Below are 55,909 nucleotides of genomic sequence, written 5' to 3'. Positions count from 1 at the left end.
GCAACGGCGGCGGCTTGTGCGACATACGCCACAATATGCGCATGAGCGCGAGACCGAGCACGGTGATGCCGATCGACTTGTGGGTGTCGACCACCGGGCGCACCCAATCGTCCGGCAACGAATCCGCGCTCAGGCCGAGCACCACGTTGCCGATCATCAGCAGCGCGATTAGCCAGTGCAGGACCATGGCCGTACGCGTGTAGCGCGTTGGCACTGGCGTGCCGGTCGAATCGGTCAAAGAGTCGGCGTGTGTGTTCATGATTGTTCCGTCCGCAGCGGCATGGCTGCGAAAGCTGTTTGAAAATCCGGCGATGCCGTAGCACATCCAGGCGCGCCGATGTATAGGCAAACGCCCGAGTGTGCCGCTTTATTCCGCCGGACGCTTAATTCTATGTTTTCGGATTATTTCGCGCGCGCCGGCTCAGGCAGGCCGTTGTTGCACCTCAACCGTGCGCCGCCTCGCGCCGCGCGATCAGTGCGGTCGACTCGATCCGTTCGTCGAGCCAGCCGTTGGTTGCATGCGCATCCAGTAGTTGCCGGACGCGCGCCAGCAGTTCGTCCAGCCGCTCGCCGAGCCGTTCGCGCGACAGACTCGACATCGACAGCGGCCGCGTCACCAGCGATTCGACCGAGACCCGCCGCGTCTCGACGATCGACACGCGTTCGAGCATCGGAAATGGCGACTTCGCCAGCACCGCGTCGTGGCTTTCCCAGCCATCCGCCTTGCGCTGCATGCGCGCCGGGTCGCCCTCCGAGTACGCCTCGAGCAGCGCACGGTATGGCGCGAGCCAGGCCATCGGCGAGTCGGTGGCGAACGCTGTCGAGAACAGGGCCGCCGCGCCTTCCGGTTCGATCAGCGCATCCAGACGCGCGAGCGTGTCGGCCCGGTCCATCCAGTGAAACGCCCGCCCGATGACGGCCAGCCGAAAGCGCCCCAAAGCCGGCGACAGATCATAGGAACTCCCCTTGCGATACTCGATGTTCGGCGCAAGCCCCGCGCCCAGGCTCGCGGCGACGCGCAGCATTTCCGGTTCGGGGTCGAGCGCGAGACCCGAGCCGACCCACGACGAAAACGCCAGCGACAGTTGCCCCGGCCCGCAGCCGAGGTCGAGCAGCCGGTGCGAGCCGCCGAGCTCGCAGGACTGCGCGACGCGGCGGATCAATCGCGGCGAATACGGTGGGCGGCCCGCCAGGTAATGCGCGGCGGTGGTCCTGAAGCGGTCGGGGACGAAGGGGATCGGGGTGGTCATCGGCAATTCCAGGCGGGTCGGTTGCAGCAATGGCAAACGACGCACGGAGCGCCATTGTCGTTGCTGCGGCTCATTGCCGCCGCTGTTGCGAGGCAATTCGATCAGACAGGGTTTCCCTGCCTCGGGGTGCACCCAAGGTTTGATGCCCAGATCACTGTGCAGTTTCCTGCCGATTCGATAAGTCGCGGGGCGGCACTCGCAAGACGGTCGCTCAGCAGGAAGCCGGGTGTGAAAACACAATGAAAGCCAGCCGGCGCATCGCGTCGCGCCTCGCACCTAAGCGGATCGGCCGACCGCCGTTCAACGCTTCACGAACCGATAGTGCCCGATGCCCCACTCGTTTCCATTCGCGTAGCCGAACAGTTCAGCCACCGCCATATAGAACATGCGCCACCGTAGCAGCCACACTGCCGCATCGCGCGCGCCGTAGGTGTCGACTAGCATCGGCATCACCCGGTCACGCGCCGCATCGAGCGCGGCCAGCCAATGATTCGCCGTGCGCTCGTAATGCGTGCCGCTCACCCACCACTGCCGCTCCATGCGCAGGTCGTCCTGGAAATTGAGCAGCAGCGCCTCCGACGGCATCGTGCCACCGGTGAAAAAGTACTTCGACATCCAGTCGCTGCCGTCCTGCACCTGGAAGTGATAGGCCAGCGTCCGATGCGCGAAGAGATGCACGAACAGCTTCGCGTCGTCGCGCATCCAGCGGGCGATTTTCGCGAGCAGCAAGCCGTAGTTCTTCATATGCTCGAACATCTCGATCGACACCACGCGATCGAAACCGCGGCCAAGCTGCGCGTCGTCGAATTCGAAATCGACGATGTTGCCCGTCACCACCGAGAGGTTGTGCAAACCCGCCTCGGCCGCGCGTGCTTCGATGAACGCGCGCTGCCCATGTGAGTTCGATAACGCGACGACGCGCGAATTCGGATACCGCGCCGCCAGCCATAACGACAGCGAACCCCAGCCGCAGCCGAGATCGAGAATCCGCTGACCGTCGGCGAGTTCCGCACGCTCGGCATAGCGTTCGAGCATGGCCGCTTCGGCTTGCGCGAGCGTCTCGCCACCGGTCGGATACAGGCAGCACGAATACTTCAGATGCGACCCCAGATGCGCATGGAAGAACGACGCCGGCACCTCGTAATGCTGCGTGTTGGCGGCTTGCGTTTCGATGGCGATCGGACTCGCGCGCAGATCGTCGAGCAACCGGTTGAGCCGTTGCGCGCGCAACTCGCCGTTATCGACCGCTTCATCGCGCAGGCGCTGACGCATCAACTGACGCATGCCGAAACGGATCACGCCGTCCGGCAGCCAACCGCGTTCGCAGCTTTGAATGAGCCACCCGTCGCTGGGTTCGGCGGGCGACGGCGGCGGCATCGTGTGGTCAGAGGTGGAAAGGCTCATGAGGCTGACTCCGTGTCGTTTTCTGTGCTTGTTCGAAGGCGCGCTTTGTAGCGTCGCTGCATGCTCAATGCCGCGGCGGCCACGGAATCAGCGCGCTGGTGGTGCGCATGTAGTCGGCGTAACCGGGGCGCCGCTTTGCCATGCTTTCTTCGAGCAGCGGAATGCCGGAGAGCTTCAGCAACAGAAACGCCATCAGCACCGGCGGCAACAGCGTGAACCAACCCCACGGCGTCCCTATCGACAATGCGATATACGCGAGCCAATGCACGCATTCGAAGAAGTAATTCGGATGCCGCGAGTAACGCCACAAGCCGACACGGCACACGGCGTCGCGATTGGCCGGATCGGCCTTGAAGCTTTGCAACTGACGGTCGGCCATCGCTTCGCCGGCCACGGAGACGATCCACACCACGACGGCCAGCACGATCCATCCGGCGGCCGGCGCAGCGGCCCGGTACGACGGCGCAAGAAACGCGATGGACAGCAGCATCGAAATCACGACTTGCAACTGGAAAAACCAGAACATCCTGCTTGCTGCCTTGTCGCCCCATTCTTCGCGGAAGCGGTGATAGCGCGCGTCTTCCGGTTTGCCAGCATTGCGTCTCCATAGATGCGTGCCGAGCCGCACGCCCCAGATCAAACCGCCCAGCGCGGTCAGTGCCCGCGCGACGGGGTCGCCGGTGCCGAGCACCGCGTAGAGCACCGCTACGAGGCCGAGCGAATACGCCCAGATGGGATCGACCATGCCGGCGTTTTGGCTCTTCAACTGCCATGCCCAGATCGCGCTGAAAATCGCGACGAGTCCGATCAAGGCAATCACGGCGGCGGCAAGTGGCGGCATGGTTTCCTCATTCGACGGCGATGCGGGTTATACGCTGCGACGGCTGCATCGGATGCGTGCGAAGCGACCGTTAATCCTTGTCGCCCGGCGACGCAAAGCCCGGCTTGCCCAACTGATCCGGCCGCTGCGGTACGCGCCTGAAACGCGACGTGTCGTAGCCCATCGCATCGAGCCGCGCAAGCAAGACCCGATAGGTGTCGTCGCTCATGTCCGGCTCACGCGAAAAAATCCAGCCGAGGTTTTTGCCCGGATAGCCGAGGATCGTGTAGCGATAGTCTGGGTCGACGTATAGCGTCAGTTGCGTCACGCGGATGGGCCAGAACAGCTGCACGCTCCACTCGCCGCCGTCCTTGCCGGGCACGGGCGTGTCGAGAAACTGATAGTGCTTTTCCTCGGCGTCGAAGCGCTTCTTGCGGGCGTAGTACGAATCGTCGATCTTGCCGTCCGGGCGCAGTTTCCACTCGGCGCGGCTCGCCACCATGTCGCGCTCGGCGAAATACGGAATGTTCGCGATGATGTACCAGCGGCCCATATAGCGCGGCAAGTCGACGGGCACCGTGGCGAGCGGTTCGCTCGCGCGCGGATTGGGATTGGGCGGATCGTTGGAGCAAGCCGTGAGCGTTAGCAACAGAACGGCTGCAGCAACAGCAGCGGTGGCGGTGGCAGTGACGTAGACAACTCGGCGCATGGCAGCGGCCTCGAACGTGGCGGCAATACACGTATTACGTTCGACGAGGCCGTCTGGATGCGCGCGCCACTCGTGAAGCGGCGCGGCTGCTTCCCGCAAGGAGGCGCAACCCGATAACAGAATAAAAACGGCAAATAATGCTAAATTTACAAGACTACGGACTTCAATTCCTGAATCGACCCGAATGGAAAACCTGAGTGGGATCGTCGCATTCGTGCAAACAGCCGAAGCGTCCAGCTTCGTCGGCGCGTCGCAGCGGCTGGGCCTGTCGCCCTCCGCCGTCGGCAAAAGCGTCGCGCGGCTCGAACAGCACCTCGGCGTGCGGCTGTTACAGCGGAGCACGCGGCGCGTCAGCCTGACCGACGATGGCGAGCGTTTCTACGAGCGCTGCCGGCAGATTCTCGACGCGCTGAGCGAAGCCGAATCGATGATGCTGCAAGCCAACGCCGCGCCACGCGGGCGCTTGCGCGTGACTCTGCCGACCATCGGCTATCGTTTCCTGCTGCCGATCCTGCCGGAATTCGCCGGGCGCTATCCCGAGATCGACCTCGAACTGGATTTCAACGACCGCATCGTCGACGTGATCGAAGGCGGCTTCGACGCCGCGATCCGCAGCGGCGATCTGCCCGATTCGCAGTTGATGGCCAAGCGGCTCGGCCCGTTCCGCTTCGTGCTGTGCGCATCGCCGGGTTATCTGCAACGGAACGGCGTGCCGCTCGCGCCCGCCGATCTCGCGCACCACGCTTGCTTGCGCTTCCGCTTTCCGACCTCGGGCAAATTGCAGCACTGGGCGTTTCGCGGACTCCCCGAAGACGCAGCCGCGCGCTTTCCGACCGCGCTGACCTGCAACAACATGGAAGCGCTGCGGGCGGCGGCGGAACTCGGTCTGGGCGTGGCCTACATGCCGGACTTTCTGGCTCGCGACGCGATCCGCGCGGGAACGCTGCAAAGCGTGCTCGACGACCATCTGGCGCACGCGGGGCAGTTTTCGGTGCTCTGGCCATCCAGCCGGCAACTGTCGCCGAAGCTGCGTGCGTTCGTGGATTTTCTATCGGAGCGCTTGTTCAGCGAAGCTTAGCGGCGATACAAGCGGGGCGATCCGGTTAGCGTTATCGTGTCCGGAACGCCCGCTCCCACGCGAATTCCCTCATGCCCACCCGCTTCAACGCCGCATTCACCGCCTTGCTCGCCGCCGCCCTGTTCGGCGCGACGACGCCGCTCGCCAAAGCGCTGCTCGGCTCGCTCTCGCCGTTCCTGCTGGCCGGGCTGTTCTATCTCGGCAGCGGCTGCGGCCTTGCCGCGGTGATTCTGGCGCGCCGGCTGAAAGGCGGCCGCGCCGGGCAGCCGGCCGGCCACAGCCACTTCCCATCACGCGAAGTCCCTTGGCTGGCGGGCGCGATCGCAGCCGGCGGCATCGCAGGGCCCGCTTTACTGATGCTGGGCCTGCAAACGACGCCGGCCGCCACCGCTTCACTACTGCTGAATCTGGAAGGCGTATTCACCGCGTTGATCGCGTGGATCGTGTTTCGCGAGAACGTCGACGTGCAAGTGTTCCTCGGCATGGCCGCGATCGTCGCGGGTGGCGTGGCGCTGTCGTGGCAGCCGGGCGCAACGGCGCTGCCGCCGGGCACGCTGCTGCTGGTCGGCGCCTGTGCGTGTTGGGCCGTGGACAACAATCTCACGCGCAAGGTGTCGGCGCACGACGCGATGTTCATCGCCTGCATAAAAGGACTCGTGGCCGGTTCGGTCAACGTGGCGCTCGCGCTCACCCTCGGCGCCGCATGGCCGAAGGTCTCGACCGTCGCGCTCGCCATGCTCACCGGCTTTGCGGGCTACGGCGTGAGTCTGGTGCTGTTCGTCGTCGCGCTGCGCAATCTCGGCACCGCGCGAACCGGCGCATATTTTTCGGTCGCACCGCTATTCGGCGTAACCTTGTCGTGGCTGCTATGGCCGGAACTACCGCCGCCGCTTTTCTGGGTCGCCGCCGCGCTGATGACGCTCGGCGTGTGGCTGCACATTCGCGAACGTCATGAGCATCCGCACACGCACGATCCGCTCGAGCACTCGCATCGTCACCGGCACGACGCGCATCACCAGCACGCGCACGATTTCGCGTGGGACGGCGACGAGCCGCATACCCATCCGCACCGCCATGCACCCATGACGCACGCGCATGCGCATTTCCCCGACATCCATCACCGGCATACGCATTGATTTTTCGGCCGGCCGCGCCGCGCGGACGCTTGCTGCATCGCAAGACAAAAATCTCTCTGAAAAAAAATCATACGATAGACCGATTCAATTGGCATCGTCGCGCATCGCATCCTGTAATGAAACTCCTGTTGTCCGCGTGTCGTCCGTCCAACCTGTCTGCATATTTGGAGAGATCTATGTCACAACCCGAGCCTAATGTAGATGAATTAGTGAAAAGCATCGCTGAAGAAACCGATACACCGGCGGAAACGGTCTCGAAGATGTACGCAGACACCTTGGCCAACTACCGGCACGACGCGCGTGTGTTCGATTACGTACCGCTCTTCGCCGCGAAAAAAGTACGCAACCAGCTTCGCGACAGCTCGAATCGCAAACACTGACACGGCGGCGCGCGGAGACCACCGCCTGCTGAATCGCATTTTCGCCTCGACCGACTCGCGCAAAAATTCACATAACGCGCACCGATTTTTTTCCCGCTGATAGACTCTCGCCCAGAACCATCGACTCGGGGGAGTTGGCATGCGGGTAACGATCGTAGGCGCGGGCATCGCCGGCTTGAGCACGGCGTGGTCGCTCTCGAAACAGGGACATGACATCACGCTGATCGAGCAAGGCTCGATTCCAAATCCACTCGCCGCGTCGGGCGACCGGCATCGCATGATTCGTCGCGCATATGGCGATGCAGACGGTTATGCGCGAAACATCGAAGAGGCGTTCGATAGCTGGGACTTGCTGTGGAACGATCTCGGCGTGTCGCACTATGCAAATTGCGGCGTGCTCGGCATTTCGCAATTCGCGGGCGATGGCGCCGAACAGTTCCGCAACGGCCTCGACCGCATGGCGTTCGAGTATGAAAAGCTCGAACCACTCGAAGCAGCGGCGCGCTACCCGTTTCTCGACCCAGCCACGTTTCGTTACGCTTACCTCGACCACGACGGCGGCGCCCTTTTCAGCGAACGCATTGCACGCGACATGAAGGCGTGGCTCAAGATGCGTGGCGCCGACATTCGCATGCACACCAAGGTGCTCGCAGTCGACCCGCAGACCGCTTCCGTGCGCCTCGAGAACGACGTGACCGTGCGTGCGGACCGGCTCGTGGTCACCGCGGGCGCATGGACGCTGCAACTGTTTCCCACGCTCGCCGAAAACCTGATGACGTATCGCAACATCGTCGCCTATCTGGAGCCGCCCGCGGATCTGGAAGACGCGTGGTCGGCGGCGCCCGCGATCGTCGATACCGGTGGCGCGAGCGATGGCTATGTGCTGCCGCCGCTCGACGGCATTGGTCTGAAGTTTGGCGCCGGCATCAACAAGGCACGCGCACCGGACCCCGACGCGAATCGCGTTGCGGCGCCCGGTGAAGGCGACCGTTTGCGGCGGCTGTTTGCGCCGCCGTTCAGCCGCATCGATGAATATACGGTATCCGAAGTAAAAACCTGTGCGTACACGTTCACGGCGGATAACCGTTTCTTTTCGAAGCGCATCGGCAACACGCTGGTAGTGTCGGCTTGCTCCGGGCACGGCTACAAATTCGGCGCAGCGGTGGGGCGGCGAATCGCGGAGGCACTGGAGACGGACGACGACGCCACGCTCGCGCGATGGCTCAGAGCCGAGACGGCCTGAACGTTTTCCTCGATTCACATGCAACGATGGCTGACGCCAACGCATTGTTCATCCCGCAGCAGGACGACATCGACGAAACCGCGATGGCGCTTGCCGCGCGCGCCTGTATCGACGGCTTCACCGCCTGCTTCAACGCGCGCGATCTCGACGGCATGGACGCGCATTTGCATTTCCCGCACGTCATTCTTTCGGGCGAACAACTGGTGATCTGGGAACGGCCTGGCCAACTGCCCGCCGCTTTCTTCGACAACCTGGCGCGCGATACCGGGTGGCATCACACTGCGTATCAGGAAAAGGAAGTGGTACTGGTGAGCCCGCGTAAAGTGCACCTGCGTGTGGTGTATTCGCGCAATCGCGCGGACGGTTCGATCATTACGCAGCATCGCAATGTCTGGATCGTGACGTGGCAGGACGGGCGTTGGGGCATCAAGCAGCGTTCGTACTGAGTGCGGTTTGCGGTGTATCGGCGCGCTGACTGTACGAGCGGAAATTCATCGAGCGCGGCGCGCCCGGACGAAACGGCGTAGTCTCGTCGGGACTCGCACGCTCACGCGACAAACCGGTGACGCAGCGCGACAAGCCATTTGCAGGCGCACGCACTCTGCTGCTAGCCGACGCCACCACCGCACTCGCGCCGCTCACCATCCTGACGATGGAACCGTGCCGACTCGCGGTGACGAAACCCTTCTCCGCTGACCCGCTCGTCCGCGTACAAAACCGAATGACGGGCAACGCCCAGTTGCTCGGCGAGCGCGCGACTCGCGAGCATACGGCTGCCGTAACGAATGTCGCCGTCGCGAATCGCAAGACGCAGGCTGTCGTCGTGCAAGTCCTACTGCGCGAGTTTGCTCCCACCCAACGCGCGTTCGACATTCGGTACCAACAGCCCGTAGTCCAATTCGTGGCTCCACATTCTGAACGTACTGTGGATCTAACAATGGCACCGCAAATTTTCTATGCTGACGGTTTGGCGTCTTCACTCAACAAGGAACCGCACATGTCCGATTCGATTCAAATCCGCCCCGTCGTCCGCGGCGACTTCGACGCCTGGCTGCCGCTATGGGACGCCTACAACGCGTTCTATGGCCGCTCGGGCGAAACCGCGTTGCCGCGCGAGATCACGCAGATCACGTGGGAACGTTTCTTCGACGGCTACGAGCCGATGCATGCAATGGTGGCTGAACGCAACGGCCAGTTGCTCGGTCTCGTGCATTTCCTGTATCACCGTCACACGACGATGAAAGGACCGATCTGCTATCTGCAAGACCTGTACACGCTCGACACCGAGCGCGGCAACGGCGTCGGCCGCGCGTTGATCGAGGCTGTGTATGAGCGCGCCAAAGCCGATGGTTCACAACGCGTTTACTGGCAAACGCACGAAACGAATCAGACGGCGATGAAGCTTTACGACAAGGTTGCGGACCGCTCGGGCTTCGTGGTCTATCGCAAAGCGTTGTGATGCCGGGCGGCGGGCTCGCCTAGCACGCTTCCCGCTCGTCTCGCCGTGCCGCGCACTCTGTGCGGCACACTACAATTTTATGTCCGACCGATCTTGCGGCCGCCATGCGCCGCGCATTGTCCGGTCCGATTTCCGCCGGCTTCGTTTCCCGCGCCGCTCAAGTTTGCGTGCGGTCTGCCGTTATCGCCATTGGACGGAGCTACACCCGGCTCCACGCGGTTCATCAGCGAAAACTTGGGCGATCTCCTCATGGAGGGGCGCAAACGAATCGGAAACTGTACATGCCTTCGATCATCGGCATCGATCTTGGAACCACGCATAGTCTTGCGGCAATCTGGCGCGACGACCGCGCCGTGCTCATCCCCAACGCGTTGGGCGAGACGCTCACGCCCTCGTGCGTCTCCATCGACGGCGATGGCTCGATCCTCGTCGGCCGCCCCGCTCATGACCGCTTGCATACGCATCCCGAGCGCACGGCCGCCAACTTCAAACGCTATATGGGCACGAGCCGTACCGTGTCGCTCGGCATGCAAACGCTGCGTCCCGAGGAGTTGTCGTCGCTGGTGCTCAAGTCGTTGAAGGCCGACGCCGAAGCGTTTCTCGGCGAAACGGTCTGCGACGCCGTGATCGCCGTACCGGCCTATTTCAGCGACGCACAACGTAAAGCCACGCGCATCGCCGGCGAACTCGCCGGTCTGAATGTGCTGCGCCTCGTCAATGAACCGACCGCGGCCTCGCTTGCGTATGGCGTGCATCAACGCGACAGCGAGCGCAAGTTCCTGATCTTCGATCTGGGCGGCGGCACCTTCGACGTCTCGGTGCTCGACTTCTTCGAAGGCGTGATGGAAGTGCGCGCCAGCACCGGCGACAATTTTCTGGGCGGTGAAGACTTCACCGATGCATTGGTCGAGTTGTTCTGCCAGCGCAACGGCCTCAAGGTCCAATCGCTCACGCCGGTTGCCGCGCAACGTCTGCATCAACAGGCCGAACGCGCGAAACGTCAGCTTACGCAGAACGGCGTCGAAAGCGTCACGCTCGAACTCACGATCGGTGACGACCAGCATGCGCTCGAACTCGACACGGCCGCCGCGGAGCGTACCTGCGAGCACTTGCTGCAACGACTGCGCAAACCGGTGGAACGTGCATTGCGCGATTCGAAGATCGCCGTCGCCGCGCTCGACGAGATCATCCTGGTCGGCGGCGCCTCGCGCATGCCGATGGTCCGCAAGCTGGTCTCGAAGATGTTCGGCCGCCTGCCCGCCGGACATTTGAATCCGGACGAAGTGGTCGCGCTCGGCGCGGCGGTGCAGGCCGGCCTCGTCGGACGCGATGCCGGGCTCGACGAAATGGTGCTGACCGACGTCGCGCCCTATAGCCTCGGCATTGATACGGCCATGCAGGTCGGGCCCGCCCAGTTCGTGCCGGGTCACTTTCTGCCGATCATCGAACGCAATACGATCGTGCCGGTGAGCCGCACGCAGCGCATTTTCACGGTGCGCGACCGTCAGCAGATGTTGAGCATCAAGGTGTTTCAGGGCGAAGCGCGTCTGACCACGGACAACGTCGCGCTCGGTGAATTCACGCTGGAAGTGCCGCTCAAAGCAGCGGGCGAAGCGGGCGCGGATGTGCGCTTCACTTACGACATCAACGGCGTGCTGGAAGTGGAAGCCACCGCGTTTCCGGGCGGCGTAAAACGCGCGATGGTGATCGAAGAAAATCCCGGCGTGTTGACGCCGGAAGAAATTCGCGAGCGTCTCGCGGCGTTGAGCGCGCTGAAGATCCACCCTCGCGATCAACTCGAGAACCGGACGCTGTTGACGCGCGCCGATCGTGTCTATGAAGAAACGCTCGGCGATCATCGGCAATATCTGGCCGCGCATATCGCTCGCTTCCAGGCACTGATCGAGCGCCAGAATACCGATGAAATCGCGCAGGCGCGCCGCGAACTGAGCGCGCTGCTGGATCGCTTCGACGTGCATGTGACTTACTGACCGGCCATGAATACGATCTCCAACAATCCTTGGCCGTGGGACGTGCTCGGCATCGAGTCGAATGCCGATGAGCGGGCGGTGCGTCGCGCTTATGCGCGGCTGTTGAAACAGCAACGTCCCGATGAAGATGCCGAGGCGTTTCAGCGTCTGCGGTACGCGTATGAGTCGGCGTTGCAGATGGCGAGCGCCGCGGTCGCGAAGGGAGTAGCTGCGGCACCGACAGCGAACGACACGGGCGCTGAACCCGCGGTGTTGATCGGAACCACGCGGGAGCCTGCAACCGCGCCGGCGATGTCCCGCGTAACGATCAACACTTCGGAAGTCGAGGCCGCCGTTCGCGAACCCGACGCGTTCGAAACCGCCGTCCAGCTCTGGCAAAACTTCATCGCGCAAGCCGACGACCTCGAGTCGCGCCGTTCGTTGCAGGACCTATTCGCGGCGGTCGTCAACATTGCGACACGCGATGAACTCGAATGGCAGGCGCTGTGTCACTGTCTGAACGAGGACACACCGGCCGCGCTGCGCATGAATTTGAGCGCGGTTCTCGGCTGGCGGGACAACTCGGCGCATCTGCGACGGCGCAACGCGGCCATTGCCACGCTCGCGCTGAACCGCGTGTTCGCCGACGAGGATTACAACACGCTGCGTCTGCGCTACACGAGCGCGATGGCATTGCTCGAAGGTCCGTTGCCGCAAATGGCGGCCGGCGCGCGAGCGCTGCTTCGTGCCGGCGTGCGCGCCGAGATGGAGCAGCTATTGACCGCGCTTGGCCGCTACCATCCGAATGTCGTGCGGCTGCGGCTCGACGCCGAGAAAGTCGATTTCTGGGGACGTTGCCTCAAATTCCGCATCGGCGCGGGCCGCCTGTTCGGACCGGCGCTCGCGTTGAACGCGTGGTGCGGTTTGCTGTTTGCCGACGCCTCGCTGAACCCCGATAGCAGCCGATGGCTCGATCAATGGTCGCCCGCTCAGTTGGGCATTCTTCTGTCGACGCTGATGCTCGCGCTGGTGACAGTCGCCGCCACGGCCGTGCTGCTGCCCGAGCCGCGGCAACAGCGGCTGCGGGCGTTGCGCTCGATCGGTTGGCTGCGTTATGGCTGGATCCCTGTGTGGCTCGGCGCAACCACCGTTGCGCTGTGCGAGGACGGCAGCGGCCGTTCGACGTCGATTGCGATGGCCACGCTGGGCGTCTGCACGATCTGGGCCGCGTTGATTCACGGGTGGCCGCCCATCAAGCAGCTCGCGATACTCGCCGCATTCAGCGCGACGGCGTTGGGCTTTGCGGGCCACTGGATCGCCACTGATTCACATGCGTGGCTGATGCCTTATGCGCACGGTGTGCTGTTCGCGTTCTTCTTTTCGTTTTCGCAAGCGGAATGGCGCGGATGGATCGCGCGCCGGTCGCGGTTGTTTTGGGTTTGCGCGCCTTTGTGGTTCGCTGGATTCGCTGCGTTGATCGTGTTGCTGTTGCAGCGTGAAGTGCGTGCGACGCAGTTCGCGTGGGCGCTGTTTACGGTGATGTCGGCGGCCGGCGGCGTGCTGGCGACGACGCGTTGGAATGATCTGCGCGCCGCGATACCGGCGTTTTTTCGCGGGTATGCGAACCTTGTGTGGATGGCGCTGGCGATTTATAAGCCGGACATCATCGCCTGTGTGAGTGCGGGGTTGATGAGCATCTGGGTTATTGAGGGGTTTAGGCAGCGGCGGGTGGGGTAGAGCGCAATCGATGTTCAGGGGCGCGTAAGAGGGTGATGTAACGCCGCCAACGAAGTGCGGCGCGTGCGTATCACCGTCGAACACCAGCGGCTCATCATTACGCCGCTTTAAATGCAGAAGGGCCGCGAGCGGCCCTTCTGTTATCTAAACCCATGACAGACAACAAATATAACGATTTGCCATTCAATATTTGTCTTGCACTGCTAGATACGATGCGGCAACGGCAGCAATAGATCAGTCATCTAATGACTCACAAAGCCAAGTCCCGTCGCCTTTAAGCGTTCGCACCTTCTTCGCCTCATAGTCGTAGAGTAGCCACTGCTCCTCATATCGATCTCCCTCGTCCAGATATGGCCATGTTGCAAGCTCTCCGCCAAGATCAAACCGAAAGACCGTCTTTACATCTTTCGGCAAGACCTCGACCGACAGCAATATTTGCCCATCGAGATATTGCAATGCTTCATTGATGGCGTCGCTCGACGCCTCGTTGTCCGCGAGCCGCATACCATTCGAGCTTATCGTCCAGTTGCACATATAGATCCAAAGGTGCCACCGACCAGACATGATTACTCGACGACGATCTGCGGACTTGCGCACTTCAGGCAACTCCGATTGCGACAAACGCGGTTCCTGAATCCGCAGATGCGGGTCACCGTACTCCAGGGTAAGGAACGATCCGACGCCTTTCCGGACCTGCCAAGTGGGCAAGCCGCAGACCTCCGAAAAAGCGTCTCTTATGTCATCACGCAATATACTTTCGCCTAGTTATTGGTCGGGCAAAACATCTCTATCGTTATCCCTTTGATCTCATGGTAGCCGTAGTCTTGACCAGTTATCGCGTCATGCAATTTACGACGCTGATCTTTTGTCAAGCCGAGCTCCCTAACGATATCGCGAACTTGTTTGTTTTGAGCTTGATTGTTGCCCGGCGTACCTGTTGACCCGAGACCAAATGGGTCAGTCTTTGACACCGGGTTGCCGTTGACGTAAGCATACGCATTCGTCTGCCCACTCGCCCACCCGATCGGATCCTCGCTGATGAACCTTCCAGTCTGCGGACTGTAATACCGGTTCCGGTAGTAAACAAACGTCCCGACGCGAATCCGCCCTCACATGGGCCGCTTCCCCTTAGCCGGCAAGGCTTTGCCGCGTATCGACTTCGCCGGCCAGAGAATTTTTTCCAGACGCGATTCTCGATTGATTCGTATCTCGAAACAAGTGTGACTTCAGGGCCGTTAAGCGGTAACAGGCGCATGGCCCGCGTTACCGCGTAACGCCTCAGATATCCAGATTCAGCCGGCCAGCGTAGTAATCAGCCTGCCCTTTGGGTAGCTTCCCCGCCCGCCTGAGCGCCGCCTCTTCGGCCTGCACCAGCAGCCGCTCCAGCATCGCCTGTTGCGTGACGCCGTAACACGCAGCGACCCGTTCCAGTGCCCGCTTCGCATGCAGGTCAATCACCAGGCTCAGCCGCTCACCTTTGCCGTTTTCATCCTTCAGATGCCGCTCACGATACGCCGCCTGCCGTTGCGCACTACTCATTGCCATGAAGCCCCCTTATTGATCGTTACGCAGTAACTCCAGCATGCCAGGTGTTACCGCGTAACGACACCTGGCCGGATGGATAACGTTTGTCATCGCCCGCCGGGTTTGACGGCTCCGAAGGGAGACGGCAAACCCGGCGGAACAGGGTCCCACTGCGCCAGAATCGCGCAAGCCTTCGTTACGCGGTAACGACGCCTCGCTGACCTCACGCGCTTACTCCGTCAGGGCCGCGCAACGCGCGCCCGCAGGGCCTGGCCTTGACGGCCACCAGGGTTCTACGCTCAGCAATGCGGTGCAAGACGACATGGCGGCTCGCACCCAGCCAAGAAGACAGCCGCACGGCGCGGCTCCGGCGCAAGCCGGTAGAAGCAGGAAGGAGAAGTTACGCAGTAAAAGCGCGGGCCGCATGGGCGGCAACCCATACGATCCGCTGACCACCACCAGCTCACACAAGGAGTTGATCATGGCTGATGCCAATCATAAAGCACGTCCACCCGTTACCGAACGGTCCATCACCATCCAGGAATCCTGGCGCTATCAGAAACCGGCACGCCTGCCCTTCCATATGCGCAAGGAGCCGCCCACCTTTCCGTGGATGAAGCTCCCCGGACGATGGATCGAGACCGCCGGCTTTGAGCCTGGATCCCGCGTGCGTATCACCGTCGAGTACCAGCGGCTCATCATTACGCCGCTTTAAATACAGAAGGGCCGCGAACGCAGCCCTTCTGTCATGCATCGGCAATTTCAAGGATTCGAGCCGTCAGACGATGGCACAAAGTAATTCCATCTCTCTGGCAGTTTCCTTATGGTTCCGGGAGCGTCCTTATATATTTCGATCTCCTGGCATATCCCATCGACCACATGCAGCAGAACATGCACGTCGAAACCATCCATATCCGGCGCATATAGTTCAACCGGCACCCTAGCAATAACCGACGCCGTTACAGCGTTTTTTATCTGCAAGCCAAGGCTACCTTCATCATCGATCTCGCGCACATTGCACGACCCTAGCTGCTCCCGGATCTCCTCTACCCCCGGGAAATCGGGAGCAACGAGTAAATCCATCAGTTCTCGCTCGTGCGCTGCAGGCTCTCGATAGCCAGGAGTCACCATGGGAAATATGTTCCTATATGTACGCCGCCGTTGATAGGCATCCCTCGATACTGGATTCTCGTACCGTCAACAACTACCGTTCCCCAAAAGCCAGCGCCGATACTGGTTTGCGACAGCAGTGGCTGTACCTGCGCAGATATCGCACCTTCAACACACTGAGCCGAAAGCCCCGTGTCCGCAAGGTGCCGCGCCCCATGCCCGAAGGTAATGCCAGCTTCACCGGTAGGGTCGGTGAACTGCCCCGGGTTCCCGCCCACATAAGCATACGCGTTCGTCTGCCCACTGGCGTAGCCGATCGGATCCTCACTGATGAACCGTCCGGTTTGCGGACTGTAATACCGGTTCCGATAGTAGACAAACGGTACTGCGCCAGCGCCCCATAGTTTGCAATTTGGCAAGTACGTCGTAGTTCAGTTCAATCTGCCAACGACTCACAGAGCCAAGTCCCATCACCTTTCAGCGTCCTTGTCATTTTTGCCCCATGATCGTAGAGAATCCATTGCGCGTCAGATCGAACATCTTCGTCCGCATACGGCCAAGTTGCAAGTTTTCCTCCAAGGTCAAACTGGAAGACCGTCTTCATATCTTTCCGCATGACCTCAACGGATTCCAACTTCTGGCCGTCGAGGTATCGAATCGCCCTGTCGATTGCGGCGTTCGAGGCTTCATTATCCGTGAGCCGCAAACCATTGGCATCTATCGTCCAGTTACACATGTAGATCCAAAGGTGCCACTGTCCAGACACTGTCACTTGACGACGAGCGGCAAGCCTTCGAGTAGTCGGCGACTCCGATCGAGACAAATACGGTTCCCGAATTCGCAGATGCGGCGCCCCAAATTCCAAGGTAAGAAATGAGCCAACGCCTTTTCGGACCTGCCACGTGGGCAGACCGTACATTTCAGAAAAAGCGTCTCTCACCTCATTATTATCCATAGCTTTGCTTAATTTCGATCAGGACAGAACATATCAATCGCTACGCTCTTTATTCCATGGTAATCAAGGCCTTCACCGGATATCGCATAGTGCAATTTCTGTTGTTGATCTTGACTCAACCCAAGCTGCACAGCGATGTCACGAACCTGCTTATTCTCACGTCCATTGTTGCCCATCTGGCCCGAGCCCGCCTTACCGAAGCCCAGCGGATCGTTAAACTGAACCGGGTTCCCACCCACATAAGCATACGCATTCGTCTGCCCACTCGCCCAGCCGATCGGGTCCTCACTAATGAACCTTCCAGTCTGCGGACTGTAATACCGGTTCCGATAGTAATACAACCCCATCCCATCATTCTCCCGCGCGGTGTACTGCTGCGTGTTGGGATCCGCAACACCCGTCTGCATCGTCGCGCCGTACGGCTCGTAGCCATACTGCGTTTGACTCTGCTGACCGGCATCCGTCAACGCAATCACATTGTTATTCGCATCACGCAGCACATACCTGTCCTGGCTCGCGTCATCGCCAATGCGCCGGAACATCAGCTCATCCGGCCCGCCTGCCTGATACGGGGAAAACACCCGAATCCGCTGTGACCAGTCACCATCCGGCACCATGAAGTTCAGTTCATCGCCGATCCAGGTCGTCTGCATCCGGTGGCCGTTGACCGTGCGATCGGTACGCCGGTTGAATGCGTCGTAGCTGAAGATCGCCGTCGTGCCGCCGCTGATCTGACTGAGCAGGTTCTGCTCATTCCAGCCGTACTGGTTCACACCATCGCTGGCGAGATTGCCGTTCAGATCATACGACTGCGTCTTGCCGGCCCAGCGCGTCAACTGATTCGCTGCGTTGTATTGCGCGTCGCTCACCGCCTGCGGCAGGTTGACCTTTGCGAGGCTGCCGCCCGCTTTCGTGCGCCGGCCCGCCAGGTCGTAGCCATACGTCAGATCGCCGAAGACGCTGCCGTCGGCGCGCTTGTATGTGATGCCCGTCAACTGGCTCGCCGCATCCCACGCGTAAGTCGCCGTGATTCCGTTGGCAAACGTCGCCTGACTCCGTCGGCCGAGTGCGTCGTACGCGTAACCAAACGTACGCGGCGCTTCATCGTTCACCACGTACCGGATCTGGGTCACCCGATGTTCCGCATCACGACTGTAGTCCACCGTCGCGCGATCCATATCGATACCAGCCAGTTCACGGGTATCGGGTGCGTAGCGATAATTCCAGAGTCCCTGGATTCCCCGAATATCGAATGTGCGGATCAGCTTGCCGGTAAGACTGTCGAAGTAAAAAAGCGTATCGGCTTCCTTCTGGTTGCGACCGTCTGTAGTGGGAAAGAGATCCCGTATGCTGTCCAGCTTGTCGAGTGCGTTATTCCATCCATACATCCAGCTTCGGGCCGGCAACGCTCCTGCCGCCGACCGGAAATCTGCTTGCAAAACACGTCCTGCGGCATCGTAGGTGTAAGTCGTCACCTGGCCTTTGCGGTCAGTCTCCGACCCGATCTTCCCGGCGCTGTTCCACGTATACGTCTCGCTGTGGCCCAGCGGATCGGTCTTGCTCACCGGGCGGCCAATTGCGTTGTACGTGTAAAGCGTGGCTACGCCCTTCGGATCCGTCTCACCAAGCAGATGGCCGTTGCGGTCCCACGTGAAGCGCGTCACACCGCCCAGCGCATCGGTGACACTGGTCGTGCGGTCCAGCGCGTCGAGCGTTCGTGCCGTGCTGTTGCCCAGCGGGTCCTGCACCGCCGTCACCCGACCTGCGGCGTCGGTCGTGAACTGCGCGGTGCGATTTAGCGCATCGGTGATCGCCGTGAGGTCCGCGCCGGTATAGGTGAACTTCGTCACCCCTTTAAGGGCGTCCGTAACCGTAAGCGGGCGGCCCTGGCTGTCGTTCGTCTGCGTGGTGCGGTTGCCCAGCCGGTCGGTCACCGTAAGCAGATTGCCCTTCGCGTCATACGTGTAGACAGTGCTGACGCCGCGCTGCGGGTCGCCGGCCTGCGCTTGCGTCAGCAGCTGGCTGTAGCTGTCGAAAGTACGCGTCACCGACGCACCGTATTGATCGGCCTCGCTGATGCGGTTGCCATTCGCGTCATAGGTGTACGTGTACTGGCGATCGGTCGAGGTGAGATTCGTCACGCGTCCGTTTGCATCGCGCGTGAAGGTCTGCACCTGTGCGACCGGTTGACCCGCCGGGTATGTATTACTCACCACCCGCCCGTTCGCGTCAAACAGCACGCGCCGGATGCTGCCGCGCCTGTCCGTCACGTCGGTCTGCGTGGTCTTGCCGCCCGTCACCGTGTAGGCGAAGCCGAACGTGCTGCCGTCAGCGATCTTCTGGGCGATCACACGGTCGCCGTCGTCGTAGGTGTTGACGATCTGCTGGTTGCCTTCGGGATCGGTCACGCTCACCAGACGGCTCTTCGTGTCCCAGCCGTACTTCCACACGCCGCCGCCCGCATCCGTCACCTGCGCGAGGCGGTCCTGGCTGTCGTACTGGTAATTCACCTGGCGGTTCAGTGGGTCGATGATGCGCGAGATCAGCGGCGTGCCGCGCGCACCCACGATTGACGTGAACGTCAGCGTGCGTCCATTGGGACCGGTGATGCCGGTGATCGCGCCGGTACTGCTGTTCCGGTTGATCGCGACCGTGTTGCCATTGCGGTCCTGCACGCGGGTCAGGCGATAAAGGCCGGCGATCATCGTGAACTGCCGCACGCGACCGTCGCGCAGCGTGAGCACTTTGTTCGACCCGCTAGTCGTGATGCTGGCGCGATAGTAGTCGCCCGGACTCGTGAGGTCGTCCCAGGTCGTGCTGATTCCAGCACGTGCGGTGAACGGCACGCGCACTCCGCTGGGCAGATACAGTTGCACCAGTTGCCGTACACCGCTCGCGTCCGCGGCGCCGATGGTGAGATAGCTGTCGTAATTGAGTGTCGTGCCGATGCCGAAGGCGCCTGCCATCGGACGGCCCGACGTGTCGTAGGCGCTGCTGCGGTAGACCCGCGCGAGGTCCAGCGCGATCGTGTCAGCGACATGCAGGTCATGGGCGACGAGATGGAACTGGCCGGTGAACAGCCGGACAGGGTCGCCGCCCGATGTGCTGCTGCCGCAGCCGGCCGTGGCATCGCCACCGCTGCAACCTGTACCGCCGGGCTGACCGTCCGTGTCGTCGCCATCAAGGTTTACGGTGTCGTCCGGTGAAACCGGTTCAGTCGTGGTGCCAGCTGACGGCCCGGAGCAATAGGCGTTTATTTCTCCCGGGTCGCCGCACACATAGCCGCCCATTCCACCGAAGTCAGCCGACGCCGCCTGCAAAGGGCACCGCGGATCCGCAGGATATGCTCCCGCTTTGGCATAAAGGGTGCTGCACTCCGTGGCACGCGCATGCGGCACCACAAACCATGACAGCAGTACAAATAAAAACAGGACGAACGGACGCAGCGGCGCACGACGCGCCGCACAGGCATCGGTGACTTGCATGGAGTTCCTGGATGGAAAGAAGGGGCGCGGTCGACTATCGCGAACTGGCTGGTGTAGACGCGAGCACAGAGTCAGGTCCTTGGGCGCTGGCCGAAAGCGCAGAGGCCGCGCCGTGAGTCGAAGCCGGGGAGGACACCGCCGACTGCCTGCGTATCGCCGTGATATTGCCCGCTGCGTCGTAGTCGTAAAACGCGGTCGCGCCTCCAACGGAAACGGACGTGAGCCTGCCCAGCGGGTCGTAACCGTAAGTGATCTCGTCGGCGTATGCAGACGAAGCTGCAGCCAACAGGCTAGCCACCGCACCGGTACACGCAACCCGCCACATATTCTGTAAAGCGCGTCGGCTTCGAAATAGACTGATCATCGATATCCCCATTACAACAACCGGTAGTTTTGCTAACTACCTGGACGATATCGAAAGCCGGACCAGATTTATAGCGGACCGATCCTCAATTGGAATGGGAAACTTCCTGCATCCCCCAAAAAACGCAAGGGCGCACCACCCAGTGCGCCCTCCGTCTTTCTGCCATCGCGGTACTACAACATCAACCGCCCACCAACTCAAACAGTAAAAACCTCAAGCCTCCAACTGCTCCAGCACCTTACCCTTGGTCTCAATCCCAAGAAAATGCACCGCCACCGCCGCAAGAAACGGCACAGCCGCGAGAATATAAAACGCGACCTGCAAATTCCCACCAATCATCGTCTTCGACACGATCGCCGGCGCGAAGATCGCCGCCACTTTCAGCCACGCGCCGCCGACGCCACAACCCATCGCACGGATACTCGTCGGATACAGCTCCGGCGTATAAACGTAAGCCGTGATGAATCCGCACGCGAGGAACCCCAGCGAAAACGCGCAGCACGTCGCCACAACATACACCGATGAGTCGTGGAACACACCCGCCAGCAGCAGCGAAATCGCGCAAGCGACGAACGACAGGTTAATGATCGGCTTACGCCCCACCTTGTCGACCAGCAACGCGCAAGTCAGCGAACCCACCACGCCGAGTACCGAAGCCGCCACTGCCAGATTCAGCGCGAGTTGCAGCGGCGCGTGATAAATCGTGCGATAGATCGTCGGCAGCCACGTCGAAAGACCGTATTGAATAAAGCCGCACGTGATCCACAACATCGCCACCGCGAGCGTCCGCTTCAGATACGCCGGACCGAACAGGTCGCCCATGCGGCGTTTCGGATGACGATTGGCCATCGCTTCAAATTCAGCCGAGTGAGTGACCGCCGGCAGCGGACCTTTGACCGCACGTTCAAACACATGCACCGCCGCATCCGCGTCGGCCATCCGTTCACGTTCGGCGAGCCAGCGCGGCGATTCCGGCACGAGCTTGCGCAGCACGAAGAACAGAATCAACGGCATGCCGCCGATAAAGTACATGGCTTGCCAGCCGAAACGCGGCACGATCCACGCGCCCAACGCATTCGATGCAAGCAGACCGACCGGGAAAACGATTTCATACAGAAGCACGAAACGGCCACGGCCATGCGCACGGCTGATCTCGTTGATGTAAGTCGCGGCCACCGGCAATTCGCCACCGAGCCCAAGCCCTTGAATCACACGCAACACGACGAACGCCGCGAACGTCGGCGCAAAACCGCACGCAATGCTGGTGATGCCGATGATCCCCGAACTCAACGCAATCGCTTGCACGCGCCCCTTGCGCTCCGCATACCACGGAAAAACGAATGCGCCGATCAGTTGCCCAACCGAACCGGAGCCGATCAGAAAGCCGATCTCCCACGGCGTCAGATGCCACTTCGCGATCAGGATCGGCAACGTGGCCGCGATGGCGATCACGTCGAAGCCGTCGAAGAACGTCGCGAGACCGATCAGTATGCGCGCGCGCACCTGCATCGCATTCTTGGGCAAGCGCTCGAGTCGCGCGATGATCGAGCCCCGGGTCACAGGGCCTGAGACACCGGCGCTGCTGCGGTCCCCCATGGTGTTGTCGATGGTTCTCATGCCGTTGTGCCGTCCGTAGATGTGGTTAGGCAAGCGCCGTTGAGGCGTCGGTCAGGGTGGCAAGGTCGATGGTCCGGCCTTGATTCATCCATTTGCGCGACAGTTTCAGTTCGCGCGGCGTATTGATGGCGATCACGCCGCGAATCGCGCTGTCTTCCAGATGGAACAGCGTGGCGCGTTTGCCGGGCAAATCGCCGCGCACGGCCAGTTGTGCATCGCCTGGAATGTCGCCGAGAATCTGCAGATTCACGTCGTACTGATCGGACCAGAACCACGGAATGTCCGCATACGGTTCGAACGTGCCGAGCAACGCTTTCGCGGCGGCAATCGCCTGGTTCTGTGCATTGGCCCACGATTCGAGCCGCACGCGGCGCTTGAGCCACGCGCTCGGATGATTGGCGACGTCGCCGCACGCGAAAATGCGCGGGTCGTCGGTGGCGCCGAAATGATCGACCACAATGCCGTCTTCCACCTTCACGCCCGCCGCTTCCGCCAACGCCGTGTGCGGTGTGAGACCGATGCCGGCCACCGCGAAATCGGCGTCGAGCGTGGAGCCGTCTGCAAACGTGGCGCGAATGCGATTCGCGTCGTGCGGACGATCTTCGAGCCTCGCGAGCGAGGCGTTCAAACGCACGTCCACGCCGTTCGCGCGATGCAGGTCGAGCAGGAAGCCGGACACCATCGGCGGCAGCGAACGCGCGCACAAACGCGGTGCGCCTTCCACCACCGTCGCCTCGACGCCGAGCTTGCGCGCCGTGGCCGCGACTTCGAGACCGATCCAACCGCCGCCCACCACCAGCACGCGCTTGCTGGCGCGCAGCCGTTCGCCGAGCGCGACGGCTTCGTCGAGCGTACGAAGGTAGGCAATGTGCGAGGTCTTCACAAGCGACTCCGGCAACTTGCGCGCCGCGCCGCCGGTGGCGATCACCAGACGGTCGTATTGCACTTCGCGGCCCGACTGCGTGCGCACGATGCGCTGCTCGCGGTCGATCGAAGTCGCGCAATCCGGTTGCCATGCTTCGACGTTCAGCGCATCGAAGTCGTCCGGTTTCACGAGCCGCACGGTGTCGATATCCGCTTCACCCGCCAGCACCGCTTTCGACAGCGGCGGGCGTTCGTACGGCAGATGCACTTCATCGGCGATCATCACGAGGCGGCCGTCGAAGCCTTCCTTGCGCAAGGTCTTCACGACCCAGCCGGCCGCCTGGCCGCCGCCGATCACGACGATCGTGCGCGGCGCTTCGAGTCCGGCATGGGCGGCTTGCGCCTTTGCAGCAGCAGCGTCAGTCATTTTTGCGCTCCGTCATGAACTTGCCTTCCGGCGCCTTCGCGTTTTTCTGGCGCCGCGTGTTTCCGTCGATGCCGCCGTCGATCGCCCATTCGGCGAACACGGTAGGACCCGGTTCGAAATCGCGCGGCTGCCATTCGGGCGTGAGCTGGTCTTCGTCGGCGTAGTACTCGATCAGGCCGCCCGCCGGATTCTGGAAGTACCAGAAGTAAGCCGACGACACCGGATGACGCCCCGGCCCGAGTTGCGTGTCCCATCCGCAGCGGCTGATATGCATGCCGCCGCCGAACACTTCGTGGATATCGCGCACGGTGAACGCGACGTGGTTCAGACCGCGCTTACCGTTGGGCAAGGCCAGCAGGAAAATGTCATGATGGCCGCCGTGCGGCGCGCAGCGCATGAACGCGCCACGGCCCGGATAACGGTCCGACATTTCGAAGCCGAGTAGCTCTTGATAGAACTTCTCCTGTTCGGCGAGTCGGTTCGTAAAGAACACCACGTGGCCCACTTCGACCGGTTCGGCGCGCTCGTAAATCGGCGAAGGCTGATCGACGCGCAACGTCTGGCCCCACACATTCGACGGCGAGCCGTGAATGTCGAGCGCGCGCTTGCGGGTCACTTCCACGCGAATCGCCATGCCGTTCGGGTCGATGCAGCCGACGGCGTCGTCGGTTTCGAAATGGCCAGGCTGACCGGCGAAGCGGCCGCGCAGTTCGTCGAGTTCGGCTTTGGTGGCCACGCCCCACGTCACTTCGCGCAGCGTCGGGCCTTCTTCGAATGCGGGCGGCAACGAGGGATCGTCCGAATTCACAGCGAGAATAGTGCAGCCGTTCAGCGTTTCGAAGCGCGCCTGGGTTTCATCGTGCGCGACTTCCCTCAAGCCCCAGTCCGCGAAAAACTGCCGACAGGTAGCGAGATCCGTCACGCCGTAAATAATCTGTTCAATGCCGAGAATCGTCATAACGTGCCTCTTGCGTATCTTGCGTATTAGTTCGCCCACGCCAGCGGCGCGTCGTTCAAGCCCCAGTAGAGGCTCTTCTGTTGCATGTATTCGCGGATGCCGAGCCGGCCTTTCTCGCGTCCCATGCCGCTCTCTTTCCAGCCGCTGAACGGCGTCGAGATGGAAAACAGCTTGTACGTGTTGATCCAGATGGTGCCGGCTTCGAGCGCGCGGGCAATCCGGTAGGCGCGCTTGTAGTCGCGCGTCCAGATGCCGGCGGCGAGACCGAACACGCTGTTGTTCGCTTCTTTGAGCAGCGAGGCTTCGTCGTCGAACGGCATCGCCACCAACACCGGGCCGAAGATTTCTTCCTGGCAGATGCGTGCGTCGTTGGTCAGGCCTTCGAGAATCGTCGGCTGGAAATAGGTGCCCGCTTCGCGGCCATCGCCGACCGGGCGCTCGCCGCCGCACAGCAGGCGGCCGCCTTCTTCGAGGCCCAGCGCGACATAACGCTCGACGGTTTCGCGATGCGCCGCCGTAATCAGCGGACCCATCTGCGTTTGCTCACGCGATGGATCGCCAACGCGCAACTTGCGCGCGCCTTCCGCGAGACGCTTCATGAACGCGTCGTAGATCGAGTGCTGCACGAACAGGCGCGAACCCGCAATGCACGCTTCGCCCGACGAACTGAAAATGCCGTACAGCACGCCATTGACCGCGTGATCGAGGTCGGCGTCGTCGAACACGATGGTGGGCGACTTGCCGCCGAGTTCGAGCGACACCGGCATCAACTTGTCCGCAGCGATGCGCGCGATACCGCGGCCCACTTCGGTGCCACCCGTGAACGACACCTTCTTCACCAGCGGATGACGCACCAACACGTCGCCGATCACTGAGCCTTTCCCAGGTAAGACACTTAGAACGCCCTTCGGCACACCGGCTTCTTCGCAGATGCGCGCCAATGCCAGCGACACCAAAGGCGTCACTTCAGCCGGCTTCAACACGACCGCGTTGCCGCCTGCAAGCGCCGGTGCAAGCTTCTGCGCGTCGGAAGCAATTGGCGAATTCCACGGCGTAATCGCCGCGATCACGCCGATCGGCTCGTAGATGCTCATCGTCAGATAGTCGCCTCGTGAGGGCGTGACTTCCTCGTCGAGCGTTTCGAGGCACGCCGCGAAATAGCGGAACGTGTTCGCGGCGCTCGCCACCAGCACGCGTGTTTCGCCAATCGGCTTGCCGTTGTCGCGGCGCTGCAATTGCGCGAGCGCTTCATGCCGTGCCATGATCAGATCGGCAATGCGATACAGAATCAGCGCGCGTTGATGCGGCTTCAAACCCGACCAGTCCGCACGGCGCCATGCGATATCCGCGGCTTCCACGGCGTCGCGTGCGTCGTCGGCATTGGCCGTCGAGATTTCCATGTTGACCGACTGATCCGCCGGATACAGGCTTGTGTACGGATTGCCACGCCCTTGCCGCCATTCGCCGCCGATGAAAATATCGCCGTTGGGCACGAGGCTGGTATCGAAGTGAGTCATGTCGGTCATTCCAGTTTGCTTCAGCTATTCAACTGATGGCTTAAATCACGCAGCGCGCCGCGCGATTGCGTAGCGCACGCATCGCGCTATAGGCGGTCAGTGCGGACGTCTTGGGGTTATCCGGCAGCGGCTTGCCGCACATTTCCAGCGACATCTCGCCGAATGCGCCGCGCGCCACGATGCGGTGCACATTGCGCGTCACGTTCGGATCGGCGATCAGTCGAACCGTGGTGTGGTCCAGACCGAGCCCGGCCAGTGCGATCGTCGCGGCCACGTTGGCGTTCTTCGGATAGAGCCGCGCCGCTTCGCGCGCGCTGCCTTCGAAGATCACCGTCTCTTCGTTCAGCGTGTTCAGATCGCAGAGTTGCTCAGCCGGCGTGCCGAGCCAACCCGTGGGCGGCTTGCGGCCGGTGTACAGCACTTCGTCGAGACCGCCGAGCTTGGCCGCGGCCAGCGCATCCACGCCGCCGATCGCGCCGGAGAGCAGCGTCAACGTGGCGTCGCCTTCATCGGCGGCGGCGGACAGCGCGTCCAGCAGCAGCATGTCGGAGAGCGCGCCGATCGAGGCGACCGCGCAGTCCGTGCCGGCTTTCAGCAACGGCACCACGTGATCGACCAGCGCGCTATGTCCCGCGCACTCCAGCGCGAAATGCGGCTGGCTGCTCAAGGCGGACACGGAGGCCACGACATCCACCGAGTCGCCCACTACTTCACGCACCGAAGCCATATGACGCTCCGGCACGATCACGTGCGACACGCGCACCGTCGGATCGGCGGCGACCGAGCGATACACCGCCTGGCCGATCGCGCCGAAGCCGATCATCGCGACGTCGACGGGTGCGTGATGCCCCGCGTAGCCCGCGTCACGCATGTTCCGGCTCCTGTTCCTTGACCGGCGGGCCCGCGAACGCAGTAGCGAACGAGCCGACCGACAACATGTCCACTTCGACCAGCACGGGACCAGTCTTCGCCATGCCTTCGCGAATGATCGCGTCGGCCTGATCGAGCGATTTGATGCGGTAGTGCGTGAGCTTGAGGCTCTCGCAGAACTGCGCGAAATCCGGCTGGTGCAGATCGACGTAGCAGCGGCGGCCACCGTATTGCGCGTCCTGAATGTTGCGGATCACGCCGTAGCACTGGTCGTTCATCAGCACGATCATCACGTTGGCGTTTTCCTGCACGGCCGTCGCGAGTTCACCGACGTTGACCATCAAACCGCCGTCGCCGACGAGGCACACGGTCTTCGCCGCGCTACCCGCGAGCGCCGCGCCGATGCCCATCTGCATGCCTTGGCCGATGCCGCCGCCGAGCGCATGAACGCCCGCACGCGGCGAGAAAATCTTCAGCATGCGGTTGCCCCACGTGCTGTTCGAGATCGTGACGTCGCGCACCCAGTTGTAGTCGCGGCCCACTGCTGCTTGCAGCGCGTCGACGAGACGCTTGTATGGACCGAGGCCCTTGCCCACATCGGCGACGGCGCTTTCGCGTGCGGCAGCGAGATCCTGTGCGAATGTCGGATCGACCTTGATGCGGCCTTCGAGCAGCGTCGCGAGCTCTTCCAGTACCGCCGATGCATCACCGTGAATGAACATCTCGTTGCGATAGCCGCGGTTGTCGGCGAGCGCGTCGGCGTCGACGCGATAGAGCGGTTGCGGCAGCGCGAGCTTGTACTTCAGCGTTTCATTGCCACGCAGACGCGAGCCGACCACCACCAGCGCGTCACATGTCTTGTAGAAACTCTCGACCGACGAATGGACATTGAACGCACCGAGCGTCGCCGGATGATCTTCCGGTAACACGCCACGGCCTTGCACGCTGGTCACGACGCCGAAGCCCAGCTTCACCAGACGCTCGACCGCCTTGGTCGCATGACGCGTGCCGCCGCCCAGCCACAGCAGCGGGCGCTTGGCCGTGGCCAGCGAATCGGCGAGTTGCGCGACGCGCTGCTTGCAATGTGTGAGCGTCGTGATGTGCGGCGCGGCCAGATCGGCGGGCCATTCCACTTCGGCGGCCTGAATATCGATCGGAATCTCGACGCTCACCGGACCGCTCGGCGCGGTTTGCGCGACGCGCACGGCTTCGCGGATCGTCGGCAGCGCGGTTTCGACCGAACGCACGCGGAACGCGGCTTTCGAAATCGACGACAGCATCGACAATTGGTCCGGTGCTTCGTGGATATACGCGAGGTCCTGATCGAGGTATTCGGTTTCGATCTGGCCAGTGACGTGCAGTAGTGCGGTGCCGGCTGTCAACGCTTCGACCATCGCGCCCGCCGCATTGCCGGCTGCGGTGCCCGTGCTGGTGAAGGCGACGCCGAGGCCGCCGGAGACACGCGCGAGGCCATCGGCCATGTTCACCGCGCCGGCTTCGCCGCGCGCGCCGACGTAGCGGATCTTGCCGCGGTTATGGATCGCGTCGAGGATCGGCATGTTGTGGATCGAGATCACGCCGAATGCGGTTTGAACGCCGCATTGCTCGAGAAAGGCGGCGATCAGTTCGCCAACGGTGGTTTTGTTAGACATGTCGTGCAACGCCTCCAGAAACATCGATATGACTGCCCGTCGTATAGGACGACAGCGTCGTAGCCAGATAAAAGAGCGCTTGAGCGGCTTCTTCGGGGCGACCGAAGCGGCCTAGCGGAATGTTTTTCTTACGCGCGAGCTCGGCGGTCCAGTCTTCCCAGCTCTGGCCCGGCTGCGCTTCTTTCGCACAACGGCGGCGCCATTGCCCCGATTCGACGATGCCGATCAGAATCGAATTGACGCGGATGCGCTGCGGCGCGAGCTCCACAGCGAGCGACTTGAGCAGGTTCTGCACGCCGGCGCGCGCTGATGAAGTTGCCACCATGTGCGGCTCGGGTTGCAGCGCCAGCAGCGAGTTGACGCAGACCACAGCAGGATTGGCCGCGTCGCGCAGCATCGGCAGAAACGCGCGGGTCGGGCGGATCACACTGAAGTACTTCAGGTCGAGTTCTTCGCGCCAGGCGTCGTCGGTGGTGTCGGCGAAAGTCGACACGCGGCCTTGGCCTGCGTTGTTAATCAGCATGTCGGTGCAACCGAAGCGAGTCTGCACGGCTTCCGCGAAAGCTTTTACGTCGTCGGCATCGAGCACGTCGCAGCGGCGCGCGAGCAGTTGCGCTTGGGGGAACTGCGCTTTCAGCGCGGCTTCCGCTTGTGCGAGACGTTCGGTGTCGCGGCCGCAGATCGCGACCGAGGCGCCCGCCCGCAGAAACAGTTCGGCAGTCGCGAGGCCGATGCCGGACGAACCGCCCGTCACCACCGCTACCTGCCCGGTCAAGTCGATTTGGATCATCAGAGCCCCAATGCCTCCATGTAATTGCTGCCCGACTTCGCGCCACCCTTCGGCCGATAGTTGAGCCGCTGCGAAAGTTCGTCGGCGGCGCGGCGGACCTTGTCGATCAGGCCGCTGTCGAGCAGTGACGCCTCGATCTCGTGGCGCGGAATCGTCGTCGTGATTACGGCGACAATGCGCCCCGTGTCGTTGCGCACCGGTGCGCTCACCACCGAAATGCCGCGCTCGAACGACGACTCGCTGATCGCGAAACCGCGCTTCGCGTCATCGCGAATCCGTTCGTACAGGTCGTCGATGGTGACTGGCGTCTGCTTCGTGTAGCGCTCGAGTTCCGGCTCGGGGTAGAGCTTCTTCAGCTCGTCGAGCGTCATGTCGCCCATCAGCACCTGGCCGTGCGTCGTGGCATAAGCCGGCAGACGCGTGCCCACGTTGACCTTCACCGAGCTGAAAATCGGCGCGTGGCTTTGTGCCTTGGCGACGAACACGACGTCGCGTCCATCGCGAATCACGATATGGCTGGTAAGGCCGGTTTCCGTACGCAACGCCTCGATGATCGGCAAACCGAGATCGGTCAATTCGAGCGAGCTCAGATATTCGAAACCGAGCCGCAGCACCGCGACGCCGAGGCGATAATTGCGGTCCTTGTCAGCACGCTCGAGAAAGCCGAGCGATTCGAGGGTTTGCAGCAGACGGAACACCGTCGTGCGAGGAATCTTCAGGCGCCTGGATAATTCCGGTGCGCCGAGAACCGGCTCGCGTGGCGAGAACTCCGTGAGAATCTTCAGACCGCGTTCGAGACCCGGCACCCGGTAGGCGGTGTCGCCGTTGGTGTCGTTGCGGTCTTCGTCCGCGTCGCGCTCGGCGCTAATCGTGTCGGGCGTCACTCATTGGCTCCGTCGTCCGTCGCTCGTGCGACAGAACGTGTCGATGATCGCGGTGTACGCGGCGGGTGCTTCGATGTAGCCGGCGTGACCCGCGCGAGGCACGACCTGCAATTTGGTGCCCGCGGCCAGTGCGAGTCGCTCGCAGGCTTCGGGTGTCGTAATGGTGTCGTCGGCGCCGACGGCCACGTTGATGCGGCCTTTAAAGCGCGCGAGGTCGCTGGCGAGATCGGCGTTGGCGAGCAGATGCGTGGCTTGCGCATAACCGTGCGGAATCACGCGCGACATGTTCCAGCGCACCCATGCGCGCGCTTCGTCGCTCGCGTGAGCGGACAGCATGTTGGTGCTGCGTTTTTCGGCGAGGCCTTGCGGGCCGAGTTCGTTCAGCATCGCGAGGCGCTGATCGCGCTTCGTGTTGCGTACTTCTGCCGACGCCGCGCCATATCCACCAGCCGGCGACAACAACAGCAAACCGCCCACGCGCTGTGAATACTCAGCGGCAAACGCACCCGCGATAATCGCGCCGAGCGAATGGCCAAGCAGCACGCAACGTTCGATACCAAGCGCGTCGAGCCACTCTTTCAACACGCTCGCGTATTCCTGCGCGGCGGGCGATTCAGCCGCGACCGGCGTGGATGCGCCATATCCCGGCGCGTCCCACGCCAGCACGCGGCGCGTCGGGCCGAGTCCTTCGAACTGCTGCACCCACGACGCCGCGCCCGAACCGATACCGTGCAGCAGCACGAGCGGCAACGCGCTGCTGTCGCCGCTATCCACCTCGCGATAGCTCACCGCGCGTTGCGAGCCCAGCCAGATCTGCTGCGCCGGAAAGCGCGCAAGGCGTGCTTCTAGCGTGGCGGGCTGCTCATCGGTAACAGACGGGACTGCGGACATGATTTCCTTCGCGGGTGTTTTAAAACTGCGGAAGCGTTTGAAGGCTTAGCGCTTGAGCTTGGCCAGCGGCGAATCCGGCGGATACGTCGGCGTGATCGGCTTCGGCGAACCGAGCATCACGCACATCAACGCGTCTTCTTCACCGACGTTGATTTCCGTGCGATAAACGCCCGGCGGCACCGAGATCAGATCGCGTTCGCCCAACACGGCTTCCCACGTTTCGCCGTCTTTCTCGCAGATCACTTTCATCTTGCCGCGCAGCACGAAGAAAATTTCTTCGACATCCCTATGAATATGGCTCGGGCCGATGTTGCCCGCCGGGATCACCATCGTCGAAAACGTGAAGCCGCCGGCGGGCACCGTGTTCATGTCTTTCGCGACGCCCGTGCCGCCGGTGCCGACATAACGCATTTGCGCGCGACGATACTTCGGGTCGTAGTCGGCCTGGAACTTCAGCGCATCCCAGTCATAGCGACGCGTTTCCAGACGCGCGACGCGGGTGTCCAGCCATTGGGCAAAGCTCGCGTCCGCGGGTTGTTCCCACGAGTTGCGTTCGATATCGGCGTCCGCCATCTCTTTCTCCTTTCGATTCGACAAGATCAATTCATCACGAAGCCGCCGTTGACCGGCAGCAGTTGGCCGGTCACGAAGCGAGCGGCATCGGATAACAGGAACAGCACCGGCCCGGTGACGTCGTCGGGCACTTGTGCGCGCGTCAGCGCGCGGCCTTGCAGGTAGTACTCGTGACGCTCGGCGGGCACGTAGGCGGTCGCCTCGACTTCGGTCAATCCAGGCGCGATCGCGTTGACCGTCACCTGATGCGCGCCGAATTCACGCGCCAGCGAGCGGGTCATCGAAATCACCGCGCCTTTGCTGGCGACATAAGCGAGCAGCTTCGGCGCACCCCACATCGCCGTGTCCGAAGCAATGTTGACGATGCTGCCGCGGCCCGAGTCGCGCAGATACGGCAGCGCGGCGGTGCTCATCAGCCAGGTGCCGCGCACGTTGACGTTCATCACGGCGTCCCACGTATCGACAGACAACTCGTCGGCGAACTTGCCGCCGGAGTTGGTGATGGCCGCGTTGTTGATCAGTGCGTCGAGACCGCCGAGTTGCGCCGCGCTCTGCTCTGCGAATTGCTTGATGCTTGCGGGGTCGGCGAGATCGAGCGGCAAGTAAGTGGCCGCGTGACCTTGCTCGACGAGCGACGCTGCGAGCGCCTTGCCTTCTTCGTGCAGCACGTCGCCGAACACGACGCGCGCACCGGCCTGCACCAGCGAGCGGACGAATGCCGCGCCGAGACCACGCGCGCCGCCCGTCACGAGGACGCGCCGGCCGTTCAGCGCTGCGGACGCGTCGTTATGCATGGCTGTGACCTGCTTCCGCCGATTGCGCGGCGGCTGCTTTTGCCGCTTCGGCGCGATGCGCTTCCAGTGCCGCAAAGTCCTGCTGCGCTCGCTGGCGCAACATGCGGCGCACACGCGTCATGCCGACGTCGTGCTGATACAGGAACTCGTGATTGCGCGCATTCGGCGCCATGCTTTCCAGCACGTAGCGGTCTTGCTCCAACACGGCCCAATGCAACCCTTCCAGGCGATTGCGATACAGGAAGCGCCATGCGTCGCGTTGCCAGCCCGACACCTTGCGAGTGCGCCAGAAGTAAACCTGGCAGTTGTCCCCGTCGACCGGCGTGGCGAAGCCGATGATTCCGAAGTTGCCGCCCGGGCCGAACTTCTTCTTGTACGGAATCGCGAGGCGCATCCACAGCGTGCCGGTTTCGCCGAGTTCCACCCAGTCGAAGTTCACGTCGCGCTGGCCGACCTTTTCGAACATCAGCCCAGTTTCGGTCTTGCGCACGCGCATGTCGGCCTGCTTGTCGCCTTCGGCCATCGAGTGCGAGGTGGCGTGCAGATAGGCACCGTGCATCGGGTCCATCACGTTGTCGATCGCGTACTGGTAATTGCACTTCCAGTTCGACATGCACAGAAAGCTCGCGTATTCCTCGCCGACCAGTTCCTCCGGCAGCACGAGCGGCGTGGGTTCCTTATGCGCTTCGTCGCCGAACCACAGGAAGATCGCGCCGGCATGCTCTTCGACCGGATACGACTTCACGCACTTCTGGCCTTCCAGCGGACAGTTCGACACGGCCGGCACTTTGGTGACTTCGCCGCTGCCGTCGATTTCAATGCCGTGATACCAGCACGCGACGCTGCCGCCGAGGTTCCAGCCGAGCGACAGTCGCGCGCCGCGGTGCGGGCAGCGGTCTTCGAGCGCGCGGACTTTGCCTTCCTTGTCGCGCCACAGCACGATCTGGTCGCCGAGACGCGTGATGCCGACCGGCGCGTCGCCGACTTGCCAGCTCGGTGCAACGGGATACCAGTAGTTACGCAGGCCCTTGTCCAGATAGGACTGGATCGGGTCGGCCGCGGCTTGAGTTGTATTGGGGGACGTCATGAAGAGACTCCGGATACGGATGCGATGAACGTGTTCGGGAAAGCGCGCTTATTCGGCGAGCAGGCGGAATTCGGCGGCGAGGCGGTCGGCGTTCCACGTACTGCCTTCCGGGGTGCGGAAGCCAACGCGGTTCAGACCGTCGACCACTTCCTGCAACTCCACCGCGCCCGCTTCGAAGACTTTTTCGAGCGCATCGCCGAAGTCGTTTTCGTATTGGGTCGGCTCGGCCTTGCGCGTCTGCCAGATGAAGTTCTCGGTCTCGCCCGGCTTTTCGATCACGCCCTTGCCGGCGACGTTGTTCGGCTGCGGCGCGAGCCACGGCTTCAGGAAGGGATTGAAGTTCACGATTTGCTCTCGCATGTCATTCCACCTTGATCTGGATTTCTTCGCCGGCGAGACGCACCGAGTACATCTTCAGGTCGCGGCCACCGGGCTCTTTCAAGCATTTGCCGGTCGGGATATGGAACACGGCTTCGTGCAGCGGGCACTCGACGGTGTCGCCGTCGACAAAGCCCTGCGTCAGCAACGCGTACGCATGGGGGCAGACGTTTTCCAGCGCGTATAGCGCATCGCCCACCTTGTAGATGCCGATTTCGGTGCCGTCGAGCTTGAACTCGAGCGGCGCGTCATCGGACAGGTCGCCGGCATGGCCGGCGCAGCGCCATTGTTCAGTCATTTCTCGCCTTCTCCTGAAGCTCTATGTTCCATATAAGGAACATCAGTTCGTGTATGGATAATTATAGGAGTGGCTTCGACCAGAGAAAATAAAAATCTGGACTGGTAGGGGAAAACACCGAGTGTGGCGCTCGCAACACAAGATTGCGGGAAGCGGCGCGAATGGCCGCGATGCTTGCTGAGCCATACAGGACTTGGGTCTGGGCCATATTTACCGATACATCAGGCCACCCTTATGCGGGTTTGTACGGGGTCCGAAAATTTATTTTGAACACTTCCAGACTCACTATAATTTTCCATAGGCGATACAGACGCCCATAGGTGGAACATAAAGCGTAGCAGTTTTGGCGCATAAACCCCAGAGCTGCATTCAACCCAAAGCAAGGATCAGGGACGACGAATCTGGCGAGAGCTACCCGTCGTGTGATCAGGAGAACCAACGGTGAAGCACATCATTGCAGCCGGCTTGACGGCAATCTGCGCAACGACAGGCGCATGGGCGCAGAGCAGTGTGACGCTATACGGCAGCCTGGATGCCGGTGTCGCGTATATCAGCAATGTCGGCGGCCATTCGAAGTGGATGGAAGAACAGGGCAACATGCAGCCTGACCGCTGGGGCCTGAAGGGCGTGGAAGATCTGGGCGGCGGCCTGAAGACAGTCTTCCAGTTGGAAAACGGCTTCTATACGAACACCGGCGCGTTTGCTAAACCCGGCGTGCTGTTCAATCGGCAAGCTTTTGTCGGATTGAGTTCAGACGCGATAGGAACGGTGACGTTGGGTCATCAGACGCCGTTCAGCTTCGACGTGTTGGGTCCGCTGAGCACGGCTTATCTGGCCGCCAGTTGGTATGCGTTCCACCCGGGCAATATCGACGAACTTGCCGACACGGGCGTGGTGCCGTTCGACAATTCGGTGAAATTCCGCTCGGCGAGTTTCAGCGGCTTCCAGGTCGGCGCAATGATGGGTCTCGGCAACACGACCAACTTCTCGACCGGCAAGACCCTGAGCTTTGCGCTTAGCTATGCGAACGGTCCGTTCAAGGCCGGCGCGACGTATGCGAACGAGCACAATCGCACGCCGTCGATCGTCACGACGGGCATCACCAACTTCCAGGGCGTGGCCGCCGCCAATTACACCGCGGACAAGGTCGAAAACATGGGCGCGGGCGCGTCATACCAGTTCGGCAAGCTGCTGGTGCACGGTTTGTACACGCGCGTGAAGCTGGAGTCGGGTGGACACTCGGACACGTATCAGAGCTACGACGTCGGCGCGAATTATCAGTTCACGCCGTTCAACAGCGTAGCCGGCGGCGCTGCCACGACGACGCTGGCGGGGCATCGCTGGACGCAGTTCGAAATCGGCGATATCTACGCGCTGTCGAAGTCGACGCAGTTGTACGTGAACGCGCTGTATGAGCGCGCCGGTTCGAACACGGATGCGGCGTTCTTTACGGCGGGCGTGTCGAGTGGACGGAACCAGACGATCATTCTGACCGGCATCCATCACTCGTTCTGATGCGCTGATGAGACTGTGATCTGAAGCGGCTAGTCCGGCGGCGAACGCAACCGGACTAGCGCTGAAGTGAATGCTGAAATAGAAGCGGAATCAGCCCGCCGCCACCGACTTGCGGCGCGCCTGAACCGCTGTCGGATCATCCGGAAGCGGCCGGTAGCTGAGTCGTTCGGACAGTTCGAGCGCCGCCTGGCAAACCGCGATGATGAGCGGCTCGCGCTCTTCGGCTTCGCCGATATCCGAACGCGGAATCGTCACGGTCAACGCCGCCGCGATCTTGCCGCTCTGGTCACGCACCGGCGCGCTCACCACCGAAATACCTCGTTCGAACGACGCTTCGCTCAGCGCATAACCGAGCGCCGCGCTTTCGCGCACTCTTCCGTACAGTTCTTCGACGGTGGCCGGCGTGCGTTCCGTGAAACGTTCGAGTTGCGGCTCCGGATACAACTGACGCAATTCCTCGAAAGTCAGATCGCCCATCAACACCTGGCCGTGCACCGTCGCATGCGCCGGCAAACGCGTGCCGACATGCACCTTCACCGAGCTGAACATCGGCGCATGGGTTTGCGCCTTGGCGACGAACACCACGTCGCGCTGATCGCGGATCAGTAGATGCGTGCTCAGACCCGTGGCGTCGCGCAGGCGTTCGAGAATCGGCGTGCCGACATCGGTCAATTCGAGCGAACTCAGATATTCAAAGCCGAGCCTCAACACCGCGACGCTCAGGCGGAAATAGCGGTCGCCATTGACGCGCTCGAGAAAGCCGAGCGCTTCGAGCGTCTGCAATAAACGGAACGTAGTAGTGCGCGGAATGCCGATGCGCTTGGACAATTCGGGCGCGCCGAGCACCGGCTCACGCGCGCTGAATTCCGCGAGGATGCGCAGGCCGCGCTCGAGGCCCGGCACGAGATAAGTCGATCCGCCGGCGCTCTCTTCTTCGGTGGAATCGGGGGACTCGGCGTCGTGCGCCTGGGCCGCCGGCAACACGTCGTCATGCGAAATCGAGGTTGCCGCACCGCGTGGCTTCACGTGCTTGCGTCCCGCTCCTGTCTGCTCTTCTTTTGCCATCGTGGCTGCCGTTTCTGCTGTTCATCAAGGTCAGATCAGCATGATAGCGCGTGGCGCGCGCCGCCTTCACCGCCTTCGCGATTTCTTGCGCGACGCCGTGGCCGCGAGCCGTGCGATCGTCGACCATCGCGAAGCGCATGCCGTGCGCGGAATCGTGGTTAACCATGTCAATTGCTGCACCGCCACCGTTTAACGCGGTGCTATGCTTTGAAGCGGTCCATTGCGCGAGGTCTCGCTGCCGCGCATTCGCTCCGCCCAGGCGTCCGGAGGCCACGCTCATGTCCGATTCCATTCAGATTCAGGTTGCCGACTCGCACCTTTATCCGGGCTGCGCGGTGCGCATCGCGCACTTGCCCGAGCCGGCCCGGGCGGCAGCCGCTGTCGTCGAATTCGCGGATGGTTCCGGCGCCAATGCCACCTGCCACCGCCGAACGCTGGACGAACTCGAATTGATGGTCGACCGCTATGCCACGCAAAAGCGTCACCCAGTCGACACGCGGCATTGGCTTCTGCTTGCCGTCGACGCCACGCATAACAGTTGGCGCGTGAAGCGCCGGCTGCCTTAGTCTGCATCTTTAGCCGCTTCGAATCCGCAACCGGTGCCGCGCGCACGCCGCTCCGAGCGGCGCTCTAGTGCCCGGCACAGCCACTTCGGAACCTACCGATGACCGATCACGACTCCACCCTGCCGCCGAACGCCGACAACGCCGATAACGCCCCCGACGACCCCGAACGCCGCCGAGTCCTTACCGGCCTGGCAGCGGTCGGTATCGGACTGGCGCTGACGGGCTGCAAAACCGACCAGAGCATGTCGAGCACCGGCGCGCCGCGCAGCGCCGCCGACCTGCGCCTCGACGCCGCGCTCCACGATCAGGTGAAGCACATCGTGGTGATCTACGCGGAGAACCGCAGCTTCGCGAACCTGTATGGCAATTTCCCCGGCGTCCAGCATCCGCTCGATGCCGTGAGCGCCGAGCGCTACCTGCAACTCGATCGCGACGGCAAGACGCCGCTGCCGCGCTTGCCTGCTATCTGGGGCGGCCTCGTGCCGCAAGCCCAGGAAGTGGACGGCAAGCGCTACATGATCGGCCAGAAGGATATCGTCAACCTGCACAACCGCCCGTTCCATATCGCCGACGCGCAGGGCGCGCCGCTGCCGACCGGCGTGATCACTCGCGATCTGGTGCATCGCTTCTATCAGAACCAGATGCAGATCAATGCCGGCCGCAACAACCAGTTCGCGGCGTGGGGCGATTCCGGCGGCCTGGTGATGGGGCACTACCGTAATTCCGCCGACACCCTGCGTCTGTGGAATCTCGCGCAGCAGTACACGCTGTGCGACAACTTCTTCATGGCGGCCTTCGGCGGCTCGTGGCTGAACCACATCTTTCTGATCTCGGCGCAGGCGCCGTTCTATCCCGACATCCAGAACAGCCCGGCGAAGAAGATGGTGTCCGTGGTCGACGGCGCCGATCCGACCGGCACGCGGTTGAAGCAGTCGGAAGAGTCGCCCGCGTCCGCGCTCGACGGCCCGCCGAAATTCGTCAACGACGGCGCGTTCACCGCCGACGGCTACGCCGTCAACACCATGGCGCCGCCGTATCAGCCGAGCAACGTGCGGCCGGCCGAGGGCGGCAATCCGGCCTTCGCGGACCTGTCGAATCCGCGCGTGCTGCCGCCGCAGAATTACGCGACGATCGGCGACCGTCTGACGGACAAGGGTGTCGACTGGGCGTGGTACAGCGGCGCGTGGCAGTACGCGTTGGAGCATCAGGATACGGGTGCGGTGCCCGACTTCCAGTATCACCACCAGCCGTTCAACTACTTCGCCAATTACGCGCCGGGCACGGCGGCACGGCGCAAGTATCTGCGCGATGGCGGCCTCGGCAACGACGCGTCGACCAACCGTCTGATCGCGGATATCGATGCAGGACGTTTACCGGCAGTCGCGTTCTACAAGCCGCAAGGCGATCTGAACATGCACGCGGGTTACGCGGACGTCGAATCCGGCGACCGTCACATTGCGACGGTGATCGAGCATATTCAACGCGGGCCGCAGTGGGCGAACACGGTCGTGATCGTCACCGTCGATGAGAACGGCGGCTGGTGGGACCACGTGTCGCCGCCGAAGGGCGACCGCTGGGGTCCGGGCTCGCGGATTCCCGCGTTGGTGATATCGCCGCTGGCGAAGAAGGGTTACGTCGACCACACGGTGTACGACACCAATTCGATTCTTCGACTGATCAGCCGTGTGCATGGCCTCGCGCCGCTCGACGGCGTAGTGGCGCGCGATCGGGCATTCGCGAGCAACGGGCTCGCGCCGCTGGGGGATTTGACAGCTCCGTTGGATCTGGCTTGAACGCTTGAAGGTTCGAGAGCTCGTGAGAGTTGAAACGCCCGCGGCCACGCCGCAGGCGTTTCAACGCGAACTACTGCGCGGCGCCATGCAGCTTGGCGATCACCGCATCTGAAATCTGCTGCGCCGTCTTCTTGATCGTCTTCTTCTCGTCGCCGCTCGCCATCACGAACTTGGCGGCGATCACGTACGGATTCAGTTTGATGGCCGCGCCCGGCATGCCCTTGCTGTCGGCTTCGTCGACGGCCTGATACAGCGGCGGCAAATCAGGCGCCCCGAGGCGGTCGCACGACACGGCCACCTGGATGTCGTTCTGACCCGCGCCGAATCCCACCATGGCGCGCCTGAGGCGATTGCCGTCGTCGACGTTCAGAAACACGCCGCGCACTTGCCAACCGACAGTCGGCAACGGCTGACCCGGCGCACTGCGGCGCGCGTCGACGCCAGCCTTTTTCAGATCGTCCGTCAGTGCGTCCGCCATTTCGTCCACGATGTGTTTGGCGTGCTCCTGCGGATTCTTGTCCTGTCCCATCGGTCCTGGTCCGCTCGGGAGCAAACCGCGAAGGCGGCGCACGCGTTGTCCCGCTCCGCTGTCAGGCGTCACGTTCGCGACGTCCAGATCGAAGTCGGTTACATAGACGATCGGCACCGGCGCGGCGAACGGTGCGCTGTCCGCTGCGGCGCTGACGGCGGCCACCGCGCTCAGGCATCCTGCCATCACCGCACATTGCAGACATCGATGCAGCATGGCATGCCTCCGCGAACGTCAACAGGACGCGGCTATCGTACAACCGTACGCATCGGGCGTCCGTTTTTTCGTGCCTGATCGTCATATGTTTTGCCTTGCATAACACGCTTTGCGGCGTAGACTGGTAAAGCACAACTTCGCAATTTGTACGGAACCCGCCATGCGACTGACCATCCTCATCAACGGTTCCGATCCCACCGTCAGCCATGACTACGCTGTGCTATGGCTCGATACCGACGAACACCGGTGGTCGAGAGAAGCACACCAAGGGATCGACCTGCCCCCCTGGGGCGAGCTACGCGACGATAACGGCGTGACGACGCTCTGTGCGCCCAGCACGGATGCGCCGCTGTGCACGCTGCGCGGCTTGCACGTGGACCGCAAGCAGCGCGTGAGCGCCGCTCAAGGCGCCGCGGCATGGACCGCCCTGCCGACGCGCGCGCAGACCAGCGGCTTCTGGCGTCTGCAAGCAGTGGATCGTCAACAGGTCCGTGCCGAACACAGCGTGTTCGGCAATTAGGTTTCAGCACTCATCTTGTATCGGTCGAATTTTCCGTGCGCGAGCGGCGCTTCGCTCGCGCAGGGATAAATTCGTACGTGCGTTCGTGCGCCCTCTCTTCGCTTGCCACTTTCGTCTCTTGCGCATTTAAGGCCGCCTTAAGTTTGCGCGCGTAGAGTTGGAAATCCACGCATTAGGGTCGCTGCAAGGCGGCCCGTTTTTTTTGGTGCAGTGCGATGTGCACGTCTCCGTGCGCGCCACGCGCCGGCATCGTTTTCATGACCGCGCTCAACGCGCGCATCCGCTTTCTTTTCCGGTGTTTTCCCTGCATTTCACGTCGCGCGAGATGGGCTCGCGACGCTATACTTGCGCCCCCATCCCTCGACTGACTGACACATGAAGAAGTGGTTTGCCTGTCTGTTGTTCGCCGTTGCCGCTCACGCCAGTGCAGCGCCTTCCTGCACCCAATTCACACCGAATGCGCAATGGCCGGTTCTGAGCAATCAGAAGATGGCCCCGAAAACGCGCATGCTTTGCTATAGCGATTTCGCGGTCTTGCATTCGGGCATCACGCACGGTCCGTTGTGGTCCACCGAGCATCTGACGCGCGACCATATCGAAGCCGCAAAAGACATGGTGCGCACCAACAAGTTCTTCGAAGACGCGCGCTTGCCGGATGGCGAAGGTGCCACGCTCGCGGACTACAAGCGCAGCGGGTTCGATCGCGGTCATATGAGCCCGGCGGGTAATCGCTGGAATCAGGAGGCGATGGCACAATCGTTCTCGCTCGCCAACGTCGTGCCGCAAAACCGCGAGAACAACCAACGCCTGTGGGCACGCATCGAGACGTCGGTGCGCAAGATCGCCGTGTCGTACGACGATACCTACGTGATCACCGGCCCGATCTTCAACGGCCAGCAGTTGCAGACCATCGGACCGACGCGCGTCTTCGTGCCGACCCAGTTGTTCAAGGTGGTCTATGTGCCGTCGCGGAAGATGGCGTTCGCCGTGGTGGTGGACAATGTCTCGACCAACCGTTACGACATCAAGACGATTCACGAACTCGAAGCAACATCGGGCATCCGTTTTCCGGGCATTCCGGAGAGCCTCAAAGATCAGCGACCGGGAGGACTGAAAGGTGTTTAAACCCTATTCGAACGACGACGACGTGCTCAACATTCAGGGCGATGCGTTGACCGTGAGTAACGGCACCACGCGCATCGTGCTGAATGGCACGCTGGAAGTGACGCAGGATCAGCGCGGGTTGAAGGCTGCGATGGCACTCAAGGAAGCGGTGGATGCGATTGTGGCCAGCTTGCAAGCGCAGAGCAATTTGCCCGCGAAGGTGAAAGATGAACCGGATGCCAAGCCGGGCGTCGTCCAGAACCCGTTTCAATGACGCGCTAACGTAGCGCAGTCGTGCGGAGGCGCGAAAAAATTTTCGCCGCCTTCGCCTTTCGCACGCGGTCTCACGTTTTGGAATCACCACCGGTAGCGCATTCGTCATATCCGGCACCGTTCACACCGCCATGGGCTGCGCAGCACGTAATTGCTTCGGGATCCCCAATATGTTTCAGCGGTTACGTTTTGTCACCACAACGTCGTCAACTCCTGTCTTCCCGCCAACGTTAAACCGGCAGCGCTGAAACATTTCAGCCGCGACACAAGAATCAACCGGTTAAACCAGGAGTTAAACCATGAAGACGCTTTTCGCCGCTCTCGCTTCCGCTCTGCTCGTGTCGACCGCTTTCGCTCAAACGGCCGCACCGTCCACCGCGCAGCCCGCGCAAACGCAGCCCGCTGGCCAGGCGAACCTGAAAGCGAGCACCGCCGTGCAAACGGGCGCCACGGACGAAGGCACCGCGGCAACGAAAGCGCCGGCCAAAGCCGCCACCAAAGCGCAAATGAAGAAGACGTCCGCCCATCACACGGCAAAAGCCCACAAGACCACCAAGAAGGCCGCGGCAGAAACGAGCGCCGCCAAGACTAAAACGGAGAGCGCGAAAGAGGCCAGCAATGCCCCGGTAAAAGCCGACGGCGCAAAGGCCGACACGACGAAAACGCAATAACACGTGATCGGTATCGGCACGCAGCGGCCAGGCATGTGTAGGTAATCGAAGCCGAACTGTGCCGTTCAGGGAGGGCGAGTCATATGACTCGCCTTTTTTCATGCGCGTTTCGGATCGCGTCGATCTCTTGCGCGTTAAGGGAGCCGTATGATTTTTCCAACGAACACCCCAATTTTTGCACCGCGTTTACCCGCGGACGTCTAATCTGAAACTGTCTTGATCAACCATGGCGTCGACGAACGCCGCATCACATGGCTCTCACACAATCAATCGACAGTTTCACCACTCAGCCGCTCAACGAGCCGCACGTTCAACGCAACAACGTCATTCCCTTTCCTGCCACACGCGTCCGCTTGCAGGTGACCCTGCCTCACCGATCGTACGAACTTCCTGGCACCCAACTTCGCGTCCTGCTTCATTCTCCTCTCGGTGTGTATGTCGTCGCCACGGAAGCGGTCCGCCAGGAAATCCGCGTGCAACTCGACATTGCCCCCGACGACCTCGACTTCACGCTGCACACGCTGATCTCGACACTTCCCGCCGCGATGATCGGGCCATTGAAGCGCCGCAGCGCGGCCGCAAAGGCGCGCTAATCATGTTCTCAGGTATCTGGTTGCCCATCGTTACGCCGCTGCGTAACGGCGAAGTCGATATCGACTCATTGCAGCGTCTCGCGGAATACTACTTACGCACGGAGATCAGTGGCATTGTCGCGTTGAGCACGACGGGCGAAGCCGCCTTGTTACAGGAAGCCGAGCGCCTCACCGTCTTGCAGGCGCTGACCGAAGTGACCGGCTCCCGTCTGCCGATGCTGATCGGCGTCGGCGGATCGAATACACGCGACGTCCTGCGCGATATTCAGCGCTATGAGCGTTGGGAGTGCGCGGGCTATCTGGTCTCCGCGCCGTCATACGTGTGTCCGGATCAGGCCGGCGTGCAGTGGCATTTCGAGCAGGCCGCGCTCGCGACCGAGCGTCCCATCGTCCTGTATGACGTGCCGCACCGAACCGGCGTGACGATCGCGCCGGATACGGTCGCGCGACTCATCGAGTGCGGCAACATCGTCGCGATCAAGGAATGCGTGAAGGAGCATTTCGACAAGTTGAGCGCCCTGCCGATCAACGTCCTGTGCGGCACTGACGAAGCCCTGGACGATTGTCTGCATCACGGCGGAACAGGCGGCATTCTGGCCAGCGCGCATGTCTGCGCGGATCTGCTGGTTGCGTACCAGGACCTGCTCGGGGCTGAACGCGAGGTGGACGCGCGCAATCTGTTCGCCAGCTTGCTGCCGGTGTTGCGGCTACTGTTCGCCGCGCCGAATCCGTCCGCTATCAAAGCGATGTTGGCCTTCGATCATTCGCTCAGCGACGAAACACGCATGCCTATTTCGCGTGCTTCGGCGCAACTCGTCGAGCGTCTGAGCACCGCGCGCGACAGGCTGCAGGATTTGCGTGCCGAGTTTGCCGGCGTGATGAACTAGCGCATTCCTGTTCGATCTCTCCTCACGGCGCCGCGAATGAGTATTTCATTCGCGGCGCAAACTTGCGTCGAAACGCTGCATATTCAGCGCGACGCGGTGCGCATAGCCGCGCCCGCCGCCGCTGTAGCGAAGCAACGCGGCATCGAGATCGCCTCCGCTCTCGTCGAGGTAGCGGCGCAGAATGGTCGAGCCGATCCGCACATTGATTGCCGGATCGGACAGATCGGTTGCGCCCACGATCAATTGCGGATGTGCGGCGGGCAGGATTTGCATGAGCCCTTGCGCGCCCGCGACGCTAACCGCATGGCGATCGAAACTCGATTCAACCGCCATCACCGCAAGCAGCAAGACGGGCGAGATCGCATGGCGATCGGATTCGATCAGCACTGCGCGCGCGATCTTCAGCGACTCCATACGCGCCACGCGAAATTGCGCGCGCAATACGGCCGTGATATCGCTGAGAGCCGGAAAGCTGTTTTCTGAGGTCGCCTCGCTCGCGACAATCGGTGCTGGCACAACCGTCTGAGCATCAGCGGCATGCGCAGCAGTGGCGCACGAGACGAAGATCGCCGCAAGCATGATCGTCAAGCCGGATGCCGGATAGCGGCCGGCTTTTCGTTGTACTGGCACACCATCCAGAACGCTATTTCCATGCATATTTTCGCTTCCTGACCGGGGTCTCTCGACCTTACCGGGCTGGATGTAGCGAATCGCAAAAGAAACAGGGGCGCGCCGTAAAATGCTTATAAAGATTTCAGCGCTGCGTAGTAGATCGCGGCGGCCGTATACATCTCTTTTGCGCCTGGCGACATGTTATTGAGCCGTTCGATATGGCAGGAATGTCAGACTCCAATGATCGATCATCGGAAAGTCATCATGTCCAGTCTGAACACCCGCCAGCACGCCGCCGTATCGCTAGATCACACCAGCGACACGCCGCACCGCGCTTCGCTTGTCGGGCGGAAAACGGCTCGTCAGCTCACGCTTGCGCTGGCCGTTGCGAGCAGCGCCGTCGCCGCCATCGCTATCGCGTTGGGCTTGCCGTCGATGGGCATTGCGGTCTATCTGGCCGCCACGCTGCCGTTCGCCTTCTTCTCGTGAGCAAGGCAATCAATCCGCAGCCGGATTCAACTCCGCCAACGCGCCAAGTTTCTGCACATCGGTGATTTCGATTTCCGCATAGCCGAGCTTCAGCGCGCCTTGTGTTTCGAACTGCTTCAGCACCTGATTGATCGTTTGCCGGGAGAGCGCGAGCATCATCGCGAGATCCTCTTGCGGGACTTTGAGGACGCGCCGCAATGCGCCGGGCTCGCCGTAGCCGCCCGCCATCAATAACAAGCGGCGCGCCACGCGCTGCGCGGCGGGCAGCAACGCGGCCTCTTCGATCGCGTCGAAAGCAAGACGCAGCTTTTGCGTCAACAGCAAACCGAACAAATGCCAATAAGCGGGCGTGCGTTCGAGCAGCGCGGCGAGTGCGGCGCGCGGCACATGAAACAGCTCGGAATCTCGTTCGGCATACGCGTCGTGGGTTCGCGGCCGGTTGTCGAACAGCGCGATCTCGCCGAACCAGTTCACCGGCTCGATGACGGCAAGCAAGGCCTCCTTGCCCGCCGAACTGGCCGCGCCGATTCTCACCAGGCCGTCGAGCACGCAATAGAGGCCGTCGTCGGAATCGCCGCGCGTGAAAAGCCGCTGACCGGCGGCGAGCCGTTCGACACGCCCCGCGTCGAGCAACTGCGCCTGCATGGCGGCCGGCGCCGAGCGAAACCACGCGCTGCGCCCAAGCAACGCGGCAAGCTCATTCGATGGAAAACTCGCAGTCATAGAACGGCACTCGTGCCCGATTGTCGGCTACCCGATGGTTTCAAATTCCGCTGCCCGCGATTATGCTGACTTTGAAGGAGGACGGGCATCCATGAGAACGCTGACGCAACAGCTTACGCAATACGCGGCCTACCATCGGGACCGGCGCAATATCGCCACGCACTTCATCGGCATTCCGATGATCGTGCTGGCGTTGGCGGTTTTGTTGAGCCGGCCTGCTTTCGCTGTCGGCGCGTGGCCGCTGACGTTATCGCCGGCGTGGGTGTTATTCGTCGCGGCAACGCTGTATTACCTCGTGCTCGACGTGCCGCTCGGTGTGATGATGGCGGTCGTGTCCGCACTCTGCGTCGCGTTCGGCCAATGGACAGCCACGCAATCCACGTTGATATGGCTCGTGATCGGCTTCGGGCTCTTTCTGGTCGGCTGGGTGTTTCAGTTCATCGGACACGTTGCCTACGAACATCGCAAGCCAGCCTTTGTCGATGATGTGATCGGCCTGCTGATCGGACCGCTGTTCGTGCTGGCCGAAGGGTTGTTCGGCTTCGGCTGGCGGCCCGCGCTGCGCGAAGCGATCGAAGCGCAAGTCGGTGCCACGCGTATCAATGCGCACCGTGCAGCGGCACATCGCTGAGGCGCGCCGCCCGAATCATCGACTGCATGCTCGATGCGCATCAACCCAACTCAGTTCGGCGCGAAGCGAACGAGGCGCACGCTATGCAATGCCGTCAACGCGACCGCGATCCAGATTGGAACGTACGTGGCCAACTGCGCGGCGCTCAGCGTTTCGCCGAGCAACGTGATCGAAATCAGCACCAGCAACACCGGCTCGACATAGCCGAGAATGCCGAACAACGCGACCGGCAACAACCGGCTCGCCTTGAGATACGACGCCAGCGCAATGGTGCTCAGTGCGCCGAGGCCAGGCAACAATAGACACCACATGTCCAGACGGCCGGCGATCATCGCCAGCGAGCCTCCGCTGATCACGAACACGATTGCCGGCGGCAGCAACAGCGCCATCTCCACGGTGAACATGGCGAGCGAGTCGTGATTGATTTTGCGGCGCAACACAAAATACGGCGGATAACCGAGCGCGACCAACAAGGTCGGCCACGAAAACGCGCCCGTGATCCATAGTTCATGTGCGACGCCCGCGGCCGCGCACGCAACGGCCAACCACTGCAAACCGTCGAGACGCTCGTGGTAGTAGAAGCGCCCGACGAGTACCATCGCCAGCGGCAGCAGGAAATAGCCGAGCGAAACGTCGAGCATCCGGCCATGCAGCGGCGCCCACAGAAACACCCACAGTTGCGCACCGAGCAAGGCCGCGCTCACGATCATCGCCGCACCGAGCTTCGGCTCAGTCGCCATGCGGTAAAGAAGTTGCCGGAGAATCGGCAGGCGCTTTCGCAACGCCACCAGCAATAGCGCACCCGGCACCGTCCAGACGATGCGCCACGCGAAAATATCGAGGCCGCTCAGCGGCGCGAGCAGTGTGGCGTAAGCGGACAGTAAAGCAAACATCGCCGATGCGCAGAGCGACAACGCGATCCCGCGCTTTGGGTCATACTGGTTCATCGAGCGCTCCGTTGGGCAACCGCTTCCGCGTGCAATACAGGCGCGTGTGCAGGCGGATATGTTTGTAGCGCAGCATTCAATCGCGCGGCGTTCGTTGTTGTCATTAGGAGTGAGGTCTCACAAGCGGGCAGTGCGTATCCGGCACTGCGTTTTTTTGTGTTCGATGAGCGACGCGAAGGCGGCATTCTAGACGGGTTATCCATTCGCGGCTTCGCGTAGGTTCCGCGCGCTTTCGTCGGCAGGCTGAAATTATTCCGTGCGCATCGCGCGTCGATGGACTAGAACATAACTTCACGTGCGGCCAACAGCGCCGGGCTTTTCATCGGCAAACGTCGCACATCATCTCGCGCCAGGCGGCTCAAGCGCGAATCTTGCTACTTAGTCTTGCGACGCTGCTTGCATCACCGTTTGCAACGCCCTGTAGGAAGCCCCCTTCGGGGACAGCATGTGCAGCATCCGTGAGCCGGGCCGGCGATGGCAGTCCTACGGACCGAGCCCGCCCTTCTTCTCCGCGGCACGCCTCAACTGCGTTTCATCGCGCGTGCCGCCGCCCGGCAACAATCCCGCTCATCGAATGTGACTACTGGAGCCAGCATGACCCAGCCAGCCCTATCTCACGACGCATCGCCCGACCTACGCTCCGCCTTTGCCGCCGACGTTCGCGCAGGCCTCACCCATACGCCGCAGAAAGAGCTGCCGTCGAAGTATCTGTATGACGAAGTGGGCTCCGCGCTGTTCGAAGTGATTACCGTGTTGCCGGAATACGGCGTGACACGCGCCGAGGAACGTCTGCTTACCAGGCACGCCGCGGATATCGTCGCGCATCTGCCGCACGACGTGACGGTCGCCGAGCTCGGCAGCGGCAGCGGCCGTAAAACACGGCGCATTCTGGAAGCGCTGTGTAAAAAGCGCCCCACTTCTTACTGCCCAATTGAAATTTCGCGCAGTGCATTGCAGTTGTGCAGGCGCGAACTCGGCGACATCGAGCGCATCTCGATTGTCGGTTACGAACGCGATTACCTGGCCGGCCTCGCTGAAGTAAGCAAGCAGCGCGCGGCAGACGAGCGGTTACTCGTACTGTTCCTTGGCAGTACGATCGGTAATTTCGGCAGGCTCGCGGCGACCCGTTTCCTGCGCGATATCCGCAACATGCTCGCTCCCGGCGACGCATTGCTGCTCGGCACGGACCTGATCAAGCCGACGCCCGTCCTGGTGGCCGCCTACGACGACTCGATCGGCGTGACCGCGTCGTTCAATCTGAACCTGCTCGCGCGCATCAATCGCGAGCTCGACGGCGACTTTCCGCTCGAGGCGTTCGAACACGTCGCGCGCTTCAACCCGGACGCGCGCAGCATCGAAATGCATCTGCGGGCGAAGCGCGATATCACGGCGCGCGTGGGCGCGGCGCAATTGACGGTGTCGCTGAAGGCGGGCGAAACGATCTGGACCGAGAGCAGCCACAAATATCGCGCGGAAGAAATGCCCGCGATTGCGGACGACGCCGGCTTCGTGTGCAGCCATCAATGGATCGAAGACGAATGGGGCTTTGCGGAGAGTCTGCTGCTGGCGCGATGAACGCGCCTGGCCGCTGACTGGGTCGCTGACTGAAGCACGGCCACGCAAACACAGCGAGGCGACGCGCCATCAAGCATGATGGCGCGTCGCCTTTTGCTTTGCGTGATTTGCATGTTCTACGTGCAGCCGCTCAGTGCTGTTCGAAACGTTCGTAGCGCTTTTCGGTGGCGCGCTCTTCGCCGGTCACCTCGGTCACGCGCGCCGCCGGCGGCCCGTGACGCAGCCACGACAGCATCCGGTCGACCTGGTTGGCCGAGCCCTGCAACATGGCTTCGACGGAACCGTCGTCGAGATTCGCCACCCATCCCTTGATGCCGAGCGCGTGCGCCTGCCGCACGGTCGCGTGGCGAAAGCCGACGCCCTGCACGGTGCCGCGCACGCGCACGTAATACGTTTCGATCCGCAGATCCAGATCCGGGGCCATGCCGTCCTCTCCTCTGTCGACCGGAGTTAGCGCTTGAGCGCCTACTCTGGTCCCATGCGACGCAAAAAACTTTCAAGCCGGCATTCTAGTCGCGTCGCGGCGAGCTTGCTCGGCAAAGCGTGCGTTCAACCGCGTCTCGTTGAAACCACCCACACGACACACGGCGCGCGCGCCACGTACAATCCGTCGACTGTCATGCAGGGAATGGAAACAGAATGACCGAACAGAATCGCGATCTCGTGCTCGTGACCGGCGCTTCCGGCTTCGTCGGCTCGTCGGTGGCGCGCATCGCGCAACAGAAGGGTTTCAAGGTGCGCGTGCTGGTGCGCGCCACCAGTCCGCGTCAGAACCTCGAGTCGCTGGACGCGGAAATTGTGATCGGCGATATGCGCGACGAGGCGTCGATGCGCAACGCGCTGCGCGGCGTGCGCTATCTGCTGCACGTGGCCGCCGACTACCGGCTGTGGGCGCCGGACCCGAGCGAGATCGAGCGGTCGAACCTCGAAGGCACCGAGGCAACCATGCGCGCGGCGCTGAAGGAACGCGTCGAGCGCATCGTCTACACGAGCAGCGTGGCGACGCTGAAGGTGACCAGCTCCGGCCAGTCCGCCGACGAAACCTCGCCGCTCAAAGCCGATCAGGCGATCGGCGTGTACAAGCGCAGCAAGGTGCTGGCCGAACGCGCGGTGGAGCGGATGATCGCCGAAGACGGCCTGCCGGCGGTGATCGTCAACCCGTCCACGCCGATCGGACCGCGCGACGTCAAGCCAACGCCGACGGGGCGCATCATCGTGGAAGCGGCGCTCGGCAAGATTCCTGCGTTCGTCGACACGGGCCTGAATCTCGTGCACGTGGACGACGTCGCGGCCGGCCATTTCCTCGCGCTCGAACGCGGCAAGATCGGCGAGCGCTATATTCTCGGCGGCGAAAATCTGCCGCTTCAGCAGATGCTCGCGGACATCGCGGCGCTGACCGGCCGCAAGGCGCCGACGCTGAGCTTGCCGCGCTGGCCGCTTTATCCGCTGGCCATGGGCGCCGAAGCAGTCGCCAAGATCACGAAGCGCGAACCGTTCGTCACCGTCGACGGCTTGAAAATGTCGAAGAACAAGATGTATTTCACGTCGGCGAAAGCGGAACGCGAACTCGGCTATCGCGCGCGGCCCTATCGCGAGGGCTTGAGCGACGCGCTCGACTGGTTCCGGCAAGCGGGCTATCTGAATCCGAAGCGCTGAGGCAACGCTAATCACGCGGCCCGCGCCACGCGATCCGGCGCAGCCGCAAGCATTTTGTTACAACGTCACTGTGTTAGCGAAAGGTAAAAGCCTACGCGCAGCAGGTAAAATCGCGGGTCTTACCAGAGAAACCTCGCATGAATCTTCACGAACAGCTCGGCGCACTGGAAATGGGCGTCGATCAGCTCATTCAGGCTGTCGTGGCCCCGCAGGCCGAAAACATCCCCGAGACACCCGCAGAGAACGCCGCGTCGCAAGCGCCGGCGTCGGCGGATCAGGTCGCGTCCGAATCCCATGCGGGCGCTGCCGCGACTGAGACCGAGGCGGCCGTCGTCGAAGACAAGGCGCCGGCACCGCAGCTTCAGCCCACGCTCGAAATCAATCGTCCCGCGCAGAACGAGATCACGATGACGATCGGCGGCCAGACCGTCGCGCTGCGCGCGGAGCAGATCGGCCAGCTGATCGAGGAGCTGTCGAACGCCCGCGCGTCGATGACGCCGGAACCGCCGCCGGGCATTCCGCCGGGCTGGCGCTTCGTGTCCACGAAGAATCCGGTCATGGCCGTGCAGAAACAGTCGAACGGCGACCGTTTGCTGGTCATGCGCCACACGGGCCACGGCTGGGTACCGTTCACGTTCTCGCCCGACATGGTGATCCAGCTATACATGATGCTCACCAAGTAAAAAGCGGCGCCCGAGAGCGCCGCTTGTCTATTCCACTGCGATTCCTGAGCGCTGCTTCAGCGTTCCTGCACCGGCGCCTGAACCCGCGCCTTCCACTGTCCGCCCTTGCCGCGCCAGTAGCGCACCGCCGACGCGAACGTCGCGCCGACATAGAACAACGCGATCAACGGCAGAAACGGCGCCCACAACGGCGAGCGGCGGTAATAGCTCAGCATCGGTGCATAAGCACAACACATGGCCGCCCACGCGAGCCACGCGGGCCAGCCCGTCGGACCGAGCACCAGTGCGGCCACCGGCGGCATCAGGTAAATGATCGCCATGCCGGCCAGCGTGCCCGCCAGCAGCAGCGGCGAGTAATGGAGTTGCGTGAATGCCGTGCGCGCGATCATGTTCCAGATCTCACGCCAGCTATCGTACGGACGCAGCGACACGCTGCGCGCCGCCACATCCAGCCGGATCGGATGACGCCCCGTGCCGCGGTGCTTGATGCGCGCGGCAAGGCTGCAGTCGTCGATCAGCTCGGCGCGGATCGACTCGATGCCACCCGCGTCTTCCAGCGCGCTACGGCGTACCAGCATGCAGCCGCCCGCCGCCGCCGCCGTGCGATTGCGCGGGTTGTTGACCCACGAGAACGGGTACAGCTTGGCAAAGAAGAACACGAAGGCCGGAATCAGCGCCTTTTCCCAGAACGAATCGCAGCGCAGACGCACCATCAGCGAGACGAGATCGCGCTGTTCCGCGTCCGCACGCGCGACGAGTTGCGCGACCGCGTCGGCGGGATGGCCGATGTCGGCGTCGGTCAGCAAAAGGAAATCCGCGGACAAGCCGAGCGTGCGCACGGCCTCGATACCTTGCGATTGCGCCCACACCTTGCCGGACCAGCCCGGCGGCAGCGGCTTCGCGCTTAGCACGGTCAGACGGTCCGGGCATTGCAACTGCAACGCGGCCGCGCGAGCAGCGTCGGCGGTGCCGTCGGTGCTGTGGTCGTCGACGACGATCACGTGGAATTCGCCTTCGTAGTCCTGCTGAAGCAGCGTGGTGACCGCCTCGGCGATTACATCGACTTCATTGCGGGCCGGCACCACGGCGGCCACGGCCGGCCACATTGCGCGTGGCTCGATGGTCAGCGGCGCGGCGGGACGCGCGCGCCAGAAACCGCCGCGAGCGAACAGCAACACACACCAGATCAGCAAGGAGAGACACGAAAGAAGAAACAGAACCACCGCCATTAAGCATTACCCTCGATTGAATGCGCTTCCACGCCGACGCGCCGCGACAGCCACATCACCGCGGTGCGGGCCGCGACGACGCACCAGTCAAACGTATTGAGCACCGGCCGCTCGTGAAACACGTCGTAGCCCGCGTTCTCGATCCGTTCGAGGAAGCGCAGGCCGCCGTGAACGGCGCCGCACAACTCGAGGCCCAGCCGCCCCGGAATCCGCAACGCGAGCGGCGCGCCACGCACCAGCGTCTCGCGGACGAAGGACACTTCGTGCGCCATGAGCGCCCGCCAGTCTTGATCGGCGACACCGTTGGCGATGTGTGCCTCGGTCACCTTGAAACGCCGCAAATCGGCGAGCGGCAGGTACACGCGGTCCTTTTTCCAGTCGGCGGAGACGTCCAGCCAGAAGCTGATCAACTGCGACGCCGTGCAGATCGCGTCGGCGTCGGCGAGATTCTCCGGCGTGGCCGCGCCGATCAGATGCAGCATCAGATGCCCGAGCGGGTTGGCCGAGTGGCGGCAATAGTCGAGCAGCGCGGCGCGGTCAGCGTAACGGCTCGTGTCGATGTCCTGGCCGCACGCGTGGAGCAGATCGTAGAACGGCGCGAGCGGCAGTTTATACTGTGCGACCACGCCGGCGAGCTTGCCGAACAAAAGCGGATGGACCGGCGCCGCGCGCCGCTCCGCTACCGCGTCGAGGCCGGCGCGGAAGTCGGCGAGACGGGCGTGCCGCTCGGTTGCGTTCCAGTCGCCTTCGTCGGCAATGTCACCGGCCGTGCGGACAACCTGGTAGATAATGCCGATCGGCGCGCGCAGCGCCTTTGGCAGCAACACGCTCGCGACCGGAAAATTTTCGTATTGATCGACGTCCATCCAGCGAGCCTCGAAACCCTTTTGTAATGCGGGCGCCCACGCGCCGCAGGACTACGTAGTTTAAGGGTTCCGTCAAACCGCTGCAGCGTGCAATCATTGCCACATCCGCATTGCCGCACCCGCTACTTAGGGCGCCGGGCATCGATCCGCTGCTGCGGCGTCCGCCCAACACCCGCTGGGCGCCGCCGAAGCAAAGCCGGCCTGATAGCGTTAGAATGCGCGTTTGGTTTTGCTGTACCGGCACGTCGCCGGGGCTCAAGACGTCAACTAATTAGATGATCGCGGCGATAAAGTCATATTTACCGACTTCTTCGAAACCCGCGTCAGTCGGAGTTCGCCAACTTATGCGAGTCATCCTTGCTCAACCCCGCGGCTTTTGTGCGGGTGTTGTTCGCGCAATCGAGATCGTCGATCGCGCGTTACAGCAACACGGCGCACCCGTGTATGTCCGCCACGAGATTGTTCACAATCGGCACGTGGTCGACAATCTACGCCAGAAAGGCGCGCGCTTCGTCGAGGAACTCGATGAAGTGCCGCAAGGCGCCGTGGCGATTTTCAGTGCTCATGGTGTCGCTCAGACCGTCGAGCGCGACGCGGAAGCGCGGGGTCTCGACGTGCTCGACGCGACCTGCCCGCTGGTCACCAAAGTGCACGTGCAGGGCCGCCAGTATGTCGGCGCCGGGCGCACGCTGATTCTGATCGGCCACGCCGGCCATCCGGAAGTGGAAGGCACGATCGGCCAGATTCCAGGCAAGGTGCTGCTGGTGCAGAGCGAGGCCGAGGTCGCGCATCTGGACCTGCCGCTCGACACGCCGCTCGCTTATGTCACGCAGACCACGCTGTCGGTGGACGACACGCGCGGCATTATCGACGCCCTGCTGCGCCGCTTCACCGACATCGTCGGTCCGGATACGCGCGACATCTGCTACGCCACGCAAAACCGCCAGGCGGCCGTGCGCGAGTTGAGCAAACAGGTCGACGTGCTGCTGGTGGTGGGCGCAACCAATAGTTCGAACTCGAACCGGCTGCGCGAGATCGGCAGCGAAAGCGGCGTGGCGAGTTATCTCGTCGCCGACGGTTCGGAAGTGAAGCCGGAATGGTTTGCAAACGTGCACACTGTCGGCATCACAGCCGGCGCTTCGGCGCCGGAAGAGATGGTCAGGAACGTAATCGATGCGCTGAGCGCATTGGGGCCTGTCGATGTCACGACGATGGCGGGCCGTGAAGAAAAAGTCGAATTCAAGTTGCCATCGAAGCTGATGCAACCACTCGCTGCACGCGAAGTTTAAGGAGGACGTCTTGTCTATTCCGCTGCTACAGAAAGTCCGGGTCGGCGCATACATCATGCGTCAGCATCTGTCCGGGAACAAACGCTACCCGCTCGCCCTGATGCTGGAGCCGCTGTTCCGCTGCAATCTCGCCTGCAATGGCTGCGGCAAGATCGACTATCCGGATCCCATCCTGAATCAGCGTCTGTCGCTGGAAGAATGCCTCGGCGCCGTCGACGAATGCGGCGCGCCGGTGGTGTCGATCGCCGGCGGCGAACCGTTGCTGCACAAGGAAATGCCGCAGATCGTGAAGGGCATCATCGCGCGCAAGAAGTTCGTCTACCTGTGCACGAACGCGCTGCTGATGGAAAAGAAGATGGACGACTACGAGCCGAATCCTTACTTCGTCTGGTCGGTTCACCTGGACGGCGATCAGCAGGCGCACGATCACTCGGTGTCGCAGGAAGGCGTGTACGACAAGGCCGTCGCCGCCATCAAGGAAGCGAAGCGCCGCGGTTTCCGCGTGAACATCAATTGCACGCTGTTCAACGATGCCGTGCCGGAACGCGTCGCCGCGTTCTTCGACACGCTAGGCCCGATGGGCGTGGACGGCATCACCGTCTCGCCAGGTTATGCGTATGAGCGCGCGCCGGATCAGCAGCACTTCCTGAACCGCGACAAGACCAAGCAACTGTTCCGCGAGATTTTCAAGCGCGGCAACAATGGCAAGAACTGGTCGTTCAGCCAGTCGGGCATGTTCCTCGACTTCCTGGCCGGCAATCAGACGTACGAGTGCACGCCGTGGGGCAACCCCGCGCGTACCGTGTTCGGCTGGCAAAAGCCGTGCTATCTGGTCGGCGAAGGTTACGTGAAGACCTTCAAGGAACTGATGGAAACCACGCAGTGGGAAAAATACGGCACGGGTAACTACGAGAAGTGTGCCGACTGCATGGTGCACTGCGGCTTCGAAGCGACCGCCGTGATGGATACGGTGGCGCATCCGCTGAAGGCGCTGAAGGTCAGCCTGCGCGGTCCGAAGACGTCGGGTGCGTTCACCAAGGACATTCCTTTGGATAAGCAACGTCCCGCCGAGTATGTCTTCTCCCGCCACGTCGAGATCAAGCTGGAAGAGATCAAGGTGTCCGGCAAGGGCAAGAAAGTGCAGACGGCCACGGCAGCACACTAAGCGGTCGGGGGTGGTTTCGCGCCGCCCCTGGTCGTGAATACAAAAAAGCGGGGGGGGGGGGGGGCCCCCCCCCGGGTTTTTTAGCGGG

The 55,909-nt window shown here is 62.3% G+C and carries 61 protein-coding genes (1 of these 61 cut by a window edge); 25 read left to right on the top strand and 36 right to left on the bottom strand.

Annotated features, from left to right (window positions below):
• The 5 genes from PQR32_RS04235 to PQR32_RS04215 form a co-directional block, all read right to left on the bottom strand.
• Positions 1-259, bottom strand: the start of a protein-coding gene (locus tag PQR32_RS04235; protein WP_408222574.1) for a cytochrome b. Its footprint begins 341 nt before the window's first position; 259 of the gene's 600 nt are visible here — the first part of the coding sequence; it begins with the start codon at positions 257-259; its stop codon lies off the left edge, out of view.
• Positions 260-443: 184 nt separating this feature from the next.
• Entirely contained in the window at positions 444-1,250 is an 807-nt protein-coding gene (locus PQR32_RS04230) for a class I SAM-dependent methyltransferase (protein ID WP_408222572.1), read from the bottom strand.
• 300 nt (positions 1,251-1,550) lie between these two features.
• A complete protein-coding gene (locus PQR32_RS04225; protein WP_408222570.1) occupies positions 1,551-2,654 on the bottom strand; it encodes an SAM-dependent methyltransferase in 1,104 nt (367 codons plus the stop codon).
• 64 nt (positions 2,655-2,718) lie between these two features.
• Positions 2,719-3,495: a DUF1295 domain-containing protein gene (locus PQR32_RS04220; RefSeq protein ID WP_408222568.1), complete on the bottom strand. Its 777-nt coding sequence runs from the start codon at positions 3,493-3,495 to the stop codon at positions 2,719-2,721.
• A 70-nt stretch (positions 3,496-3,565) separates the two neighbouring features.
• Positions 3,566-4,183: a lipocalin family protein gene (locus PQR32_RS04215; RefSeq protein WP_408222566.1), complete on the bottom strand. Its 618-nt coding sequence runs from the start codon at positions 4,181-4,183 to the stop codon at positions 3,566-3,568.
• Positions 4,184-4,367: 184 nt separating this feature from the next.
• On the opposite strand from PQR32_RS04215, the gene PQR32_RS04210 reads away from it, so the two are divergent.
• The 5 genes from PQR32_RS04210 (at position 4,368) to PQR32_RS04190 (ending at position 8,466) form a co-directional block, all read left to right on the top strand.
• Positions 4,368-5,261: a LysR family transcriptional regulator gene (locus tag PQR32_RS04210; RefSeq protein ID WP_408222564.1), complete on the top strand. Its 894-nt coding sequence runs from the start codon at positions 4,368-4,370 to the stop codon at positions 5,259-5,261.
• A gap of 71 nt (positions 5,262-5,332) precedes the next feature.
• A complete protein-coding gene (locus PQR32_RS04205) occupies positions 5,333-6,397 on the top strand; it encodes a DMT family transporter (RefSeq protein WP_408222562.1) in 1,065 nt (354 codons plus the stop codon).
• 176 nt (positions 6,398-6,573) lie between these two features.
• Positions 6,574-6,777, top strand: a complete 204-nt coding sequence (locus PQR32_RS04200; RefSeq protein ID WP_132379526.1) for a DUF3562 domain-containing protein — start codon at positions 6,574-6,576, stop codon at positions 6,775-6,777.
• 139 nt (positions 6,778-6,916) lie between these two features.
• Complete coding sequence (locus tag PQR32_RS04195) at positions 6,917-8,020, top strand: NAD(P)/FAD-dependent oxidoreductase (RefSeq protein WP_408222560.1); 1,104 nt, start codon at positions 6,917-6,919, stop codon at positions 8,018-8,020.
• Positions 7,996-8,466: a DUF6841 family protein gene (locus PQR32_RS04190; protein ID WP_408223078.1), complete on the top strand. Its 471-nt coding sequence runs from the start codon at positions 7,996-7,998 to the stop codon at positions 8,464-8,466. Before PQR32_RS04195 ends, PQR32_RS04190 begins: the two co-directional genes overlap by 25 nt.
• Positions 8,467-8,627: 161 nt before the next feature.
• Here PQR32_RS04190 and PQR32_RS04185 read toward each other — a convergent pair whose 3' ends face one another.
• Positions 8,628-8,849, bottom strand: a complete 222-nt coding sequence (locus PQR32_RS04185; RefSeq protein ID WP_408222558.1) for a hypothetical protein — start codon at positions 8,847-8,849, stop codon at positions 8,628-8,630.
• 168 nt (positions 8,850-9,017) lie between these two features.
• Between PQR32_RS04185 and PQR32_RS04180 the strand changes: the two genes are divergently transcribed.
• The 3 genes from PQR32_RS04180 (at position 9,018) to PQR32_RS04170 (ending at position 13,186) form a co-directional block, all read left to right on the top strand.
• Positions 9,018-9,479, top strand: a complete 462-nt coding sequence (locus PQR32_RS04180) for a GNAT family N-acetyltransferase (RefSeq protein ID WP_408222556.1) — start codon at positions 9,018-9,020, stop codon at positions 9,477-9,479.
• A 281-nt stretch (positions 9,480-9,760) separates the two neighbouring features.
• The gene (locus PQR32_RS04175; RefSeq protein ID WP_408222554.1) at positions 9,761-11,470 is read left to right on the top strand and encodes a molecular chaperone HscC; all 1,710 of its coding nucleotides are present in this window, start codon (positions 9,761-9,763) and stop codon (positions 11,468-11,470) included.
• Between the two features lie 6 nt (positions 11,471-11,476).
• On the top strand, positions 11,477-13,186 hold the full coding sequence (locus PQR32_RS04170) for a J domain-containing protein (protein ID WP_408222552.1): 1,710 nt from the start codon (positions 11,477-11,479) through the stop codon (positions 13,184-13,186).
• 234 nt (positions 13,187-13,420) lie between these two features.
• Here the strand turns inward: PQR32_RS04170 and PQR32_RS04165 are convergent, their stop codons facing one another.
• The 3 genes from PQR32_RS04165 to PQR32_RS04155 form a co-directional block, all read right to left on the bottom strand.
• Complete coding sequence (locus tag PQR32_RS04165; RefSeq protein ID WP_408222550.1) at positions 13,421-13,894, bottom strand: hypothetical protein; 474 nt, start codon at positions 13,892-13,894, stop codon at positions 13,421-13,423.
• 53 nt (positions 13,895-13,947) lie between these two features.
• Complete coding sequence (locus PQR32_RS04160; protein WP_408223046.1) at positions 13,948-14,289, bottom strand: RHS repeat-associated core domain-containing protein; 342 nt, start codon at positions 14,287-14,289, stop codon at positions 13,948-13,950.
• Between the two features lie 175 nt (positions 14,290-14,464).
• A complete protein-coding gene (locus tag PQR32_RS04155) occupies positions 14,465-14,731 on the bottom strand; it encodes a hypothetical protein (protein ID WP_408222548.1) in 267 nt (88 codons plus the stop codon).
• Between the two features lie 460 nt (positions 14,732-15,191).
• Between PQR32_RS04155 and PQR32_RS04150 the strand changes: the two genes are divergently transcribed.
• Positions 15,192-15,425 (top strand): SymE family type I addiction module toxin, encoded by a 234-nt coding sequence (locus PQR32_RS04150; RefSeq protein WP_408222546.1) that lies wholly within the window; start codon positions 15,192-15,194, stop codon positions 15,423-15,425.
• 47 nt (positions 15,426-15,472) lie between these two features.
• Here PQR32_RS04150 and PQR32_RS04145 read toward each other — a convergent pair whose 3' ends face one another.
• From PQR32_RS04145 to PQR32_RS04060, 18 genes are all read right to left on the bottom strand, one after another.
• Positions 15,473-15,841, bottom strand: coding sequence for a DUF6984 family protein (locus tag PQR32_RS04145; RefSeq protein WP_408222544.1), 369 nt, complete (start codon positions 15,839-15,841; stop codon positions 15,473-15,475).
• Positions 15,835-16,239 (bottom strand): RHS repeat-associated core domain-containing protein, encoded by a 405-nt coding sequence (locus tag PQR32_RS04140; protein ID WP_408222542.1) that lies wholly within the window; start codon positions 16,237-16,239, stop codon positions 15,835-15,837. Before PQR32_RS04140 ends, PQR32_RS04145 begins: the two co-directional genes overlap by 7 nt.
• A 17-nt stretch (positions 16,240-16,256) precedes the next feature.
• Entirely contained in the window at positions 16,257-16,775 is a 519-nt protein-coding gene (locus PQR32_RS04135; RefSeq protein WP_408222540.1) for a hypothetical protein, read from the bottom strand.
• 8 nt (positions 16,776-16,783) lie between these two features.
• A complete protein-coding gene (locus PQR32_RS04130) occupies positions 16,784-20,260 on the bottom strand; it encodes an RHS repeat-associated core domain-containing protein (protein ID WP_408222538.1) in 3,477 nt (1,158 codons plus the stop codon).
• Between the two features lie 577 nt (positions 20,261-20,837).
• Positions 20,838-22,241: an MFS transporter gene (locus PQR32_RS04125; protein WP_408222536.1), complete on the bottom strand. Its 1,404-nt coding sequence runs from the start codon at positions 22,239-22,241 to the stop codon at positions 20,838-20,840.
• Between the two features lie 25 nt (positions 22,242-22,266).
• Positions 22,267-23,532 carry an NAD(P)/FAD-dependent oxidoreductase gene (locus PQR32_RS04120; protein WP_408222535.1) on the bottom strand — a complete coding sequence of 422 codons (1,266 nt, stop codon included), beginning with the start codon at positions 23,530-23,532 and terminating at the stop codon, positions 22,267-22,269.
• Positions 23,525-24,490: a VOC family protein gene (locus tag PQR32_RS04115; RefSeq protein WP_408222533.1), complete on the bottom strand. Its 966-nt coding sequence runs from the start codon at positions 24,488-24,490 to the stop codon at positions 23,525-23,527. The genes PQR32_RS04120 and PQR32_RS04115 overlap by 8 nt, the downstream gene beginning before the upstream one ends.
• Positions 24,491-24,516: 26 nt before the next feature.
• Positions 24,517-26,007 (bottom strand): aldehyde dehydrogenase, encoded by a 1,491-nt coding sequence (locus PQR32_RS04110; protein ID WP_408223044.1) that lies wholly within the window; start codon positions 26,005-26,007, stop codon positions 24,517-24,519.
• A gap of 40 nt (positions 26,008-26,047) precedes the next feature.
• Positions 26,048-26,878 (bottom strand): aspartate dehydrogenase, encoded by an 831-nt coding sequence (locus PQR32_RS04105; RefSeq protein ID WP_408222531.1) that lies wholly within the window; start codon positions 26,876-26,878, stop codon positions 26,048-26,050.
• A complete protein-coding gene (locus PQR32_RS04100; protein WP_408222529.1) occupies positions 26,871-28,529 on the bottom strand; it encodes a thiamine pyrophosphate-binding protein in 1,659 nt (552 codons plus the stop codon). The genes PQR32_RS04105 and PQR32_RS04100 overlap by 8 nt, the downstream gene beginning before the upstream one ends.
• Positions 28,522-29,319 carry an SDR family oxidoreductase gene (locus PQR32_RS04095; RefSeq protein ID WP_408222527.1) on the bottom strand — a complete coding sequence of 266 codons (798 nt, stop codon included), beginning with the start codon at positions 29,317-29,319 and terminating at the stop codon, positions 28,522-28,524. The genes PQR32_RS04100 and PQR32_RS04095 overlap by 8 nt, the downstream gene beginning before the upstream one ends.
• The gene (locus PQR32_RS04090; RefSeq protein ID WP_408222525.1) at positions 29,319-30,203 is read right to left on the bottom strand and encodes an IclR family transcriptional regulator; all 885 of its coding nucleotides are present in this window, start codon (positions 30,201-30,203) and stop codon (positions 29,319-29,321) included. Before PQR32_RS04090 ends, PQR32_RS04095 begins: the two co-directional genes overlap by 1 nt.
• Entirely contained in the window at positions 30,204-31,094 is an 891-nt protein-coding gene (locus tag PQR32_RS04085) for an alpha/beta fold hydrolase (RefSeq protein WP_408222523.1), read from the bottom strand. It abuts the gene before it with no gap.
• Between the two features lie 45 nt (positions 31,095-31,139).
• Positions 31,140-31,667, bottom strand: coding sequence for a cupin domain-containing protein (locus PQR32_RS04080; RefSeq protein ID WP_408222521.1), 528 nt, complete (start codon positions 31,665-31,667; stop codon positions 31,140-31,142).
• A 26-nt stretch (positions 31,668-31,693) separates the two neighbouring features.
• A complete protein-coding gene (locus tag PQR32_RS04075) occupies positions 31,694-32,461 on the bottom strand; it encodes an SDR family oxidoreductase (RefSeq protein WP_408222519.1) in 768 nt (255 codons plus the stop codon).
• Positions 32,454-33,548, bottom strand: a complete 1,095-nt coding sequence (locus PQR32_RS04070) for an aromatic ring-hydroxylating dioxygenase subunit alpha (RefSeq protein WP_408222517.1) — start codon at positions 33,546-33,548, stop codon at positions 32,454-32,456. The genes PQR32_RS04075 and PQR32_RS04070 overlap by 8 nt, the downstream gene beginning before the upstream one ends.
• Positions 33,549-33,596: 48 nt before the next feature.
• Positions 33,597-33,908, bottom strand: a complete 312-nt coding sequence (locus PQR32_RS04065; RefSeq protein ID WP_408177561.1) for a recombinase-like helix-turn-helix domain-containing protein — start codon at positions 33,906-33,908, stop codon at positions 33,597-33,599.
• Between the two features lies 1 nt (position 33,909).
• A complete protein-coding gene (locus PQR32_RS04060; RefSeq protein WP_074289216.1) occupies positions 33,910-34,224 on the bottom strand; it encodes a non-heme iron oxygenase ferredoxin subunit in 315 nt (104 codons plus the stop codon).
• Positions 34,225-34,665: 441 nt separating this feature from the next.
• Here PQR32_RS04060 and PQR32_RS04055 point away from each other — a divergent pair, with 441 nt between their 5' ends.
• Complete coding sequence (locus PQR32_RS04055) at positions 34,666-35,739, top strand: porin (protein WP_408213725.1); 1,074 nt, start codon at positions 34,666-34,668, stop codon at positions 35,737-35,739.
• 90 nt (positions 35,740-35,829) lie between these two features.
• Here PQR32_RS04055 and PQR32_RS04050 read toward each other — a convergent pair whose 3' ends face one another.
• Together PQR32_RS04050 and PQR32_RS04045 are read right to left on the bottom strand one after the other, a co-directional pair.
• Positions 35,830-36,804 carry an IclR family transcriptional regulator gene (locus tag PQR32_RS04050; protein ID WP_408222515.1) on the bottom strand — a complete coding sequence of 325 codons (975 nt, stop codon included), beginning with the start codon at positions 36,802-36,804 and terminating at the stop codon, positions 35,830-35,832.
• The gene (locus tag PQR32_RS04045) at positions 36,728-37,096 is read right to left on the bottom strand and encodes a hypothetical protein (protein WP_408222513.1); all 369 of its coding nucleotides are present in this window, start codon (positions 37,094-37,096) and stop codon (positions 36,728-36,730) included. The genes PQR32_RS04050 and PQR32_RS04045 overlap by 77 nt, the downstream gene beginning before the upstream one ends.
• Between PQR32_RS04045 and PQR32_RS04040 the strand changes: the two genes are divergently transcribed.
• Together PQR32_RS04040 and PQR32_RS04035 are read left to right on the top strand one after the other, a co-directional pair.
• On the top strand, positions 37,083-37,370 hold the full coding sequence (locus PQR32_RS04040) for a hypothetical protein (RefSeq protein ID WP_408222511.1): 288 nt from the start codon (positions 37,083-37,085) through the stop codon (positions 37,368-37,370). The two genes, PQR32_RS04045 and PQR32_RS04040, sit on opposite strands and share 14 nt — an antisense overlap.
• Positions 37,371-37,468: 98 nt before the next feature.
• Entirely contained in the window at positions 37,469-39,163 is a 1,695-nt protein-coding gene (locus PQR32_RS04035) for an acid phosphatase (RefSeq protein WP_408222509.1), read from the top strand.
• A gap of 70 nt (positions 39,164-39,233) precedes the next feature.
• Here PQR32_RS04035 and PQR32_RS04030 read toward each other — a convergent pair whose 3' ends face one another.
• Complete coding sequence (locus tag PQR32_RS04030) at positions 39,234-39,908, bottom strand: DUF4410 domain-containing protein (RefSeq protein ID WP_408222507.1); 675 nt, start codon at positions 39,906-39,908, stop codon at positions 39,234-39,236.
• A gap of 160 nt (positions 39,909-40,068) precedes the next feature.
• Here PQR32_RS04030 and PQR32_RS04025 point away from each other — a divergent pair, with 160 nt between their 5' ends.
• The 6 genes from PQR32_RS04025 (at position 40,069) to PQR32_RS04000 (ending at position 43,956) form a co-directional block, all read left to right on the top strand.
• The gene (locus PQR32_RS04025) at positions 40,069-40,428 is read left to right on the top strand and encodes a DUF3564 domain-containing protein (protein WP_012428835.1); all 360 of its coding nucleotides are present in this window, start codon (positions 40,069-40,071) and stop codon (positions 40,426-40,428) included.
• A gap of 375 nt (positions 40,429-40,803) precedes the next feature.
• Positions 40,804-41,553: a DNA/RNA non-specific endonuclease gene (locus PQR32_RS04020; RefSeq protein WP_408222505.1), complete on the top strand. Its 750-nt coding sequence runs from the start codon at positions 40,804-40,806 to the stop codon at positions 41,551-41,553.
• Positions 41,546-41,806 carry a hypothetical protein gene (locus PQR32_RS04015; RefSeq protein WP_408222503.1) on the top strand — a complete coding sequence of 87 codons (261 nt, stop codon included), beginning with the start codon at positions 41,546-41,548 and terminating at the stop codon, positions 41,804-41,806. Before PQR32_RS04020 ends, PQR32_RS04015 begins: the two co-directional genes overlap by 8 nt.
• Positions 41,807-42,104: 298 nt before the next feature.
• Entirely contained in the window at positions 42,105-42,476 is a 372-nt protein-coding gene (locus PQR32_RS04010) for a hypothetical protein (RefSeq protein WP_408222501.1), read from the top strand.
• A 251-nt stretch (positions 42,477-42,727) separates the two neighbouring features.
• A complete protein-coding gene (locus PQR32_RS04005; protein WP_408222499.1) occupies positions 42,728-43,069 on the top strand; it encodes a hypothetical protein in 342 nt (113 codons plus the stop codon).
• Between the two features lie 2 nt (positions 43,070-43,071).
• A complete protein-coding gene (locus tag PQR32_RS04000) occupies positions 43,072-43,956 on the top strand; it encodes a 4-hydroxy-tetrahydrodipicolinate synthase family protein (RefSeq protein ID WP_408213699.1) in 885 nt (294 codons plus the stop codon).
• 45 nt (positions 43,957-44,001) lie between these two features.
• Here the strand turns inward: PQR32_RS04000 and PQR32_RS03995 are convergent, their stop codons facing one another.
• Entirely contained in the window at positions 44,002-44,613 is a 612-nt protein-coding gene (locus PQR32_RS03995; RefSeq protein ID WP_408222497.1) for a lytic transglycosylase domain-containing protein, read from the bottom strand.
• Positions 44,614-44,832: 219 nt separating this feature from the next.
• Here PQR32_RS03995 and PQR32_RS03990 point away from each other — a divergent pair, with 219 nt between their 5' ends.
• On the top strand, positions 44,833-45,057 hold the full coding sequence (locus tag PQR32_RS03990) for a hypothetical protein (RefSeq protein ID WP_408222495.1): 225 nt from the start codon (positions 44,833-44,835) through the stop codon (positions 45,055-45,057).
• Positions 45,058-45,066: 9 nt separating this feature from the next.
• Here the strand turns inward: PQR32_RS03990 and PQR32_RS03985 are convergent, their stop codons facing one another.
• A complete protein-coding gene (locus PQR32_RS03985; protein WP_408222493.1) occupies positions 45,067-45,780 on the bottom strand; it encodes a Crp/Fnr family transcriptional regulator in 714 nt (237 codons plus the stop codon).
• Positions 45,781-45,871: 91 nt separating this feature from the next.
• Between PQR32_RS03985 and PQR32_RS03980 the strand changes: the two genes are divergently transcribed.
• The gene (locus PQR32_RS03980) at positions 45,872-46,411 is read left to right on the top strand and encodes an Mpo1 family 2-hydroxy fatty acid dioxygenase (protein ID WP_408222491.1); all 540 of its coding nucleotides are present in this window, start codon (positions 45,872-45,874) and stop codon (positions 46,409-46,411) included.
• A 50-nt stretch (positions 46,412-46,461) separates the two neighbouring features.
• On the opposite strand, the gene rarD is transcribed toward PQR32_RS03980, so the two are convergent.
• Positions 46,462-47,358, bottom strand: a complete 897-nt coding sequence (rarD, locus tag PQR32_RS03975) for an EamA family transporter RarD (protein ID WP_408222489.1) — start codon at positions 47,356-47,358, stop codon at positions 46,462-46,464.
• Between the two features lie 594 nt (positions 47,359-47,952).
• Here rarD and egtD point away from each other — a divergent pair.
• Entirely contained in the window at positions 47,953-48,933 is a 981-nt protein-coding gene (gene egtD, locus PQR32_RS03970; RefSeq protein ID WP_408222487.1) for an L-histidine N(alpha)-methyltransferase, read from the top strand.
• Positions 48,934-49,063: 130 nt separating this feature from the next.
• On the opposite strand, the gene PQR32_RS03965 is transcribed toward egtD, so the two are convergent.
• A complete protein-coding gene (locus tag PQR32_RS03965) occupies positions 49,064-49,357 on the bottom strand; it encodes an acylphosphatase (protein WP_408222485.1) in 294 nt (97 codons plus the stop codon).
• Positions 49,358-49,572: 215 nt separating this feature from the next.
• Between PQR32_RS03965 and hpnA the strand changes: the two genes are divergently transcribed.
• Together hpnA and PQR32_RS03955 are read left to right on the top strand one after the other, a co-directional pair.
• Positions 49,573-50,589, top strand: coding sequence for a hopanoid-associated sugar epimerase (gene hpnA / locus PQR32_RS03960; RefSeq protein WP_408222483.1), 1,017 nt, complete (start codon positions 49,573-49,575; stop codon positions 50,587-50,589).
• Between the two features lie 137 nt (positions 50,590-50,726).
• Positions 50,727-51,272, top strand: coding sequence for a hypothetical protein (locus PQR32_RS03955; RefSeq protein ID WP_408222481.1), 546 nt, complete (start codon positions 50,727-50,729; stop codon positions 51,270-51,272).
• A 56-nt stretch (positions 51,273-51,328) separates the two neighbouring features.
• Here PQR32_RS03955 and PQR32_RS03950 read toward each other — a convergent pair whose 3' ends face one another.
• Both PQR32_RS03950 and hpnC read right to left on the bottom strand, forming a co-directional pair.
• Positions 51,329-52,501 (bottom strand): glycosyltransferase, encoded by a 1,173-nt coding sequence (locus tag PQR32_RS03950; protein WP_408222479.1) that lies wholly within the window; start codon positions 52,499-52,501, stop codon positions 51,329-51,331.
• Entirely contained in the window at positions 52,501-53,367 is an 867-nt protein-coding gene (gene hpnC, locus PQR32_RS03945) for a squalene synthase HpnC (RefSeq protein ID WP_408222477.1), read from the bottom strand. The genes PQR32_RS03950 and hpnC overlap by 1 nt, the downstream gene beginning before the upstream one ends.
• Positions 53,368-53,711: 344 nt before the next feature.
• Here hpnC and ispH point away from each other — a divergent pair, with 344 nt between their 5' ends.
• Positions 53,712-54,656: a 4-hydroxy-3-methylbut-2-enyl diphosphate reductase gene (gene ispH, locus PQR32_RS03940; protein ID WP_408222475.1), complete on the top strand. Its 945-nt coding sequence runs from the start codon at positions 53,712-53,714 to the stop codon at positions 54,654-54,656.
• A gap of 10 nt (positions 54,657-54,666) precedes the next feature.
• The gene (gene hpnH, locus PQR32_RS03935; protein ID WP_007178622.1) at positions 54,667-55,821 is read left to right on the top strand and encodes an adenosyl-hopene transferase HpnH; all 1,155 of its coding nucleotides are present in this window, start codon (positions 54,667-54,669) and stop codon (positions 55,819-55,821) included.
• Positions 55,822-55,909: the final 88 nt, after the last annotated feature.

Origin of the sequence: Paraburkholderia dipogonis (assembly GCF_046027395.1) — a bacterium.
GTDB lineage: Bacteria > Pseudomonadota > Gammaproteobacteria > Burkholderiales > Burkholderiaceae > Paraburkholderia > Paraburkholderia dipogonis_A.
Note: the sequence above shows the minus strand (reverse complement) of the source record. Positions and strands in the feature narration are given on the sequence as shown.

Coding starts and splice junctions, on each gene's coding strand:
- PQR32_RS04230 (WP_408222572.1), bottom strand. CDS start 1,250: ATGACCACCCCGATCCCCTTCGTCCCCGACCGCTTCAGGACCACCGCC.
- PQR32_RS04225 (WP_408222570.1), bottom strand. CDS start 2,654: ATGAGCCTTTCCACCTCTGACCACACGATGCCGCCGCCGTCGCCCGCC.
- PQR32_RS04220 (WP_408222568.1), bottom strand. CDS start 3,495: ATGCCGCCACTTGCCGCCGCCGTGATTGCCTTGATCGGACTCGTCGCG.
- PQR32_RS04215 (WP_408222566.1), bottom strand. CDS start 4,183: ATGCGCCGAGTTGTCTACGTCACTGCCACCGCCACCGCTGCTGTTGCT.
- PQR32_RS04210 (WP_408222564.1), top strand. CDS start 4,368: ATGGAAAACCTGAGTGGGATCGTCGCATTCGTGCAAACAGCCGAAGCG.
- PQR32_RS04205 (WP_408222562.1), top strand. CDS start 5,333: ATGCCCACCCGCTTCAACGCCGCATTCACCGCCTTGCTCGCCGCCGCC.
- PQR32_RS04200 (WP_132379526.1), top strand. CDS start 6,574: ATGTCACAACCCGAGCCTAATGTAGATGAATTAGTGAAAAGCATCGCT.
- PQR32_RS04195 (WP_408222560.1), top strand. CDS start 6,917: ATGCGGGTAACGATCGTAGGCGCGGGCATCGCCGGCTTGAGCACGGCG.
- PQR32_RS04190 (WP_408223078.1), top strand. CDS start 7,996: ATGGCTCAGAGCCGAGACGGCCTGAACGTTTTCCTCGATTCACATGCA.
- PQR32_RS04180 (WP_408222556.1), top strand. CDS start 9,018: ATGTCCGATTCGATTCAAATCCGCCCCGTCGTCCGCGGCGACTTCGAC.
- PQR32_RS04175 (WP_408222554.1), top strand. CDS start 9,761: ATGCCTTCGATCATCGGCATCGATCTTGGAACCACGCATAGTCTTGCG.
- PQR32_RS04170 (WP_408222552.1), top strand. CDS start 11,477: ATGAATACGATCTCCAACAATCCTTGGCCGTGGGACGTGCTCGGCATC.
- PQR32_RS04155 (WP_408222548.1), bottom strand. CDS start 14,731: ATGGCAATGAGTAGTGCGCAACGGCAGGCGGCGTATCGTGAGCGGCAT.
- PQR32_RS04150 (WP_408222546.1), top strand. CDS start 15,192: ATGGCTGATGCCAATCATAAAGCACGTCCACCCGTTACCGAACGGTCC.
- PQR32_RS04145 (WP_408222544.1), bottom strand. CDS start 15,841: ATGGTGACTCCTGGCTATCGAGAGCCTGCAGCGCACGAGCGAGAACTG.
- PQR32_RS04135 (WP_408222540.1), bottom strand. CDS start 16,775: ATGGATAATAATGAGGTGAGAGACGCTTTTTCTGAAATGTACGGTCTG.
- PQR32_RS04130 (WP_408222538.1), bottom strand. CDS start 20,260: ATGCAAGTCACCGATGCCTGTGCGGCGCGTCGTGCGCCGCTGCGTCCG.
- PQR32_RS04125 (WP_408222536.1), bottom strand. CDS start 22,241: ATGAGAACCATCGACAACACCATGGGGGACCGCAGCAGCGCCGGTGTC.
- PQR32_RS04120 (WP_408222535.1), bottom strand. CDS start 23,532: ATGACTGACGCTGCTGCTGCAAAGGCGCAAGCCGCCCATGCCGGACTC.
- PQR32_RS04115 (WP_408222533.1), bottom strand. CDS start 24,490: ATGACGATTCTCGGCATTGAACAGATTATTTACGGCGTGACGGATCTC.
- PQR32_RS04110 (WP_408223044.1), bottom strand. CDS start 26,007: ATGACTCACTTCGATACCAGCCTCGTGCCCAACGGCGATATTTTCATC.
- PQR32_RS04105 (WP_408222531.1), bottom strand. CDS start 26,878: ATGCGTGACGCGGGCTACGCGGGGCATCACGCACCCGTCGACGTCGCG.
- PQR32_RS04100 (WP_408222529.1), bottom strand. CDS start 28,529: ATGTCTAACAAAACCACCGTTGGCGAACTGATCGCCGCCTTTCTCGAG.
- PQR32_RS04095 (WP_408222527.1), bottom strand. CDS start 29,319: ATGATCCAAATCGACTTGACCGGGCAGGTAGCGGTGGTGACGGGCGGT.
- PQR32_RS04085 (WP_408222523.1), bottom strand. CDS start 31,094: ATGTCCGCAGTCCCGTCTGTTACCGATGAGCAGCCCGCCACGCTAGAA.
- PQR32_RS04080 (WP_408222521.1), bottom strand. CDS start 31,667: ATGGCGGACGCCGATATCGAACGCAACTCGTGGGAACAACCCGCGGAC.
- PQR32_RS04075 (WP_408222519.1), bottom strand. CDS start 32,461: ATGCATAACGACGCGTCCGCAGCGCTGAACGGCCGGCGCGTCCTCGTG.
- PQR32_RS04070 (WP_408222517.1), bottom strand. CDS start 33,548: ATGACGTCCCCCAATACAACTCAAGCCGCGGCCGACCCGATCCAGTCC.
- PQR32_RS04065 (WP_408177561.1), bottom strand. CDS start 33,908: ATGCGAGAGCAAATCGTGAACTTCAATCCCTTCCTGAAGCCGTGGCTC.
- PQR32_RS04060 (WP_074289216.1), bottom strand. CDS start 34,224: ATGACTGAACAATGGCGCTGCGCCGGCCATGCCGGCGACCTGTCCGAT.
- PQR32_RS04050 (WP_408222515.1), bottom strand. CDS start 36,804: ATGGCAAAAGAAGAGCAGACAGGAGCGGGACGCAAGCACGTGAAGCCA.
- PQR32_RS04040 (WP_408222511.1), top strand. CDS start 37,083: ATGTCCGATTCCATTCAGATTCAGGTTGCCGACTCGCACCTTTATCCG.
- PQR32_RS04045 (WP_408222513.1), bottom strand. CDS start 37,096: ATGGAATCGGACATGAGCGTGGCCTCCGGACGCCTGGGCGGAGCGAAT.
- PQR32_RS04035 (WP_408222509.1), top strand. CDS start 37,469: ATGACCGATCACGACTCCACCCTGCCGCCGAACGCCGACAACGCCGAT.
- PQR32_RS04030 (WP_408222507.1), bottom strand. CDS start 39,908: ATGCTGCATCGATGTCTGCAATGTGCGGTGATGGCAGGATGCCTGAGC.
- PQR32_RS04025 (WP_012428835.1), top strand. CDS start 40,069: ATGCGACTGACCATCCTCATCAACGGTTCCGATCCCACCGTCAGCCAT.
- PQR32_RS04020 (WP_408222505.1), top strand. CDS start 40,804: ATGAAGAAGTGGTTTGCCTGTCTGTTGTTCGCCGTTGCCGCTCACGCC.
- PQR32_RS04010 (WP_408222501.1), top strand. CDS start 42,105: ATGAAGACGCTTTTCGCCGCTCTCGCTTCCGCTCTGCTCGTGTCGACC.
- PQR32_RS04005 (WP_408222499.1), top strand. CDS start 42,728: ATGGCTCTCACACAATCAATCGACAGTTTCACCACTCAGCCGCTCAAC.
- PQR32_RS04000 (WP_408213699.1), top strand. CDS start 43,072: ATGTTCTCAGGTATCTGGTTGCCCATCGTTACGCCGCTGCGTAACGGC.
- PQR32_RS03995 (WP_408222497.1), bottom strand. CDS start 44,613: ATGCATGGAAATAGCGTTCTGGATGGTGTGCCAGTACAACGAAAAGCC.
- PQR32_RS03990 (WP_408222495.1), top strand. CDS start 44,833: ATGTCCAGTCTGAACACCCGCCAGCACGCCGCCGTATCGCTAGATCAC.
- PQR32_RS03985 (WP_408222493.1), bottom strand. CDS start 45,780: ATGACTGCGAGTTTTCCATCGAATGAGCTTGCCGCGTTGCTTGGGCGC.
- PQR32_RS03980 (WP_408222491.1), top strand. CDS start 45,872: ATGAGAACGCTGACGCAACAGCTTACGCAATACGCGGCCTACCATCGG.
- rarD (WP_408222489.1), bottom strand. CDS start 47,358: ATGAACCAGTATGACCCAAAGCGCGGGATCGCGTTGTCGCTCTGCGCA.
- egtD (WP_408222487.1), top strand. CDS start 47,953: ATGACCCAGCCAGCCCTATCTCACGACGCATCGCCCGACCTACGCTCC.
- PQR32_RS03965 (WP_408222485.1), bottom strand. CDS start 49,357: ATGGCCCCGGATCTGGATCTGCGGATCGAAACGTATTACGTGCGCGTG.
- hpnA (WP_408222483.1), top strand. CDS start 49,573: ATGACCGAACAGAATCGCGATCTCGTGCTCGTGACCGGCGCTTCCGGC.
- PQR32_RS03955 (WP_408222481.1), top strand. CDS start 50,727: ATGAATCTTCACGAACAGCTCGGCGCACTGGAAATGGGCGTCGATCAG.
- PQR32_RS03950 (WP_408222479.1), bottom strand. CDS start 52,501: ATGGCGGTGGTTCTGTTTCTTCTTTCGTGTCTCTCCTTGCTGATCTGG.
- hpnC (WP_408222477.1), bottom strand. CDS start 53,367: ATGGACGTCGATCAATACGAAAATTTTCCGGTCGCGAGCGTGTTGCTG.
- ispH (WP_408222475.1), top strand. CDS start 53,712: ATGCGAGTCATCCTTGCTCAACCCCGCGGCTTTTGTGCGGGTGTTGTT.